Here is a 57,418-nt window from a genome sequence, read left to right on the forward strand (position 1 = left end):
ATAAAAAGTCAATACGCCTGAAAAATAACGAATAGTAAGGGTGTAAATATTTAGTTACATTCTTCCGCTGGCCGTTTAGAAACACGCTAGCCAAAACAATCCAGAGAACACTATGATTAAGGACACAGTCAATAACCTGCACATCAGTACTGAAGATGTGCTAATTACTCCCGAAGCACTCAGCCAGGAGTTGCCCATTTCTGATACCGCGCAGGCAGCCATTAAGCGCTCGCGGCGCACGGTGTCAGACATTATTCATCGTCGCGATCATCGCATGCTGGTGGTATGCGGGCCTTGCTCCATCCACGACATTGAGGCAGCCAAGGAGTATGCGCTGCGTCTGAAAGAGTTGCACGAAGCCTGCAAAGACACGTTGTTTCTGGTGATGCGTGTTTACTTTGAAAAGCCGCGCACCACGGTAGGCTGGAAAGGCCTGATTAATGATCCGCACTTAGATGGTACCTTTGACATCGAAGCCGGACTCCGCAAAGCCCGTGAACTGCTTATCTGGCTTGCCGAGCTGGAACTGCCGGTGGCGACCGAAGCGCTGGATCCAATCAGCCCGCAGTACCTGGCTGAATTGTTCAGCTGGAGCGCGATTGGCGCGCGTACGTCTGAATCGCAGACCCACCGCGAAATGGCCAGTGGTTTGTCGATGCCGGTTGGCTTTAAAAACGGCACCGATGGCAGCCTGGATATTGCCATCAATGCACTGAAGTCAGCGGCCTCCGGTCACCGTTTTATGGGAATCAACAAGCAGGGGCAGGTGAGCATTATTGGCACCAGCGGGAACCCTGACGGACACATAATTCTGCGCGGCGGCAAGCAACCCAACTACGATTCTGTGTGTGTATCAGAGTGTGAAGCAGAAATGCACCAGGCAGGATTAAGTGCCGGATTGCTGGTCGATTGCAGTCACGCGAACTCCTTTAAGGACTACCGCCGTCAGCCTCTGGTCGCACAAAACGTGGTAAACCAGATTTTAGAAGGAAATCAGTCTATCATTGGAGTAATGCTGGAAAGCCATATCTATGCGGGCAACCAAAAGGCTGACGGTAAAACTCCTGAAGAGCTGGAATTTGGTATTTCCATCACTGATGGCTGCATTGACTGGGCTACCACCGAAAACCTGATCCTGCAAACCCGGGATAAGCTGATCACAGTGCTGCCTATGCGTCAGAACAAACGCATTGATGTAGCCTGAGTGAATGACGAAAGGATAACAACATACTTATGACGGACTACCGGCAGCAGTTATCAACGCTGCGCGACGGCATTGATGAGATAGACACGCAACTGGTTGACCTACTGGCCAGACGCAGTGCGCTGACGACAAAAGTTGGTGAGGTTAAAGCTCAGGCCGGTATGCCCGTGTACGTTCCCGAACGGGAGCGATCACTGATTGAATCCCGGCGTCAGGAAGCCCGGCAAACCGGCGTTTCACCTGATCTGGTGGAAGACTTGCTAAGGCGTATTATGCGCGAGTCCTATCACACGCAGAACAACCGTTACCGCTGCATCAATCCGGCCATTGGCCGGGTTGTCGTCATTGGTGGGGAAGGGGCGCTGGGCAGTGTGTTGGTCGGGCTGTTCGAGCGAAGTGACTATCAAGTCGATATTGTTGAGGAGCCGCACTGGCAGGATGGCCGTGCCGCTGAGGTCTTAAAAACAGCCGATGTGGTCATTGTTGCCGTGCCTATCAATGTTACTGAGTCGGTGATTGCACAGCTATCGATGTTGCCAGCACACTGTGTCCTGGCTGATATTACCAGTATCAAAGCCAAACCTTTAGCCGCCATGATGAAGGTGCACAGCGGACCGGTAGTTGGCTTGCACCCAATGTTCGGGCCGGACGCGCCAGGGATGATAAAGCAGGTGGTGGTCGTATGTGATGGCCGGGATGAGGCTGCCTACGCGTGGCTGCTTGACCAGATGCGCATATGGGGCGCCTCAATCCATCACTCAACCGCGGATGAGCACGACCAGGCCATGGCCTACATTCAGGTTATGCGCCATTTCAACACATTCGTATACGGGCAGCACCTGCGCGAAGAAAACCCTGATCTTGAAACGCTTACCGTATTTAGCTCACCCATCTATCGGCTGGAGCTGGCGATGGTCGGCAGGCTTTTCGCTCAGGCACCGGAACTGTATGCCGATATCATCTTCAACAATCCCGATAATGTGGCATTGTTACGGCGTTTCCACCGTCGCTTCGGACTGGCGCTGGATATGCTGGAGCGCGGCGACAAGCGTGATTTTATCAAGCAATTTCTTACCGCCGGCGCATGGTTTGGTAGTTATGCAAAAACCTGCCTCGTTGACAGCAAACAGTTATTGCTCAAAGCGGATGATGGGCACCTGTTAAGAAAGTAGCCAAGGCTCAGGTAATCATCGGAACTGCGGCATCCGTCATTCAGAGAACCGACGGATGTCACTTCACAAAACATTCGTTTGCTGGTCGCTATTGTCGATAATGATAGTGTGGTTGAACGCGACTATTTTCAGCGACTGTGCACTTACGCGCCATTCAGCCTGCTGACTTTGAACTGTTATCGGCATACCTTTGGTTTTTTTGACACGCCTCTTGCCAACGGGACTACCAGCGATACTGCGTATCGCGCGTCCGCGTCTGATGGTTTATGATTCGCTCACTGGATTTCACATACACTGTGTAAACATTGCATTTTTTTAACCCTGTCAGGTAGCAGCTGGTTAAACATTGTACTATTTATTGCGTAAAAATGACACAACACATACATTCGCTGTAATGAGTGTGCTGCTGTGTAAAGCAGGTGAGATAAGGGGCGCTGCGTAGTCATGGTGTTTGTCAGCCAGTTATATCTCACGATTTTTTAGAAAAAGGAGTGGGTTATGCTACGTCATTATTACATTACCAAAGATCTCGATACGCTGGAAAAAATAGAGTCGGCGCTCGAAGCTAAGGGAGTACACACACCCCAGTTTCACGTATTAAGCGAACAGGATGCAGAAGTAGAGAGGCATCACCTCCACGCGATTGAAGCGGTACTGAAAAAAGATGTCGTTCGTTCAACAATCATTGGTGCCATTTACGGCGTGATTGGTGCTGCACTCATCATTGGCACGGCTTACTTTACAGGCTGGTATACCAGTCCTGCGGGCTGGTTGCCGTTTGCATTTCTGGCAATTGTGATCCTCGGGTTTTGTACCTGGGAAGGAGGCTTGATTGGCATACAGGTACCTAATCGTCAGTTTAAACGCTTTCAAAAATTGTTAAGTCGCGGGAAACACGTATTTTTCGTCGATTTTGACCCGCAGCAAAAGGCGCGGATCGAGCAGGTGACTGCAGAACAATCCAGGCTTAAATTTGCTGGTACTGGCGACGCAACGCCGACGTGGGTAGTCAAAGGCCAGGAGAAATTTCAGCACTTTATGAAGTCGATGCCGTAGGATGTGTATAGTGAGGGCATAAACGTGTTCATTGTGCGTTTATGCCAACTGTAATGGTGTGACCAGGGTGTCTGATGGCGCCACGTTAACCAATAACCACACTTCCAGGTGCTGTCCAGTCCGGGCGCAGTCCATCGCGTTAAAGGAATAGGTCATGCTTCTCAGACATTTCAATCGCTGGAAGAGTTCTGGTCTTTGCTAGCCTGGCTGTTCAGTCAAAAACGGGGCTGTCTCTTCAGAAGGTTTGTAGCAAAATACCTGGTTGCGGCCTTCATGTTTACTGCGATACAGCGCGGTATCGGCTTTCGCATATAACTCATCGAAACTATAGCCACAGGTGTCTGTATCGGTAACACCAAAGCTTGCGGTGATTTTAAACGTTACGCCAGACTCTGACGTATCGATGGCTGCTATTGTACTGCGGCAGTCTTCGGCGAGTAGTCTGGCTTTTGTCAGGGCACAGCCCGGTAACAGCACCGCAAACTCTTCCCCGCCCATACGACCAATAATATCCTGTTGCCGGCATACAGACTGAATCGCTTTAATAACCGCCTGCAATGTCCAGTCGCCAACCTGATGACCGTACGTGTCATTGATATTCTTAAATAAATCCAAATCAAATATGACAAATCCGAGGCTCTGGCCTGTTCGCTCATGATAGCGAAGGCTAGAGTCGGCAAGCGTAGTAAAATAATGCCGGTTCGCTATACCTGTAAGGTTATCTGTTTGTGCCTGACTGCGCAGTTTTTTGTGCATTTTACGGTTTATCAGTACCCAGACCAGGATCAGGCCACTTAACAACAGCAGCACAGCAATTAACAGCCGGCTGTTCTGAAGTTCTTCAGTTCTCAGCTGTGCCGCCGTTATCAGCAGTGAGTTTTGTTTATCCAGAATGTTTATCTGGCTTTCTTTTGCCTGTAAATTGCTTTTGGCCTGAAGTGCCGCGAGTCGATTCAGTCGGGTGTCATCCAGATTCGCTTTTTCGAGCTCTGCGAAACGTTTGTAAGTGCGATAGGCATCGTCAGTCTGACCACGTTGTTCATGTATTTTGTAAAGGACCTCAAATGCTTCGATGCGGGGTCTGGCCGCGCCCATCTTGCCAGAAATAGCGATTGCCTGTTGCGCTGCATCTTCAGCTTTTTCGAGGTTGTCGGTCATAAAATAGAGGGTTGCAGATATTGCCTGGTAGTCGACTTGTAAGCGTGGATAGCGGACAGTATCGAACAACGTCTGGTACGACTGCAGCAGCGTCAGTGCGCCATCAGTGTCACCCTGTGACAGCATATACCGTGCTTTGAATACCAGTGTCAGGCCAGTTGCAACAGGCTCATTCGCGCTCTCACACGCTGCGATAGCCTGGTCAAACAGGCGGTTATCCGAAATCGTATCGAGATGATAATGGGCTTCAACGACCAGATTCCTGGTGAAACAAACCAGACGTGGCAGCGTGATATTCTTCAGTGCCTGCTGCGCGGCCACCAGTGCGGCGTCATCGTCCGCAGCCTGGTTAAAAAATATGGCTTTCGCGATGAGGATCTGTGAACGCAGCTCATCGCTGACTTCTGAAAGAAGTGGAAAAAGCGCGTTGATAAGCTCATAGCCTTGCTCATAGTCGCGTTTAACAGCGAACATATTCAGCAATGCGGTAGTGGTCTGGACTTTCAGGTGTTTGTCATCTGTACCGTCGATAACGTACCGGTATTTTTCTATGGCACTGTCAATATCACCACTAAACCCTGCCCGATAACCCTGCAGATACGCGTAGTGATAATGCTCGGCACGGGTAAACGTAGATTGCTGTTTTTTCAGGCTATCCAGCGTACGGGCAAATTCCGCCGGATCGCTGCTTTTAACGGCTTCCGCGTCAGAAAGAATTTGCTGTATGCTGCGCTCTTCAGCACTCACCGGCATCAGTACGCTGATACCGGTGAATACAATAGCCAGAATAGTGAACCGCACAGTGATAATACCTAGTGGGCAGAGGTACTTCCAACTGAGGTGGCGTCGTCTTTTTCCGACTCCTGTTCTTGTTCATCGTCCTCAGGTAACATCAGGCACCACAGCTTGCCAGTATCAGCGATGTGGTTAATATCAGCGTCTGCAAGCAGCATGTCTCTTGCACTTCCTGATTGAAGTGATGCATCGGCGCCAAGCATTTCCAACAGTTTAACTTTGGTCATTAGTATTCCCTTTGAGTGACAAAATTTTAATTACACGGTTTGTTTACTGAGTGTACTGTGGTTATATAAAATTGTTAATCATTAATAACGGTGAGCGTAAGGGCAGGGGTCAGTGTGCGCCACGACCCGATGGCGATTAACCGAACCAGGACATTTTACTGTTTTATGACCTGGCCTGCTGCCGAATGGCAAGATGCTCGCTCTGCGTAATTGTGGCTTCAAGACAATGGCGGCCTGCGTGATCTTTGTGAGCGGGAAAAACTGTGAAGCCTATGCCTTCAACCAGTCGTTGCGTCGCCAGGTGAGTGCAATCAAACAGCGCGTTAATGCGCTCAAGGCCAAGGTGTGTAAAGCCATAATCAACAAGCCCGCCAAGTGCCTTCCCGGCAATCCTTCTGCCGTTCGCGAAGGGATACAGCATGATCCCAATTTCTGCGACGGTTGGCGCATTGCTGTGACGGATTAACATCTGGATGCCAGCATCATTCCCCGTGTCATTACTGATTACCCAAACACGCTTTCGCCATGGGGTCTGTTCATTCTGCCTCAGCGCATTTGTGAACGCAGTCTCTGCCTGTGACAGCGTTAAAGGCTGAGCGATCTTTCTCATTACTTTTGGCGACATATAGAGCTGACAGTAGGTATCTTTGTGCTCAGACCTAAGCAATTGGCAGTAATGTGCTTCTATATGAAATCTCACCGATTAACGCCTTTCCTGCTGGGTCAGTGCGTCCAGGCGCGCACGCATAGATTGGTTAGGCGCTGGCTTTCGAGACGGCGGAATGACCAGTGTGGTGTGCTGATGGATGGTCGCATTCGCCAGGTTCTCCAGCCTTAGCCATTCAATGCGGTAGCTGTCCACTGGCAACACTCTGGCCTCGTAGAGTGCAACGTTATGCTGGGGAGGGTAATCGTTACATAACACCTCAACCAGCAGTTCTCGATACTCAGCGGTAGTGACAAACTTTTCCCGACTGACATCGCCTGCAACACCGACCTGCCACACGATAAGGTAACCAGCGGTGTCCAGAGTGCGTTCAAACAGCATAAGCTGACTGGCTTCCAGGTGCTGACAGCCCATTTTGCCCGGATCAATCCCCATGTCTGCAAACAGGCAGTCTTCCGCGGAGATGCCCGGTAACATGTCGGCCCGGTATCCTTGCTGGCGCGCCTCTTCGATGACTTTGTGCGGGGCCCAGGCAAATACACCTGGGTGTCCGTAGAAGGCACCAACAACCTGCTTCCCGTCTCTTACCGCCGCCAGCATGGTATCGACCATCTGTCTGTAGGTCTGCGAACGGTTTTTTCCTTCTTCATAAAAGCACTGAAGCGATGTGACCGCGTCATTCATCGACATGATCCACTCTTCAACGTAACGGTTCGAAACATTACAAAATACTACGTCAGCCTGTTCAATATAACTGCGGGCAATAGGGGTGATATGCGCGCCAAGCGTCATCCCGACGCCAACGCATACAATACTGCCACTTTTATTGGTATGAGATTGATGTGACATGTTACCTCTGATCCTTTTCAGAGCAGGAAAAAACGTGTGAAGTAATTAACTTTGCACATGTACAGGTGGCCGCAAGGCTGTAAACCAAAAACAGCCAGTATTGCCAGTGGCACGTGTAATTGGTGTGTCGTAATGATTCACCCATAGCAGCCCAGGAATGCCACCTGCATCAACAATACAGCCACACAATTACGCGTTGTGCAAACGCCACTGATACTGCATTATGTGCCGTGTCAGTGGGAGGTAGTATCCCTTCCGGTTATTCTGCCAGCGCGCTTGCTGCAGCCACTTTGGTGGGGCTGATTTCCTCGCTCGGGTAGCAGCCCAGAACTTTTATATAACGGGTAATATCTTTTAATGCAGCAAGTGCATTTTGAACCGGACCATCGGCCACATTACCCTCAACGTCCAGATAAAACATCTCTTCCCAGGGGTTACCGGGCATCGGGCGCGACTCCAGTTTGGTCATATTGATGTTATTGTTTTTCAGTACCGTCAACGCTTCAACCAGTGAGCCAGGCTTCTGTACCGTCGACATCACCAGCGTGGTTTTGGCTGGAATTTGCAAGGGCACGGAAACCGCCTGACGGGCAACCACAATAAACCGGCTGTGGTTTTCTTTCTGATTGGCCAGGTTTGATTTTATTGCAATGAGTCCATACAGGTTACCGCCCGCCTCGCTGCCAATAGCGGCCACATCATCCCGCTGCAGCTCGCTGACCATCAGCATCGCTGAAGACGTACTGTCCATGGTTTTTACTTCCACATTCCCCAGCTCGGCGAGAAAGTGGCTGCACTGCGTAAATACCTGTGGGTGCGCGTACAGTGTCTTTATTTTTTCCAGGCTGGTGGTGGTGGCGGTAAGCAGGGTATGACGAATCGGGTGGGTCAGTTCGCCAATAATGCTTAACTCGGTGTGCTGGAGCTGATCATAGACCTCATTAATGCTACCGGAGGTGGTATTTTCGATGGGCAGTACTGCATAGTCTGCTTCGCCATTTTCTACTTTGTGCACTACTTCTGAAAAGCTCTGACACCCCAATTCGAGTAATTCGCCGGGGCGACGGGAAAAGTACTTTTGTGTCGCCAGATAAGAGTAAGAACCTTTATCCCCCAAAAACGCCACACGGTTAAGGGGCAGGGCGCTGCCCGGATTGGCCCGCTCAGCCAGCATGGCCTGCTGATTCAGTACGGAATCTTCAATAATTACATGAAACAACTGTGTTACGTAGTGGGGATCCAGCCCCAGTGCCTTGCCCTTTTTAATCAGGCTGATAAGCAGCTGTTCTTCACGTTTCTGGTCGCGCACCGGAATATGATGGGCAATTTTGGTCTCGGCGACATCATTGGTCAGGGTGCGACGCTCGGATATAAGCGCAAGCAACTGCTCATCAACGGCAGAAATCTTTTCCCTGAGTACCTGTAATGCTTGATCTGACATGGTGTTCTCACTGGCTTTGGCAAAAAAAAACCTCCCGGTCGGGAGGTTTTACTGCACGCGCGCGCCTCCCTTATATGCAGGACATAAAGAAAAACGAAAAAATGCGACGTGCTTGTATTGTTTTCATACGCTGACTGTATTCGCCACAGGTATAACTGTCAACTGAATATTACAGGTTGTCATGCGTTTTATTGTGGCAAATGTTTACTTTTTTTACTTTTGTGTTAGTTGCCGAGCAGCGCTGCCAGCATGGCCCGCACTTCGGTGGGCTCAAACGGTTTGTCACACAGGGCATTAACGCCGGTTTGCTGAATATTGGACATATGCGCACTGTTTGCCGACTCTGATGTCACCATAATAATCGGAATATGGGTGGTTTCAGGGTTAAAGCGAATAAATTCAGACAGTTCGCGGCCGTCCATTTCCGGCATATTGTAGTCGGTCACCACCAGGTCAAAGGACTCATCTTTGATGAACGTGAGTGCCATCGCGCCGTTTTCTGCTTCCTGAATACGTTTCAGGCCCATGCCTTCCAGTACCCGGCGAATGTGGTTACGCGCCAGCTTGCTGTCGTCGACCAGTAGTACCCGCACTTCCTGAATATCAAACAAGTCAAGATCAAGTTCATCATGATTGATCAAATCAAGGCTGGCATTCAGCGCGCGTGACAAATGCAAAGGTTCAAAGGGTTTAGGCAAAATAGCCGCAACTCCGGCCTGTTTAAATTCTTCCAGCTTGGACAGGCGGTTCTCGCTGCTCACCAGCATAAACGGAATGGCATTAAACTCGTCGGATTCTTTTAGGTATTTCAGCAGCTCCAGGGCGGTGCCATCCTCAAAATACATGGCACTGACAATCAAATCAGCACCGTGGGTCTTTAACGCAGCCTTTGCTTCTGCAACTGTACTGACAGGATCAATCTCCTTCACCTTTTCTTTCAGCAGCAGGGTAGTAATAATTTTGCGCTGGGTGTCAGAAGGTTCAATTAAAACGATATGTAGGTCAGGAATAGACAGCTTATCCATTTATTCACTCTTTATTGTAGTTGTTTTCAGCCTCCCGCAAGTTTAGCGCTAATGCCCTCAGCTTGCAGCAGTGCTTTTAACTTTTCACGGTCGTCGGTTTGTACTTCAATTACGCCCTCTTTTACTGCCCCGCCGCAGCCGCACTTTTTCTTAAGCGTTTTGCACAGGGTTTTAAGTGCACTGGTATCTTTATCCAGGCCAATCAGCAAAGAGACACCTTTACCTTTTCGCCCCTTGGTTTCACGGTGAATTCGTACGACACCATCTTTGGATACAGAGCGGGGGGCGTCAGCTTTACGCGGGGAAACCTTGCCACCGTCAGTGGAATAGACCAGGTTGGAATCGTCCATTATCATCTCCTCGATACGCGCATCACGCGCAAACGGCGCGTGAATATCAGTGTTAATGAATTCTGAGTAAACTATATCGCAACTGACTGCCATAGCAGTGTGCCAAGGCCCGTAATACGGCGGCCTGGCGTGTAAAGTGGCGTTCGCGACTTTACCGTTTTCTGCCCTGACGTACGTCAGCGCTGCTGCGATACCCCGTCTTTTCTATCGGCGTTTCGCCTTGTTTAGACGAGAGTATTGCCATAGTAGTGGAAAGGGGGAAAAATTGATACCAGTCACACTTCACAGCCTGTCAGTCATTGCTGATGCTCCAGGCGCATGAGCGGAGCATTTCCATTTCCTTCATGCTTACAACTTCAGCAGGTGTTGAGCAGTTGCGTCAGGTGTCAGTACAATTGGCGGTATAATCTGGTGTCTGGCGAGCGAAACTGATAGTGTTCGCAATGCTCTGATAAGAGGTACCAACCGCATCGTAAATGGCTGCATGGCAGACATACTGCAAGAGAGGCGCGGGTACACAGGGCGCCCATTCCTGCATTAACGAGGTACTTATATGCTTAAAGCCATGCTTGATTTGTTCAAAGAGTCATCCGACAACGATCAAGAAACTCATACCGTTGAGCTTGCTACTGCCACACTGTTCAGTGAAATCATCAGAGCCGACCGGGATATACAGCAAGCCGAACTGGACACCTACCGTGAAAAGCTGGCTGCGCAGTTTGGGCTGTCTGATCACGAACTCGATACCCTGATGCAGGAAGGCCAGGAGATGGCCGAAGATGCCGTCGATTTTGTGCAGTTTACGCAGGTCATCAATGAAAAGTGCAGTAATGAGCAGAAAATCACGATTCTGAAAGGGCTGTGGCAGGTGGCTTATGCAGACAATGAAATTGCCCCTATTGAAGAACATACCGTTCGACGAATCGCTGATCTGCTGTATATTCCTCATAGCCAGTTTATTAAAACCAAACTGGACGTCACCGGCGAATAGGCGCCGGGGCGCCCTGATAAAAAGCGGTTAAAGGCAGTGTTACGCGTACTTACATCTATTAAAGGAGCGGTGGGGCTCATCATCGGTGGGGCCGTACTGCTGACCACTGCGGCCATTTTGTTAGTGCTGGTCACTGAGCATGAAGAGCGCTACGTCATGCAGGCGCAGGAACATGTCCGCTCACTCTCTACCTCGCTTGTGGGCGAGTTGCGTCCAGGTATGGAAAGTAACACCTGGACACAAAAAGAGCTGAAAGCCATCCTTAACCCTATTGCCACGTACAGCAATATCGTTGCTCTGACGCTCTACGATAAACACTACGACCCCATCTTCAGCATTGACGGTAAGGCCAGCGACAAAAAAGCTGATTTAGATTACCCGTCGTTGTCTGCCAACCAGTTTAGTCTGGGCGTGACACAGCGCGATGGTTATCTTGTATCGGTGGATCGGGTAGGCGCTAAAGTGTATCCCATTGCCTATCTGATGATTGCAGTGGATGTGAAGCGACCACTTGATGAAAGTATCAGGTCATTGTTGCTGCACAGTCTTCCGCTTATCGGTGTATTTCTGCTGTTAACACTACTGGTTTATCTGATTTTATTACACCGGCTGATGTCGCCGCTGTTCGCACTGTCCCGATTTATGAATCAGGTCAATGAATCGAAAGACTACAGTCTGCGCCACAAAGTGTCACGTCAGGACGAAGTGCGTGCGCTGGGAGAAAACATCAATACGCTGCTTGAAACTATCGAAGCCGAGCTGACCATTAATTATGAGCAGAATCAGACCCTGATTGAACAGCAGCAGACCATGACGCGCCTGGCCAATTACGACAGCCTGACGGGGCTGCCTAACCGGCAGTTTGTGATGGACAATCTGCGCCTGGAACTGGCCAGGGCGCGGCGGCACGAAGAAGATCTGGTTCTGATGTTTTTCGATTTGGATGGCTTTAAGGGCATCAACGACTCGCTGGGGCACGAAACCGGCGATCTTATCCTTATCGAGGTTGCTGACCGGGTTACCACACTGTTACGCGAAGGCGATCTGGTCGCGCGCCTCGGCGGTGATGAATTTATCGTATTACCGGATCGCGATACCAGCGAAGCCAGCATTAAAAACATGTCGAACCGCCTCATTTCGGCCTTCAGCGAACCCTTTCAGTTGCGCGGGCTGGCGTTGACCGTGGGGATCAGTATGGGCGTTGCCAGAGCGTCGGATGCGGATTACCACTTAAGTCAGCTGATGAGTAATGCCGATTTGGCCATGTATCGATCAAAGGCAAAAGGGCGAGGCATATACACCATCTTTACCCCGGACATGGTGGAATCGCACAAGCGCAAGCTGTCAATCGCAAACAGCATTGAGCAGGCTATACAGAATCAGGAGCTGGTAATCTATTACCAGCCGAAAGTCGGGGCTAATGGCGATATTGTCGGGTTTGAAGCCTTGCTGCGCTGGCATCATCCCGAACTGGGGCTGATTATGCCCGGTGAGTTTATCCCTATTGCCGAACAGGGTGGGAAAATATCCACGATTACGCGCTATGTCATTGAGCAGGTCTGCATGCAACTGCCGCACATCAGCGAATGGATCGGCCGTCGTTATCGTGTTGCAATCAATTTATCTGGCCATGATCTGCGTGACAGCGGTCTGTTTGACACGATTTATGCGCTATTCACCCAATACGCGATAAATCCTGAGATGATTGAGTTTGAAGTTACCGAATCGGCATACCTGGAAAACTTTGCATTATCGAATAAATTCTTCCGCCGCGTCAGTAATATGGGCTGTGCAATTTCACTGGATGACTTTGGCACCGGCTATTCCTCGCTAAGTTACCTGACGCAAATCAGCATCGATACCCTGAAAATTGACCGGCAGTTTATCAGCGAACTGGAGAATTCAGAGCGCAGCCGGCTGGTCACTGGTGCCATTATAGATCTGGCCAAACGACTTTCACTGAATATCTGCGCTGAGGGGATTGAGTATATTGGTCAGTGGGACTATCTGCTGGAACACGGCTGTGATCATGTTCAGGGATTTCTGTTCAGCCGCCCGGTTCCGCTGGAGGTGCTTACCGAGCTTCCGCGACATTTCGACAAGGCCAGACTGGAAGCTGAGCAAGTAAGTCGGTAACGGGCGGGGCCTTTCCGTTTATAATAACCTCCCTGCTCAAAATGTGTTGCTGAAAAGCAACATAAACCTTCGTCAGGTGTCGCATTTAATCTTTAACCTATTGATAAATAAAACCTAAATGATACTGGCACAATTTTCGCTGGCTTCGGCTTTTGCCGCTACGTGGGCGATCAGCGTTGTAAACGTCGTCTGCAGGCGTGGTAAAACGGAGGATGAGGATGAGATTTGTCGTAAACAAAATCAGTTCAGATATGAAGGCACGCGTCCTTTCGGCCATGATGGCACCACTGACCGTCGCGACGTTAGCACCGCTGGTTGTGGCCACCATGGCCTACGCGCAAACAGATTTACTAACGCGGCTTGATGTTGATCAGGATGGCAAAGTGTCATTAAAAGAAGCGGTCAGGAACACCGAGCTTCTGAAGAATTTTGGGCTTATCGACGAAAATGGTGATGGTATGCTGACCCGTGAAGAGCTTGAAAAAAGTGAATACGTATCTGGTGATCATCAAAAAACCGACGATTAATGCCGGAGCAAAAAGGTTTGACTGCCATGCACCAAATGCCTAAAGGGCGGTGCTTGCCTGTGCGCAAGGGGTATGAGATTCTGAAACCCAAACTCAATTTAAGTGACCGACTTGTGCAGATAGGCTCACTTCGCCAGCTAACGCTGGTCAGTTTCGCGTTGGCGCTGGTTCCTCTTATTGCGCTGTTATGGCAAAGCCAGAGTGATCTTGCCCGGGTGGGCAAGATGACAACGTTTGATACCCGCTATGTGGTGGATGTGGTCAGCGACCTGCGTAATCTTGATGCCGCCGCGGTCGATCTGGAGCGTAGCATTCGTCAGTTTGCTGTGCTGCGCAGTGACAAAGTGGCAGCGCTCAGCGATAACGCACTGGCGCAGTTTGTTTCAGCCAGAGATAAACTGTGTGCGTCGCTCGATTCGCCGCCCGAATGCGTGCAGCTTAACGAGCACGTAGAGCAGTTGTCTGACTTTCGTCAAGTCGAAGACGAATTGCTACTGAACGCGTACCTTGCCTCCGTGAGCCGGTCAGTCAGCAGCTTTCGCGATGAGGTCGACGAAGCGATTCAGTTGCGTCTTGAAGTGCAGCAACAGGACCTGGCCGCCATGCAAGCCAAACAGGCCTGGTCAACGGCGATGCTGGTCAGCATATCGCTGTTGCTAATATTGCTGGGCAGTCAGCTTATCGTTAACCCAGTCAAAAAGCTAAAGCATATTATTCGTATAGTGGCTAAGCAGGACGGGGAACTGCCATCCCTGTCCACCCGTGCGCCAAAAGAGCTCATTGGTGTCGAGCGTGATCTGCACTGGCTATATGACCGTCTCACGCAACTTGAACATATTCGAACCGCCTTATTGCGCCATGCATCCCATGAACTCAAGACGCCACTTGCCAGTATCAAAGAGGGCTGCAGTTTGCTGTCAGAAAACGTGGTTGGCGAGCTCAATCCACGCCAGAAAGAGGTACTCAGCCTGCTGACCAGTTCGACTCAGCGGCTTAATTCACTGGTGGAAAAACTGCTTGATTACAATCTGCTTCTGCAACAGGCTCAGCCTACAACCACCGCTGTTGATCCAGCGACACTGGTCAAAGATTGCATTCAGGACTACGCACTGGCATTGAAAGATCGCGATGTGAATGTGGATGTCGCCGCAGAGCAGATTGCGGTAGACGAAGAACTCTATCGCCGAATTCTGGATAATCTGGTATCCAACGCGGTTGCCCACGGGGCGGTTGGCAGACCCATCGATATCCGTATTTACAATGACAGCGACACAACCGTGCTGGAAGTGGCTAACCGGGGGAAAAAAATTCCCGCAGAGGCAGCGCCGACGCTGTTTGAACCTTTTACCCGGGGCAGCGATCCCCGAAACGATAATGTGATTGGGACCGGCCTGGGTCTCTCCATTGTTGCTGATTGCGCTCGTCTGATGCAGGGCAATGTCGCGGTAGTTGATGTAGACTATGCCGATGTCTGCTTTAAAGTAACGATTCCGCAATAGGAAAGTTGATAATGAGAATAATAGCTGTGGCGCTGTTAGGCGCTACGATAACGGGGTGCGCGTCGTTAATGGAAAACGCGTCTTCGCCGTCACCAACGGAAACGTCAGAGCCCATTGCTACACCAGTGGTGCAGGAGAAAGAATTTTGCCTGGTTAGTGACAAGCATGATGACATCCAGAATAATTGTGATCTCGGTCACTGGATCAATTTGTGGGTAGAGGCTGACCGCACGGCATGGCCTGCGCGCAAAGCGAAAATGGCTGATTTAAGCAGCAGTTTCGAAGACACACTGCATAAGGTGCTGCTGTCGATGCCGACAGATACGCCTTATCAAGACAGATTGCGGGCACAGCGCCTGCTCAAAGACCTAACCCCTTTACTGACACCCGAAGCAACGCTGGTGGTCAGCACCATGCTGTCGAAACCTAATGAACAGTTGCTGGAGTTTGAGTCAGCCATTTCACTGCTGAGTCGCGTTAACACGCGTCAGACCAGCACCATAGATAACCTTAAGGCAGAACTGAAAGCACAGCAGGATAAAGTAGAAGAATTGCTACAGATCGAGGCCTCGCTGATGGATAAGAACAGGAGTAATCAGCAATGACACAGCAGCAACAGTTAACCCCGCATTTGTTACTGGTAGACGATGACACCAGTTTGTTGCGACTGCTGACTATTCGTCTGGAGGGAGAAGGGTTCACGGTGACGGCAGTGGAAGACGGGCAAAGTGCGCTTAAGAAAGTGCGCAGTGACTCTATTGATGTGGTGCTCAGTGATTTGCGCATGCCGGGCCTTGACGGATTAAGCCTGTTTGAAGAAATTATGGGGCTGCGCCAGGACTTGCCGGTGATTTTAATGACGGCGCACGGCACCATTGCCGATGCTGTCGAAGCTACGCAGCGAGGGGTTTTCGGCTTTTTAACCAAGCCGGTTGACCATGATGAACTGCGCAATATGTTAAAAAAGGCCTTAAGTCACTCGCAGGCTGCGCAGCCCGGCGACTGGGCCAAAAATATTATCACCCGCTCGCCGGAAATGCTGAACGTGCTGGATCAGGCGTATCGTATTGCCAAACGGGAAGTCAGCGTACTGATCAGCGGCGCCAGTGGTACGGGTAAGGAATTGCTGGCGAATGCGATCCATAAAGCCAGTGATCGTCACGACAAGCCCTTTGTGGCCATCAACTGCGGAGCGCTGCCGGAAAACCTGCTTGAATCGGAATTGTTCGGGCATGCTAAGGGCGCTTTTACTGGCGCAGTGCAGGCTAATGCTGGCTTATTTCGTGAAGCAGACGGCGGCACCCTGTTTTTAGATGAGATTGGCGACATGCCGATGACATTGCAGGTGAAACTGTTGAGGGCCCTGCAGGAGCGGCAAATCCGGCCGGTGGGCAGCAGCAAACACGTGGATATTGACGTACGCATTATCTCGGCCACGCACAAAGATCTGCAAAAAGAAATGGAAGAAGGCACGTTCCGGGAAGATTTGTACTATCGCCTGAATGTGGTGAACCTGAAACTGCCGTCACTGAAGGCGCGCAGTGAAGATATTCCGCTGCTGGCTCGCAGCCTTTTGCAGCAAAGTGCCGAACGCCACCAGGTTGATGTAAGCCAGTTTTCGGATGATGCTATGCAAATGCTGGTGAAAGCAGACTGGCCGGGCAACGTCCGCCAGTTGGTGAATGTGGTGGAGCAGTGTGTGGCGCTCACACAAACGCCGGTCGTGCCGTTACATCTGGTGGAGCAGGCCCTCTCGTCCAGCCGACAGAGCTGGCCAACACTGACCGAAGCACGGGACGCCTTTGAGCAGCAATATCTGCACAAGTTGCTGAAAATGACAGATGGCAACGTAACCCGGGCAGCCGAACTGGCCGGACGTAATCGTACCGATATGCATAAACTGATGAAAAAACACGAACTGGAAGCCAGCGATTATCGCGACCGCCAGTCAGAAGAGAGCTGATTGCGCCGGAACAGCCGCAAGTTCCAGCGACGGTAAGGCCATATCGGGATACTGGCGGTTGTAAGCGTCAATAAATTGCTGTGCCAGCCATGGCGCGTCTTTATTGTCCGGCCGGTGAAAGAAAAAATACGGTGTGCGCCCCTCGGTTCGCCACTGGTGGCACTTGTTGATCCAGGGGACGAGACAGCGCGCATTGTCTTCACTCACATTATTCCCCACAAACCGCACCACCGGCTGTTGACCGGTGGCGACCACATTTACCGGTACTCGTGGCTTTTTAGTGCGCACCTCAGAAACAAGCGCGCAATCACTGGGGCCGGTGAAAAGTGCCCGGGTGTCCATGATCATGCGATTGGCGCCGTGGTCCTGAAGTAGCCGGTTAAAGTACCGCTCGTCATCACTTTTGGCAAAGAATGCACAATGCCGGACTTCAACCGCAACATTCAGTGAGTCAGGCAGACGCTTAAGAAATGCTGCGAGCAATGGCAGTCGGTCAGGCCCAAACTGGGCCGGAAGCTGCAGTAACATGAGCCCCAGTTTGTCACCAAGCCCCGCTAAACAGTGCAATTGCTGATCGACAAGTGCCTCACAGTCGCGCAGGCCCGCTTCATGAGATATCACCTGATTAAACTTGAAGGTGAAACGGAAGTGTTCGGGGACTGCCGACGCCCAGCGCGTGACGGTTTGTGGATCCGGCAATGAATAGAACGTGGTGTTCCCTTCTATGCTGTTTAAACGGCGCCCGTAAGCAGGCAATTGCGCCGCAGGCTGCCTCGCCAGCCAGGTAGACTGCCAGTACGGATCCTGCCATACCGGCAGACCGATTCGGACAGTGGGCAGTGAAGCAGCAGATAAGGCAGAATCAGGCATTTTTGTCATTGGGCTTTGAAGTGCATTTGTTTATACTAGGCGGCTTTTAGCAATGCAGTCACACGTTGGCGGGTTTTACCAGCGAATGCAACCCGGTGCAACGTCAGGCGAGAAAAACATCAGAGGTCAGCGACCATGCGCACAGATTACTGTGGGAATATTGATTCATCCTATACCGGACAAACCGTTACCCTTTATGGCTGGGTAAACAAACGCCGCGATCTGGGCGGTGTTATCTTCATCGATTTACGAGATCGTGAGGGGATTGTACAGGTCGTTTTCGACCCGGATCTACCTGATGTACTGGAGGTCGCCAATACACTGCGCAGTGAGTTCTGTGTGAAATTGAGCGGTAAAGTGCGCGCGCGTCCAGAGGGACAGATCAACAAAGATATGCGTACCGGAGAAATTGAAATTCTGGGTACCGCGCTGGAAGTGATTAACCGCGCTGAGGTGCTGCCGCTGGACTGGAATCAGGAAAACTCAGAAGAGCAGCGCCTGCGTTACCGCTATCTGGATCTGCGTCGCCCGGTAATGTCACAGCGTTTGATGTTCCGTGCCAAAGTGACCGCCGCCGTTCGCCGGTATCTGGAAGAGGACGGCTTTTTAGATATTGAAACACCGATCCTGACCAAAGCTACGCCGGAAGGTGCGCGGGATTATCTGGTTCCAAGTCGCACGCACAAAGGGGAATTTTTCGCATTGCCGCAGTCACCGCAATTGTTTAAGCAGTTGCTGATGATGTCAGGCATGGACCGTTACTATCAGATTGTAAAGTGCTTCCGCGACGAAGATTTGCGTGCCGACCGTCAGCCAGAATTTACCCAAATCGATTTGGAAACCACGTTTCTGGATGCCGATGGCGTGATGGCCATCACCGAAGGCATGATCCGTGATTTGTTTAACAAAATGCTGGATGTGGAACTGGGCGACTTTCCGCGTATGACGTATGGCGACGCCATGCGCCGCTACGGCAGCGACAAGCCTGATTTGCGTAATCCGCTGGAACTGGTGGATGTGGCTGATCTGCTTAAAGATGTCGACTTCAAAGTGTTCAGTGGCCCGGCCAACGATGCCAAAGGCCGCGTTGCCGTGATTAAGGTGCCGGGCGGTGCCAGCATGTCACGTAAACAGATTGACGAATATACCAAGTTTGCCGGGATTTACGGTGCCAAAGGGCTGGCCTGGATCAAGGTCAATGACGACAGCATGGGACAGGACGGGCTGCAGTCGCCGATTCTGAAATTCCTGAGTGATGACATTACCACCAGCCTGGTAGAGCGCACCGGCGCGAAAACCGGTGACATACTGTTATTTGGTGCGGACAGCGCCACGGTCGTCACCGAAGCGCTGGGTGCACTGCGTCTCAAGCTGGGCGAAGATTTTGAGCTGTTGCAAGGCGACTGGCGTCCGTTGTGGGTGGTTGACTTCCCGATGTTTGAAGAAGTGGATGGCGAACTGTACGCCCTGCATCACCCCTTTACCTCGCCGCGTGGTCTTAGCCCTGAAGCGCTGAAAGCCAACCCGGTCGAAGCGTTATCCGATGCCTATGACATGGTCTTAAACGGGGTCGAACTGGGTGGCGGTTCGGTGCGTATTCATGACCAGGCGATGCAATCAGCAGTGTTCAGCATTCTTGGTATCGACGAAGAAGAAGCTAAGAACAAGTTTGGCTTCCTGCTGGATGCGCTGCAGTTTGGTGCGCCGCCGCACGCAGGTCTGGCCTTTGGCCTGGATCGGCTGGTAATGCTGATGACCGGCGCTGGCTCTATCCGCGATGTGATGGCGTTCCCGAAAACCACCACCGCGGCCTGTCCGTTAACGTCAGCCCCAAGCCCGGCGAATCCGCAGCAGCTTGAAGATCTGGCGATTGCGACGGTGAAAAAGCCGTCCTGATCCATGAGCTATAAAAAGCCTGAATCGGTCCTGGTGGTGCTGTTTGATAAGCACCACCGGGTGCTGATTTTACAGCGCCAGGATGACGCTAACTTCTGGCAGTCGGTAACCGGTGCGCTGGAAGCAGGTGAACAGCCCATTGACGCGGCCTACCGTGAAGTGGCTGAAGAAACCGGGCTGATCTTATCCCCGGATGCGTGCCCGATTGAAGACTGCGCCTGCATCAACCGGTATGAGATACGACCGCGCTGGCAACACCGTTATCCACCTGGCACCACGCACAATACTGAGCATGTATTTCGTGCCTGTATCGACAGCCGCTTACCTCTGCAGCTTACCGAACATTTGCATGCTGAGTGGGTCAGCAAAGACGAAGCCCTGACACGCCTGTGGTCACCGTCAAACCGTGAAGCAGTAGCGAAGTTTGTCGGAGTACCGCAATAATGGTTATACTGGGTATAGATCCAGGTTCACGGGTCACAGGCTACGGCCTGATTGCCAGAAAGAACGGCAAACTGGTGTATGTGGCCAGTGGCTGTATACGGGTGGGCGAAAAAGCGTTGCCCGAGCGCCTGAACACAATTTATCTGGGCGTCAGTGACATTATTCGTCAGTACTCACCGGCCGAATTTGCCATTGAGCAGGTGTTTATGGCGCGCAACCCCGATTCGGCGTTAAAACTGGGGCAGGCCAGGGGGGCAGCCATTGTCGCCGCAACACAGGGTGAACTGCCTGTATCGGAATATTCGGCGCGTCAGATCAAACAGGCGGTAGTAGGCAAAGGCGGTGCGGACAAAACCCAGGTTCAGCATATGGTGAAGCACTTGCTGGATTTAAGCGGTACGCCGCAATCAGATGCTGCCGATGCGCTGGCCGTGGCATTGTGTCACGCCAATACGCAGCAAAGTCTGGTGGCAATGGCGGGGCAGGCGAAGAAAACCGTGCGTGGACGCTTGCGTTAATATTGAGGAAGATGCGAATAAGTCTGTCATCACTTAGCGGCGATAGACTTATTCGCACCTTCCTTAACAGAGACAAGATTTATGATAGGACGTATTCAGGGAACCCTGGTCGAGAAGCAGCCTCCTGAGGTGCTGATAGACGTGGCGGGTATGGGCTATGAAATTCAGATGCCGATGACCAGTTTCTACCAGCTTCCGGCGGTAGGCGAACAGGTCACCCTGTGGACGCATTTTGTGGTGCGTGAAGACGCCCAGTTACTGTTTGGGTTTTGTGAGAAAAATGAACGCGGTCTGTTTCGCGAACTGATTAAGGCTAACGGTGTAGGCCCCAAGTTAGGACTGACCATTTTATCCGGCATGTCGGCATCGCAGTTTTTAAGTAGCGTACAGCACGAAGACGTATCCGCACTGGTGGCAATGCCGGGAATAGGCAAGAAAACCGCAGAGCGGCTGGTGGTTGAACTTAAAGACAGGCTTGAAAAGTTTGGCAAGAGCCAGTCGGTGTCGATACCGACGCAGCCCGCTGGCGCTGCCGGCGACGCGCTGGTGGCGGTTAACGATGTGCGTGAGGATGCCATGGGCGCACTGGTGGCGTTAGGCTATAAGCCGGCACAGGCAAGTAAGTATATTGACGCCGTTTATCAGGACGGCATGGAAAGTGAGCAGGTCATACGTGAAGCCTTGCGGGCCGCAATTTAACCGATGTACCGGCACGAACAGGAGCCGCAATGATTGAAGCTGACAGACTGATCACTGCCTCTTCCAGTCAGGAAGACGAGGTTGTTGACCGGGCAATTCGCCCAAAAATGCTGAATGATTATACCGGGCAGCCCCATGTGTGCGAGCAGATGGAAATTTTCATCGAAGCTGCGCGCAACCGCCAGGATGCCCTTGATCATTTACTTATTTTTGGCCCGCCTGGGCTGGGTAAAACGACACTGGCCAACATTGTCGCCAACGAAATGGATGTGAATATTAAAACCACCTCCGGGCCAGTGCTGGAAAAAGCGGGCGACCTGGCGGCTCTGCTGACCAACCTTGAAACCAATGATGTGCTGTTCATTGACGAAATTCACCGCTTAAGCCCGGTAGTGGAAGAAATTCTGTATCCGGCGATGGAAGATTATCAGCTGGATATCATGATAGGTGAGGGGCCTGCTGCCCGTTCTATTAAGCTGGACTTGCCACCGTTTACGCTGATTGGTGCGACAACCCGGGCCGGGTCACTGACCTCGCCATTGCGGGACCGGTTTGGCATTGTTCAGCGTCTGGAGTTTTACTCCGTCAAAGATTTAACCCAGATAATAGCCCGCAGTGCCGGCTTTTTGCAGCTGGATCTGTCGGAAGAGGGCGCGATCGAAGTTGCAAGGCGCTCGCGTGGCACGCCCCGTATTGCCAATCGCCTGCTGCGCCGTGTGCGCGATTATGCGCAGGTTAAATCAGCCGGCCAGGTAAACGGAGACACAGCGGCCAAAGCGCTGGACATGCTGGATGTAGACCGGGAAGGCTTTGATTATATGGATCGTAAGCTGCTTACTGCCATTATTGATAAGTTTGATGGAGGGCCGGTCGGGCTGGAAAATCTGGCGGCCGCCATAGGTGAAGAAAAAGAAACCATTGAGGACGTGATCGAACCCTTTTTGATCCAGCAGGGCTTTTTACAGCGAACGCCCAGGGGCCGGATTGTGTCACAACGGGCCTATCTGCATTTTGGCTTCACACCGTCACAGTCGTAACCTGCACGTATCGCATCTTCCCTTTTTATTCCGGACATAAAAAAGCCCGCTCAATTGAGCGGGCGAAAACAACAAGTGTTGAAGGAAATAAATCCAGGGAACTCATGTCAAACAGGAGATAACTCTCTTACGTATCCGCGTGATGCCAATACGTTCTGTGCGACTGATGGCTGCGCATTATAGAGATAATTGAGGCTGTGACAATTGAGGAAAATTATACTTTCAGATTAGAAAAAGTAATGTGTTTATGGTCTGTTAAATTTCTTCTCATATTCCGTTAAATACACGCCATATTTGCCCTTTGAGCTGAATGGTGGCAGCCTGATTACCACTACATAAGGCCTTAATTTATCAACGTTGGTATTAATAAAAGTACACTGAAGGAATAAATATGCACGAATATCAGGTACGGGTTTATTACGAAGATACCGATGCCGGCGGCATCGTTTACTACGCGAATTATCTGAAGTTTACAGAGCGGGCTCGCACGGAATGGTTGCGTTCAGTGGGCTATGAGCAGGACGTACTGCTGGAACAAAACATTGCTTTTGTCGTCAAATGGGTCGAAATGCATAACTATGCGCCTGCTCGTTTTAACGATGTATTGAGTATTGCTACGCAGGTTGTAGAATTGAAAGGCGCTAGTATGCTGCTCAAGCAGGAAATAACAAATGCACAGGGTGTGGCATTGGTCACCTCCAATGTTCGTATTGCCTGTGTGGATTTGGCTTCGATGAAAGCCAGACGATTACCAAAAACATTGTTAGGGGATATAACGCGTGTCATCTGATCTCACCTTTATTGGCTTGTTTTTGCAGGCCAGCTTTATTGTTCAACTTATTATGCTGCTGTTACTGGGTGTTTCGGTCGCGTCATGGACGTTTATTTTTCAGCGCAGTCGTGCCTTATCCGGTGCCCGTGAAGAAATGCTGCAATTTGAAGATAAGTTCTGGTCCGGCGCTGACTTAAATAAGCTGTACCAGGAGCTCTCTGCACGCGCCAATGTCAGTGGACTTTCCAGTATTTTCTGCTCGGGCTTTAAAGAGTTTGTGCGCCTGAGAAAAAGCAATACCAGCACCAACGGAATTGTCGATGGTACTTACCGTGCCATGCGGGTAAGTATGTCGCGTCAGGTGGAAGACTTAGAAAGTCGCCTGCCGTTTCTGGCAACGGCCGGCTCAATCAGTCCGTATATTGGTCTGTTTGGTACGGTGTGGGGGATCATGAATGCTTTTATTGCCTTAGGCGAAGTGCAGCAAGCCACACTTGCCATGGTGGCGCCGGGTATTGCAGAGGCCCTGATTGCCACCGCGATTGGTCTGTTTGCGGCGATTCCGGCGGTCATTGCCTACAACCGGTTCAGCCACCAGGTTGAGAAGCTGGAAAACAGCTACGCCAACTTTATGGAAGAATTTTCTGCAATCCTTCATCGTCAGGCTGTTGCCGCACAGGCTCAGCAACCAGCGTAATGCAGTACTGCCGATTGAAATACCGTATGAAGGGTTAAGTTTATGTACACAAGAAAACGTCGTCGCCCGGTCTCAGAGATAAACGTTGTACCTTATATCGACGTCATGCTGGTGCTGCTGATCATCTTTATGGTGACTGCACCGCTGATTTCGCAGGGCGTAAAAGTGGATCTGCCAAAGGCCAGTGCAAACCCCATTGAACAGGAAGACACCCCACCGCTGATTGCGTCTGTGGATGTAAAAGGACGTTACTTCCTGAACGTGGGGGACAGTCAGGATGCGCCGGTTGAGGCGGATGAACTGGCCGCCATGGTACAGGCACAACTAAAGAAAACGCCAAAAACGCCGGTCGTGGTGAAAGGCGACGGGCAGGTAGCATACAATGAAGTGATTCAGCTTATGGTATTGCTGCAGGGGGCGGGTGTGCCCTCAGTAGGGTTAATGACCGATCCGGTTGAACCGGAGTGAGGGGTAGTTCAGTAGTATGACAGAGTCATCGGCGGCGATTTACAAATCGGTCGGGCTGCACGCGGTCATTGCCATACTGTTGCTAATTAGCGTCAGTTTTTCTCCTGATCCACTGCCGGCACCGCCATCGCCCAGCCCGGTTATTAATGCTACGTTCATTGATGCCCAGGCGATTGCGGATAAGCAACGGGCAGAAGCGCAGGCCCGCGCAGAGGCTGCACAGAAAGAACGTCAGGCCAGAGAAGCTGCAGAGCGACGACGTCAGAAAGCCCTGGCAGAGAAGCGTGCGCGTGAGAAAGCAGAAGCAGAGGCAGCGGAACGTCAGCGCCAGAAAAAGCTTAAGGAACTGGCAGCTCAGAAAGAGCGTGAGCGTAAGCAGCAGGAAGCGCGTGAAAAAGCTGAAGCAGAAAAAAAGCGCCGTGAAGAACAGCAGCAGGCGGAAATGGAAAGAAAAATGCAAGAGCAACTCGCCAAAGAGCGCGAAGCGCAGCAGGCGAGACGTCAGCAACAGGTGTTGTCTGAAGTGGAACGCTATCAGGCATTAATTCAGCAACGTATTGAACGAAACCTGTACTACGACGACAGCTTTAAAGGTAAAGAATGTCGTCTTAATATAAAGCTGGCCACCACCGGCTTCATCACCAGTGTCAGGGTGCTAGGCGGCGATACGGCGCTGTGCCAGGCAGCGGAGAGTGCCGTGCGGCGCACCGAAGAAGTGCCCATGCCGGAATCGCCTGACGTGTATGAAGAGTTAAAAGACATCAACCTTAGAGTGGAACTGTAGTGATAATGAGAAAAGTTGGGATATGGATCGGCATGCTGGCCCTGATGGTCAGCGCCAGAGCGTTTGCAACTCTGGAAATCGTGATCACCGAAGGGGTGGACTCCGCACGTCCCATTGGCATCGTGCCATTTAAGTGGAAGGGTGATGGCTCGATGCCAGGGGAGCTGTCAAAAGTGATCCGTGCAGACCTGATGCGCAGCGGTAAGTTTAACCCTATCGATCCGAAGGATATGCCGCAATACCCTGAGTCTGATCAGGATATTAATTATTCAGCCTGGGCCAGCACCGGCGCAGATACGGTGCTGGTTGGCAGTATAGAGAAGGAATCAGTTGACCGTTACCGCGTTACCTATGAGCTGATTGACGTGCTGAAAGGGCAGATGACTGACGGTAATTCACAAGTATTGAAAGACGGGAAGCTGGTCGAAGGCAAAGCCCATATTATTGCATCACGTCAGGCGGTGATTAACGGCAGTGACTTTCGTCAGTACGCGCACCGTATCAGTGATGTGGTGTATGAGAAGCTGACTGGCGTTCGGGGCGCGTTTTTAACGCGTATCGCCTATGTCATCGTCAGAGATCGTGAAACCAGCGACTTACCCTATCAACTGGTGATTGCAGACTACGATGGCGAGAACGAAACGCGGTTACTGTCGTCACCCGAACCACTGATGTCGCCGTCCTGGTCACCGGACGGGGAGAAGCTGGCTTACGTCAGTTTTGAAAATCGTCGCCCGCAGATCTATATTCAGGACATCTATACCATGGAACGGACCAAAATCACTGATTTTCCTGGTATAAATGGAAGTCCGGTTTTCTCACCTGACGGTGAGCAACTGGCTATGGTATTGTCGAAGGACGGCAATCCGGAAATTTATGTTATGGATCTGGCGACTAAAAGTATACGCCGGGTCACCCGTAACCGGGCGATTGACACCGAGCCTGCATGGGCGCCGGACGGCAAGAGTCTCATATTTAGCTCGGAACGGGGTGGTAAACCACAGATTTATAGCGTAAATTTAGCATCAGGGAAAGTGAGACGTGTCACCTTTGTCGGTGAGCAGAACCTGGGCGGTACGATTACACCAGACGGCGAACAAGTAGTACTGGTTAACCGTACCAATGGTAACTATCATATTGCCAAGCAAGGACTGGATGATGGATCACCACAGGTACTGACCAGAACCTATCTGGACGAGTCGCCTAGTGTGGCGCCGAATGGAAGCATGATAATTTATAGCACTTTACACGGAGACACGCAGGTATTGTCCCTTGTGTCTCTGGACGGGCGTTTTAAGGCCAGGTTACCAGCAGCCAACGGACAAGTGAAGTCGCCGAGTTGGTCACCATTTTTGTTTTAATAAAACCAAAATATTGATAAATAAAATATAAGGATTAAGAGGATGCAAATGAATAAAGTAATGAAAAGTTTCATTATCGCCTTGCCAGTGGTGACTATGATGGCCTGTTCGTCAGGACCCAGTGAAGAGGAGCTTGCTGCAGAACGTAACCGCATGGCGCAGGAACAGGCGGAAGCTGAACGTGAAGCGCAGCGCGCCGAAGAGCAGCGTGTAAAAGCAGAAAAAGCGCAGCGTATGAAGCGTCAGGAAGAAATGGTCGCTCAGGAAAAAGAAGCCCTGCAAAACGAACAAACCGTTTACTTTGACTTTGACCGCTCGAGCATCAAGCCAGAATTCCAGACGCTGCTGGACAAGCATGCAGAGTTTTTGGTGAAAAACCCAGACCAGGATGTGGTCATCCAGGGTCACACAGACAGCCGTGGTACACCAGAGTACAACATTGCGCTGGGTGAGCGCCGTGCACAATCAGTAGAAACGTATCTGCTGAATGCTGGCGTAAGCAGCAGCCAGATCTCTGTCGTATCGTACGGTGAAGAAAAACCAGCCGTGATGGGCTCAACGGAATACGCCTTTGCGCAAAACCGTCGCGGAGTCGTCGTTTATCAATAATGGCTGATAGCAAAATGCGAAAACGCACACAGGTCGCGGCAGCCGTCGCGACCCTTGTTGTTTCTGCCGGTGTACTTGCACAGGCACCGGTTTACGACGTTAACGGCAGCTCAAACCTGGAACAGCGGGTTGAGGTGCTTGAGCGGATGGTGAAAAGTCGCACCGAAATGCAGCATCGGTTACAGGAGCAGCTTGATACGCTGCAAATGGAGATCGATCAATTGCGGGGTGCGGTTGAAGTTAACACCAATGAACTTGAAAAAGTGCTTGAGCGTCAGCGTGAACTTTATCTTGAAATCGATAAACGCGTTGAAGCGCTGAAGCAAGGTGGTTTTACGCAATCGACATCATCGTCAGGCAGCGGTAATTCAGTATCTCAGCCGGCAAATACAGGTAATACCTCCTCCGGCAGTAACCTGGACGAAGGCGAAGCTTACGATAACGCTGTTAACCTGATCCTGAAGTCACGCGAATATGACAAAGCTATTCCTGCCTTTCAGTCGTTTCTTGACCGTTTTCCTGACAGTGAGTACGCACCTAATGCGCACTACTGGTTAGGTCAACTGTTGTTTAACAAGCAACAGTGGCAGGAGGCAAAAGCACAGTTCAACGTTGTGGTAGCGCGCTTTACCGACTCCAGCAAGCGGCCTGATGCGTTGCTTAAGCTTGGTGTGATTGAAGCCAGACAAGGGAACAGTGCAGCAGCCCGCTCGCAATTTCAGAAAGTCATTTCCGAATACCCGGATTCCTCCGCCAGTCGGTTGGCAGAATCCAAACTTAACGGTCAGTAAAATAAAAAACCTCTCAAACCGAGAGGTTTTTTTATTCAGTAACCCGCCAGCGTCACAGTGATCGAAAGGAACCGATAAACGTAAAATCTGTAAGCAAAATGTTGCCTCGTAGAGCACTTTGATTTAATTTTGAGCGTTTAACCCCTTTTTGACATAAAAGTGAAAATAAAACGCCATTTTGGGTTGCACGCGCCGAGGATATCAGTATTATATGCCGCCGTTGCCACGGGACATGTGGCACAGCAAAAACGTGACGTAAGGGTCGTTAGCTCAGTTGGTAGAGCAGTTGACTTTTAATCAATTGGTCGCTGGTTCGAATCCAGCACGACCCACCACTTACACCACGTTTCACCAATGTTGAATGGGTCGTTAGCTCAGTTGGTAGAGCAGTTGACTTTTAATCAATTGGTCGCTGGTTCGAATCCAGCACGACCCACCATTCAACATACTCTTCCACGCTATATCCCAGTTAATAAAACCAATGATGCCCGCGCAGGATGCGAACCAGCGAAGCTGTTCGACAACACCGCGAAGCGGTTTTGAACGCGCTTTAGCGCGGCCCGCAGGGCGAAGTCACCGAAGGTGACGAAGTAATCCAGCACGACCCACCATTCAACACATTCTTCCATGCTATATCCCAGTTAATAAAACAAATGATGCCCGCGCAGGATGCGGAGTAAGCGAAGCTGTTCGACAACACCGCGGCGTTACACATATCACTGCCTGCATCATTGTCTGACTGCCTGATCTCCTGCTTAACCTCATAGGTACAAATACTGTGCTAAGTCCGGCGCCAGCGGACTTTAAATTCGTTTTATGGTTACTATATTTGAAGTATGTAATTTTTATGACAGGGGGGGTATAATCCCGCTCCTGTTAAGGTTGTGTAGGTTTTATTGATGTCTGTAGCGTTACGAGTGGATCAAATTGATTATCCGTTCCCGGCTAAACCAGAGCCTCTTTCTGATGCGCGTAGAAGCGAGCTGAAAGCGGAAATTAAAGGGCTGTTAAAAGCGCGCAATGCAGTAATGGTTGCGCACTACTATACCGATCCCGAGATTCAGGCGCTGGCTGAAGAAACGGGTGGCTGTGTTGCCGACTCTCTGGAGATGGCGCGTTTTGGGCGTGACGCTGAAGAGCAGACGCTGATTGTTGCCGGTGTGCGTTTCATGGGCGAGACAGCAAAAATTCTTAGCCCGGAAAAAAACGTGCTGATGCCAACGCTGGAAGCCACCTGCTCACTGGATTTAGGCTGTCCGGCCGATAAGTTCAGTGCGTTCTGCGATCAGCACCCGGACCACACAGTTGTGGTGTATGCCAATACATCAGCAGCAGTGAAAGCGCGTGCCGACTGGGTGGTGACATCCAGTATTGCTCTGGAAATCGTGGAGCACCTGGACGAGCAGGGTAAGAAGATCATCTGGGGGCCTGATCGTCATCTGGGGGCTTATATTGCCAAACAAACCGGTGCTGACATGCTGATGTGGCAGGGTGAGTGTATTGTTCACGATGAATTTTCTGCACAGAAACTCAAAGACATGAAAGCGCTGTACCCTGATGCCGCAATTCTTGTGCATCCTGAGTCACCCGCCAGCGTTGTAGACATGGCCGATGCAGTAGGCTCAACCAGCCAGCTGATCAAAGCATCGCAGAGAATGGACAACGACACCTTTATCGTGGCAACAGATAAAGGCATCTTTTATAAGATGCAGCAACTGACGCCGAACAAGACATTTATAGAAGCGCCCACGGGCGGTAACGGTGCAACCTGTAAAAGCTGCGCACACTGCCCCTGGATGGCAATGAACGGCCTGGAGGCCATTAAGAGCGCGTTGACTGACAATGCCAGTGATCACGCTATACATGTTGACGATGCGCTGCGTGAGCAGGCTTTGGTGCCACTTGATCGCATGCTGGCATTTTCAGCAAAGCTGAAACAAAAGCAGACAGCTACCGCTTAATAAATCAGCAATTAACGGCTTTTTTACGCTTACTTCTTGATTAAGCGCGCGGCATTCCCTACTATACGCGCGCTCAGGGCATTTGCCTGGCACAAAATTCGGAGAGATGGCTGAGTGGCTGAAGGCGCACGCCTGGAAAGTGTGTATACGTTTGTAGCGTATCGAGGGTTCGAATCCCTCTCTCTCCGCCAGATATAAGAAAACCGCCCGTGAGGCGGTTTTTTTAGCCCCCATAAGCCCGATGTTCGTAACGTTTCCGGGTAGCCTGATAACGGCTTGTGCATTTTCGCATGAAATACCCCACATCAATATAACAGGCCTTTTGGTGTTTTGATTTCACGATCAAAGTATGCAACCGTGCAGTTGGTTTTTTGTTTCTGCACGTGTCGCGTAATCTGGCTGTATTAAATACGCGATGTATCCCAAGCCGGGCAGGGCAAACATACCGTTTAGGGAGCTATGAAACTGTTATATTTAAAAGGATGTTTATGAAAACGTTATTTTTAGTACTCACTCTACTATTAACTATTGGTTGCACCAGTGTTCCGGATACGTTTGTATTTAACGGTGACAGCAGGCAGTCGATTCAAAATGATATCAAGTATATTCTTAAAAAATTGCCCAGGAGTGAGAAGCAAGAATTTGTAGTGGCGTTAGTAGCCATACAGTTTTCTGATGTTAATAGTGTTTACGATATGGTGGGCGACCCGGCAATGTCAGGTATAAACTTCGATATACTAAGCAAAAAACTCGATGGTTTAACTTATGCTGAAGTGCTCGAGCTGGCGTCTGCATCGAAAAACAAAGTGAAAATTTATAAAAACTAAATGTAACAAACCGAGTCAGCGTGACTCAGACTTCCACCCGGTCACAGGGGCGCATATACAGGCCAGCTGCGCGGTTGCTGCATTGTGCCTGTGCCCCTTATTTAACAATCACAGAATCTGTAAAATGAAATGGATTTATCTCCTCACGCTCGTCGTTTCTATGAATGCACATGCGATAGTGAAAAGGCATGATGTCCCCGAGCATGCGTATCTGAATACAGCGGCTAACGACAATTCAACGGTTAGCTTTTACGGTATGTATCAGGGAAAGGAGATTGTAGAGGGCATGGGAGCGTTTGTTGCCAGCGACCGTATTTCAAAAAGTCAGCTCAATGCGGATTTATGCAGTGCACTGCAATAATCCGCCGACTGACTTTTTCTACTCATTATTAAGTACAGTATTTAAATTGGGTAAACACATCTTACGGCTATAGCTGATAGAAAAAGGCCAGCGCCGAATACGGCATGATTAATAATGCTTTGCAGCCTGACAGAGTTAGGACTGGGTGTTCGTGATGCGGCAAAACCAGCCCCCATTCCTGGTTGCAGTATAAAAAACGGAGCGACAACAGTGGCAATGCCCACGGCGAGTGCCGGGCCAATCGAAGGGGTTAGTATCCACGCCTTTCCGCAGATGGCTATTAATAACGCTGCGTAGGCTATACCTATTAAATAATGAGCCGCCCATCCAATAAGTTGTTCGCCGCGAACAGGTTTCGACTCGGCAATCGCGGTATGACGAAACTTCCCTTGTCCTAGGTAAGCTATCCAGCGCCCAACCATCCTCCAGTTCGTTGGCGCTATGTTAAGCAAGTATTTCCTCAGCAAAGACCACATGTCCATCACTGCGGTTGCGCCAATGCCGATGAATATTACTATAATTATGCTGTCCACGGGTTCTCCATTGCTGGTATTGATTTGTGTGTAATGCTAGTGTGCAACTTCAAGTGGACTTTAAGTCAATAGGTGTTATGGATATTTCTCAGGTTGTTAAACAATCTGGCGTTCCTGCTTCAACTCTGCGCTTCTATGAGGAAAAAGGATTAATCCGCTCTATTGGTCGGCAAGGAATACGCCGGGTGTTTGGCGCGGGTATCATGGAGCGCCTTGAGTTGATTGCTTTGGGCCGCGTAGCAGGGTTTTCGCTAGAAGAAATTGCAGGCATACTGGGCTCTGAAGACAACCCTGATATTGACAGGCAATTGTTGCTGAAAAAAGCCACTGAACTGGACAACACGATTCAAAAGTTAGCGGCAATGCGAGATGGTCTTGAGCATGCCGCTGCTTGTAAAGCCCCTAGTCACTTAGAGTGCCCGAGGTTTCGACGACTAATGAGCCTGGCCGCAAAAGGCGGGCTTAAAGGTGAAGCGTCAGATGGAATCAAAAAGCAGAGAGCTAACAAGCCGTTACGCCGGACAAACCGGTAAGCGTGGTGGTACTCTGACATTCACAATTATATAAAAAGGATTTTTATGAAACTCTACCCCTATCAGACAATACAGACTGTAAACCTTCCGACGCTTTTGTTTGCAGCCAGAGCTATTGGTATTTTCGCTTACATATTTTCTCTTTTAACTGTTCTTCTGTGGGGCGCTGCTTTTGCGGTCGAACCTGGGATCCGAGAAACGTGTATATTTGTAAGTTTAGGTACATTTTTGGCCACTATTTGCTTCCTGGCTATTAGCGGCTTATGTGCAGCCGTTGTTTCTTGCGAACAAAAGTATACTCAAGGCGACCAGGCTACAGGCTAAGCCGGGTCAGCGGAACACAAACACGTTGGTGCTTTGTGATTATCGTCGGGCTGTTTGCGTCCTGTAGCTGGAAACGGTGTGCTATATTTGAACTGGCATGCTGGTGTGCTTAATTTCGTTTTTTGACATGGAGGTGGTATGGAAGAAGTCGCTGGAAGTTTGGGCAGAGGCCTGTGGTCAGTACTGAGATGGTTAGTACTTGTGGTATTGTTCGAAATCGCGTTCTATTGGTGTGGTTATGGGATAATTAAGCTGGCCACGTTCGGAAAACATCCGATAAATAAGCAGGCAAACATAAACCTTTGCACAGCAGCCGGTTTTGTATTTACGTGCACCTTACTCTTATTAGTGGCGTATTTTTTGTAGGGTGACCCATAACCATAAGCCAGTATCATTAGTTTCGACCGCTAAGGTGTACTGGAACACAAAGACGATCGCGGCCTGGTGGTTGTTAAATGACTTCGCCGCCTCACTCAGAGTAAAAGCCATTACAGAAAAGGAAATAGAGGCAGCATGCAACGGATTGTTGAGTTTAGAAAGCTGAATTTCTGGTCAGGCAAACCTGGCGTTGAAGCATTAAATAAGAAAATTTCAGAACTGAACAAAGATGGCTGGTACGTTCAGTCTGTGGTACCGAATACCACCTTTTTTGGAGTGATATCATCGTATACTTTGTTACTTCAATTAACAGAGCAGGATGGCTGACGCAAAACGCTTTGATGGGGGCATAAGCCGAAAACCGCTCTACCGGACAAAATATAACATCGCTTTTAGTCCGTACACTAAAATCAGGCAGACCAATGAATACATTGACGATTGCTGAGCTTCTAGAGCTTATTCGCGTGAACGAAGAGGCCATGGTCACCCAGTTCGAGACGTGGCTCACAATCACGTTTGCTACCATTGTTGCTATGTTCGCCGGGAGCAATCTTTTAACCAGGCTGATGAGGTGGTTAGTAACCCTGCTTTATTTGCTCGCATCGCTCTCAGTAATGGCTCTGAGCATCTATTTTGCAGAAAGCAATGCACAGTTAACTCAGCAGCTTGAATCTCGTGGGGTGACAGTTGTCGCTCCGGTATTTGCGGCATCGGTGTTTTTCGTGTTGTTCATAGCGGGCGTATTAACGACGGTCTATTTTATCCACATGAAACCCGAAAGGCAGCCTGCCTGACGTGCAGTTGAATTCGCAAATATCATTCGTTTGTACGTGCCACTCAACACATTGCCTAAACCCTACTGAAAGCGCAATAAGCTTGCCTCACAAGATGGCAGCAGGTCAGTTATGTGACTGCAAAAGTTAGCCTGACTGGCGCGTGACTGAATCTTTTTTCAGGCGAAAGACAATTCCGCTGATTATACTTGTTTTCGTTCCTGCCCGGGTATCATGGGGCCGGTTTGTGCTTTTTACCTTTACGCGGGCGCTGGCTGGCAGCGTCGAGCTCATTTCTGTTTTGCCAACGGGAGGATCCTATGACGGTATTAAACGACCAGAGCCTGAGTATGCTGGCCATGTACGCGTTGACGGCTATATTGCTCGTTGCACTAATCATGTCTGCCATTGCTGCCGTGTTTGCGTTTAAATACGCGCCGGAGTCGACGGCAGCGTCGCTTCTGACATTTTTCAGTGGCGGCACTGCGTTAAAAATTCTCACCGTGTTTGCGGTATTGATCACCGCCACCTATCTGGCCCTTGCGAATCAGCTGACTGAGGCCGCTATTGCGCTGCTTAGTTCCGTGGCAGGCTATGTGTTAGGCTCAATCCGGGCGGAACCAAAGTGAGAAACGCTGAGTCATAGTGTTTAATTGAACGCAAAGTAAAAGGATGTTTATGAAATATAAAGGGATTGCAGCAGTATCGCTGGTGGTGATGGTTGGGTGTTTTAGTGGTTGTGCCAGTACAACGCGCGATGTGGTTATCAATGTGGCAGAGGGAGCGGAGCGCAACATGGAACGTCGCCAGGCAGAGCGTGTCAGAAACATGAGGTTGCCACACAAAGACGTCCATATGAACAGTGAAGATGTTTCCGCTGGAGTAATCAACGGCTTGTTCAACAGCCTGTTTACCTTTGATGAGGTCTAACTGACCGCAGGGCACAGTGACGCTGTTGCGAAAAGGCGGGGACGGAGGCATGACCAGAGCATGATCCTTCTTCCGGTGCTGGCAGCTTTTTCGTTTATCAGCTACATATAATGAAGGCGTTTAACACAAAGGTTTGTCTGATGGCCCTGTGTCAGCAGACCGGGTTCGCCGTATGCTCACCGCAGCCTTAAAAGACGTGCCTGGATTGGCTAGTCACTATAAATCATGATGGAGTATGTATGTTATTACTGGACAAAATAATTGATGCCCTGTCCGATCTGGTTGTTACCCTTCCTAAAGCTCAGCAGTACAATAGACAGGAACTTGTCGACTTTACTGTGTCGGTACAGGCCGAAATAGAGAGAGCCATTGAGCTGGCCATTCTGTATATTGATGGTACCAAACGCATTGGCAGCGAGCAGGAGCTGATTTTGCACTTGCAGGGGGCTTCCAGCGGTCTGATGAATGTGTATAACGAATTTAAAGTGTGTGTCGGGTTGTCCGGGCTGGCTGACCGCTTTGAACAGATTTTCTCATCGACGCATGACGCAGCCATTGTTGGCGAAGTGAAGGAAGTCAATGCGCTTTTTCGCGACTTAGCCAATGGCGAAAGCCTGGTTATAGACGGGTTGCGAGGCATTAACAAAAAAATGTATGCCTATGGCTGCGAACTCAGTGTACTTTCTGATGAGGCGTTTGCGGCCAAGCGCACTGAAGTGGTCGAGCGACTGGAGCTTGAGGTACAGAGCATGCGGGCACAGTTAAATGTTTTTCGTACTTCCCTTCAGGATATACTGCCACTGATGTGAATGGCGGGCGGCCCTGTGATGAGCAGCCCGCAAGTGTATTATCTCGACGTTAATGATCAGGCCTTGATAATCGGTAACTTAACCTGAATATGCGCTGGGACGAGTTTCAGAACCTGTCTGCGACAGCCATGCCAGAATGCCGACAACAGCAGCAATGCTGAGCCAATACACAGGCCCGTGACGGCAAAGCTATACGTGACCATACCGTAGGTTTCCATCAGTGAAGAAAAGGTATAAATCACATAGACCAGCGCCGACACCATGATGGCGCGCCGATCCACGGCAATCGATATCACACCCAGTAATATGTACAGCGCCAGGACGATAAGTGAAATCATCAGGCCATTATTGCCACCCAGTACGCCCAGGCTGCTAAAAATAGGGTGCACAATCATTGGGGCGGAAATAAGGTGTAACCAGAACGCGATGTCGGAAGAACGGGTTTGTCGCTTGGTGTCCTTGCTGTCCCAGTACATCGCCAGACCAAATATAAGCAGACCAAATACCAGCACCACAGCGTCGATATAAAAGACGGCAGGCTTAAAAAAGTAAACCATTGATGCGACACAGCCCGCTGTCAGGGTCGCGGCGCCGGCAGCAATAGTGATGGGAACACGAAAGCGCATCCAGTGCGCAACAGCGCCCACGGTTGTAAGCAGCCCTGCAATCATAAAGGCAGACCCCTGTACATCCGCATTAAACAGAACAGGGATGGTGAAAAGCCCGCCTAAAAAGGCGAGTAATAGGGCAATGGCAGGCAGGGCCATACGCTGTCTTCTGACGAAAAACTCAGCCAGACCCCAGGCGCCAGCTGCCACCGCAACACCTGCAAGCATGGGGGAGAGCGAATGGCCTAGCCAGGCCAGTGAGCCAAGCAGCAAAGCGCTTGCGATAACAACGAAAATATCATTAAAGCCGTTAATCAGCCTGAAGTTTTCTTCATCAACAGCGTGACTGTTGCGTACCTGACTAATGTGTCGTCGAAAGTCATCCACAGCCTGCTGACTGAAAATATTGTGTTTAACTGCCTGTGTTAAATCTTCATCGGTGTACATCATGGTTTCCTTTCTTATTCTGTTGTAGCGGTTTTGCAATTTAAAAGCCAGATTAAACGCGCTTTAAAATCAACAGGTTGCAATTTTGTCAGGCAAAACGTGGTGAAATAGACTAAATGAAAATACGCATATCGGCCACATTATGGTGGCGCTGAGCAGGTTGCAAAAGGACAGGTTTGGGCAGTCAGTGACGGTAGCGCCCCTTTTCGATTACGACATCAACGAACAGGGGCGCCTTTTTGTTTTTCGTTTTTTATGGGCTAAGGGCAACTCCCATTCACCCATATTTCGCCATCGACAGACGATAAGGTACTGTTGCCCCATGTTGAACCGCTAAGCGCATCATCTGAGCCAGCGGCAAAGTAATCAGGCGCATAGTAGTAGCCTGTGCTGTAGGCCCGCCCGGCAACTTTGTGATAGTAATTGGCGGTGGTGTAGCTGGCACAGGTATCGCTATCGCCATCATCGCCACTATCACCATTGTCTGAGCCGGTACTGCCGCTGCAGTTCTGGACCGGGCCCGCGCAGCTGTTGTCATCGTCCTGCCACTGACACTGGCCACCACTCACTGAGATTTCATCTAGCCTGAATGGGTTACTGCTGTACTCCAGGTAACAGTTTGAATAATTGGTATAGTCCAGCCGTCCCGCACTGATATGCGCATCCAGACTGGCCGTGATGCCAGCATCCACGTCAAAAGTAAGTGTTTCCGAGGCCGACAGGTCAGTTGTATCTGTCGCAGTCACCGTGACGCTTTGCTGGCCGCCGGGCAGATCACAGGCAGAGGCCGTAAACAGTGTTCCATTCAGGGTTGCCTGTACAGGTCCGTTGCTGAAGGTTGCACTTACCGACTCCAGGTTCTGATTAACATCGATCACTTCGCCGTTTACCTCAGCGCACTGGGCGTTGACGACTACCTGAACGTTATTAAGGTCAGGAGCGGTATCCGGTGGTGGCGGACCGACCCGCACCGAGTCAGATATTGGTGCGGATATGGCCCCCTCGTCATCTGTGGCGGTTACGTTGATGAAATACAGTGCATCCGGAAGCGTGGCTGAGGTAATGCTAAACTGTTGGTTACTCACAGACTGGGTTTGGTACTGATAAAGGTTATCAGCATCATCCCGAAACTGCACAAACACCGTGTCTACGGTACCATCGCTGTCGCTAACATCACCACTCACGGTTATCTGATCGGTTGCAACACTCACGGAAAGGTTCGATACCACAGGGGCTTCATTGCGGCTGACGCGGGCATTATTATTCGAGAAATACTCGCCAAGGTACATGGCATAGTTAATCCCACTGCCATTGATATATGAGCCGGACGCCCCCTGACCGCCAGACCAGGCATGATCGACACCATTTAACCACAGCATCGACACACGGTTGTCGTCCCACAGATATTCATCCGCAGTCCGTGAGCCACTACCGATGACATTGCTGCCAGCTTGCTCACTGACACCATAGACAGCAGCCATCCCCTCAGCATTCTGTCGGTTATAGCACTGATCAACCGTCGTATCTGCATCCCCATGTGCAAGTGAGGCAACCTGCGTATCGAAATAGCTGCTGTAGCTACCCGCATACTGCTGGCAGCGCTGCGCTACGTTAGCGTACTCGCAACTGCCAATGGCACCTGAAGAACTGGTGCCAATGCTGGGGCCGGCGCTTATCCCCATACCGGCAAAGACATCAGGCGCCAGGCACGCGGTGGTATTGGCAAACGCCGCGCCCGACGACAAACCAGCAATATACACCTGATCAGCATCAATATTGTAATTGCTATCGGCACTCAGGTTGTTTGCCAGCGTAATCAGGTTCTGATAATCCCCGGCCGAGCGGGATTTTGCGCCCTGCCAGTATGACCAGCAGCTAAACCCGGCTTTATTCATTGCGTCGGGAACGGCCACAACCATACCGTAAGCTTCTGCGGCGTCCTCAAGGTTGGCGCTTAAGTAAGCGTCGATAGACTGTGTACAGCCATGCAGTACCACCAGCAACGCGCGACCGCTGCCGACCGGTGACTGTCCGTCGGGCGTGTAAATGTGTACGTTATTGAAGCCGCCGACAGACTGATTGTTCTGCCAGCTTCCGGCGTGACCAGACGGGGATGCACAAAGGCATGCAAGTGTCAGCAGTGGATAAAGCCATCTCATTTCGCACTCTCTTTTGTTTAAAAAATGTAAATTAAGTGTTGTATTTGTGAGCAGGTATGGCTTTAGTACTTTCGTACAGTAACCGCTTCAGTCGCAGTTATACCAATACTCTGAGCGTAACCTCCGACCAGTACAGGCGGCAGACAGGTGCAGGGCAGGCATACAACTTGAATAAGATGAGTGAGCCCAATAAGAAAAGGGATAAACAACCAATTCACGGTTCCAGCACGTATGTCTTTCATACAGTTCGCAGGTGCCTGTAAGAACTACAGACTTGCGCAAACCATTTTTAAAAAGGAGAGCAAGCATGAGTAAGACAGCCATACTCTACCGGATGCAGACCGACAGCCATATTTGCCCGTTTGGGTTGCGCTCCAGAGATCTGCTTAAAAGAAAAGGATTTAAGGTTGATGACCGGCCGTTAACGTCACGGCAGGAAACCGATGCGTTTAAAGAAAAATACGATGTAAAAACCACGCCGCAAACGTTTATCGATGATAAACGTATTGGGGGGTATGATGAATTACGGGACTATTTTGGTAAGGGAGCAGCAGGGCAGACAGGAACCACCTACACGCCGGTGATCGCGATTTTTGCGGTGGCGGCGCTGCTGACGGTGGCGCTGCAGTTTGCTGTTTCAGGCAGCTACCTTTCCGTACGCTCCCTGCTGCTGTTTATCGCATTTTCTATGACTCTGCTGGCGGTACAAAAGCTAAAAGATTTATTTAGCTTTACCAACTCATTTATTACTTACGATCTGCTGGCCATGCGCTGGATAAAGTATGGGTATGTCTATCCGTTTGCCGAAGCCTATGCAGGTATTGGCATGGTGGCGCAGCTTCCGGCACTGACGGTTGCACCGGTATCGCTGTTTATTGGCATTGTTGGTGCAGTCTCGGTATTTAAAGCCGTATATATAGACAAACGGGAGCTTACCTGCGCCTGCGTAGGCGGCGACAGCAATGTGCCGCTTGGTTTTGTGTCGCTGTCAGAGAACCTGTTTATGATCGCAGGTGGCCTTATCATGCTGCTGATGTGAACTAGCGCGAGACGCAGCCTGTTAAAACCGGGCCGCTATGGTAAGCGTTGCGGCCAGCTTGCTCGTGACTGGACACCCACTCACCGGCGACCACCGCTGCGCCACGCGACAATTCGCCTCTGAGCGCTGGCGGTAACGCCGGTCAGGCATGTCACTGCAGGCTGCTCATTCTTCTGCTGGCTTATCTGTGAGAGCCGTCATAAACACCGGCATAAAGCGCGAGAAATCTTCAATAAAAGGCAGATGGCCCAGATCGTCCAGTTCATGCACATTTATTGCAGCATTGCGCTGTTTAACCCGTTCGCCCAGTTTGTCGTATTCTCCCAGCGTGTAGGTCACGCCCTCTTTCTTCCAGTTGCGGCCAGGTCCGGTGGTGTCCCGGGTGCCTAAAATAAGACTGACGGGCATGCTCAGCGCATCAAATTCGTCGATTACCGGCTGCGTGAATATCATGTCGTAGGTGAGGGCGCTCACGCGGGCAAGGAGAGGCCAGTCATCGCCCTTTACCCATCCCTGAAGCGGCGCGGCAAGCGCCTGATAGGTGTCGTTCCAGTTGCCTGCATAGTAATTTTTTCGCTGATAATCAGCAATGGCCTGAGGCGTTTTCTTACGTTCATTCTCGTAGAAAAACTGCACGTCCTTGTACTTTACATAGTGCAGGTAATTCTCCAGACCAATGGGGTTCACAAGAACAAGTTTTGAGACGGTATCGGGATACAGCAGGGCGAAGCGGCTGGCCAGCATACCGCCCATAGAGTGACCCACTAACAAGGTTTTGCTGATATCCAGTGTGCGCAGTAACTGCTTTGTGTGACTGGCCAGTGCCGCGAACGAGTACTGATAATCAACCGGTTTGGAAGATTTTCCAAAGCCAATCTGATCCGGCATCAGCACGCCGTACCCGCGTTGGTGAAGTTGCGAGGCAATACGCTCGAAGTAGGCGCCGTTAAAGTTTTTACCATGCAGCAGAGTGATCACCGGTTTTGCGTCTTCAGGGGGGAGAAACATGTAATTCATGGTGAGCTGTTGCCCTTGTGATGAAAACTGCATCGCGTCCACTTCAAAGGGATACGCATACCCGGATAATCGTTTGTCAAACGCCGGCACAGTGCTATTGGCGTGCACCGCAGAAATAAAGCAGGCAACGCACAGAGTGAGTAAGTAACGCATATAAAAAACCAGTATCATGTCAGAGGTATATACTTGTACTGCGTACAGGCTGGCTGGTTCAGCGCAGACAGTGTTTGTTATCTTGGGCAAAAAGTGCCGTTGAGTCGTATGGTTAGGAACATTCTTCACGGAGTACAGTTATGAAACAGATGATTATTGACGGTGGTAATGAGGGGCTCGACCGGCTGACACTAAAAGATGTCAACGAGCCTGGTGGTGTTGGTCCCGGCCAGATAAAGGTACGCATTCATGCCAGCTCGCTCAACTTTCATGATTACAGTGTTGCTAAAGGTGTCATTCCTACCGAAGCCGGGCGCATTCCGTTGTCAGACGGCGCGGGTGTTGTGGTTGAAGTTGGGGAGGGCGTGACTGTCTTTAGTGAGGGGGACCACGTAGTGTCTGGCTTTTTCCCTGACTGGCAACGTGGCGCGCCGACCATCGGTGACTTTAGCCGGACGCCCGGCGATGGTATTGACGGGTATGCCAGAGAAAGCGTGATTACGCCGGCGAGTTATTTCACCAAAGCGCCTGAAGGCTGGAGCCATGAAGAAAGTGCCACAATTACCACGGCCGGTCTGACTGCCTGGCGGGCGCTGATTGTGGAAGGCGGACTGAAAGCCGGGGACACGGTGCTGTTACTGGGCACCGGTGGGGTCTCTATTTATGCGCTACAGATCGCCAAGGCCATGGGCGCAATCGTGGCCATCACTTCTTCGAGTGATGAAAAGCTGGAAAAAGCAAAAGCGCTGGGTGCAGACTTTACGGTTAATTACAAAACCGATCCAGACTGGGGTAAAGCAGTGTCCAACTGGACCGGCGGACACGGCGTTGACCATGTTGTCGAGGTCGGCGGGCCGGCAACGCTGGCACAATCGATCAAAGCGTGCCGGGTGGGAGGCAGCATTGTCTTAATTGGTGTCCTCACTGGTATTGACGGAAACATTCCCACGGCCACCATGATGCGTAAGCAAATTCGTCTGACGGGTATCATTGTTGGTAGCCATGAAGAGCAGACCGATTTTGTCAAAGCGCTGGAATCAACGGGCATTAAGCCGGTTATCGATACCCAGTTTCCGCTGGAGCGTCTGGCTGATGCGTTCCGGTTTGAAGAGTCAGGTAAGCATTTCGGAAAAATATGTATTACGTTTTAGATTGTCTGCCGCCGCACAAAGCCGTCAGGTGTGTATACTCTGTTAAATGTGTGAGGTGTATGCAAAAGCAGGTAGGGCTTTATGGCCGTAAGTAACATTATGACCACGCGGGTGGTCACCGTTCATCTTGACGACTCGCTGGCCACCATTCAGGCACTGTTTGAAGAGACAGGCTTTCATCACCTGGTTGTGGTCGATGGTCAGCGTGTGGAGGGTGTCATTTCTGATCGCGATCTGCTCAAAGCATTAAGCCCGTTTATTGATACCATCAGCGAACGGGCACGTGACAGAGCCACCCTGGAGAGAAAAGCCCACCAGATCATGACCCGTGAGGTTATTACGCTTGAGCCTGCCGATACCATTGTCAGCGCGGTGGCGTTGTTTAACCGTCATGGCATATCCTGTATCCCGGTGGTGGATCCCCGGCGTCAGTTACAAGGGATCCTTTCCTGGCGGGACATTATGCGCTATGTCGAGACACTGGTCAGTCGTAAAAAGCAGGCATAGGCAAACTGCCTGTGCCTGCAACTGATATTACTTTCTGAAGCTAACACGAAACAGCAGACTGTAAAGCACAGGCACGGCGATTAGCGTCAGCAGCGTGGCGAAGGCCAGTCCGCCCATGATGGTTACTGCCATATCCGCAAAGAAGGCATCGAACAGCAGTGGTGCCATCCCTAAAATCGTGGTAATCGCTGCCAGCGCAACCGGACGCACCCGGATTAGCGTGGCATCAACAATGGCATCACGAATAGTTGCGCCTTCCTCAATTTGTAAGTCGATTTCCTCAATCAGTACAATGGCGTTTTTAATCAGCATACCAAACAGACTTAAAAAACCCAGCAGCGACATAAAGCCAAAAGGCATATCGGTTGCCAGCAGACCGCTGACCACCCCGACTACGGCCATCGGCACAACCAGCCAGATGATCAAGGGTTGCCGCACATGACCAAACAGCAGCACAGAAATTATGAACATCACCAGAAAACCGGCAGGCAGGCCTTTACCTAACGCTTGCTGCGCATCGCCGGAGCTCTCGAATTCACCGCCCCAGGCCAGTGAATAGCCGGGTGGCAGTGGGATACTTTCGATAGCCGGCCGAATACGCGCCAGCGCGTCGGCGGCTGTTTCATCCATGGCGGGCTCGGCTTCTACGGTCAGTGTGCGAACCCGGTCAAGGCGGTGAATACGCAGTTCTTCTGCCTGCATTTCCAACCCATCAGTTATCTGCGCAAACGGCACGTAGCGGCGTTGCTGCGAACTCCATACCTGACTATTGCGAAGGGCTGAGACATCTGACGCGTCCGGTGCTCCCATTTTCGCCAGAATGCTGTAGGCATAGTCGCCGTCCTGCACTTTACCTAACTCCAGACCACTGCTGGCATATTGCACGGCCTGACTGAAATCATTATGCGAGACACCGGCGATCCCGGCATTGTAGTCATCATAATGCGTATTAATGGCGAAGCCTTTTTCCCGCCAGTTATGACGAATGTCACGGATATCACCGTCATCAATCAGACGTTTGATGGCTTTGTCGCCCAATGCTCTTAAAACGCTGGCATCCGGGCCTGAAAAACGGGCCTCGAGCTTAGCCCCCGAGGCGGGACCGAATTGCATGCGCTGAATATAGAAACTGCCATCCAGATCAACGCCGGGTAGCTGAGGGGAAAGGGCATCAATAATACCTGGGATCTGCGCTTTATCATCAGCCCGGACCATAAAGAACGTATAGTTTTCATTGGCACTTTTAGGTCCGTATGTCAGGGTGAAACGCTCCGCGCCCTGGCCAACAATGGTGGTCACTGTACTGACATTCTCTGTTGCCAGTATCAGTGATTCTGCGGCTTTCGCTTTTTCTTCGGTGGCGCGGATATCTCTGTCCTGCGGTCCCCAATAATGCACAAAGAAGAGCGGGGCATTCGACGGAGGAAAAAAGCCCTGCTTGACCATACCAAAGCTGGCGTAGGCGAGTATTGTAATAGCCACCAGTGCGGCGATAGTCAGCCAGCGCAGTTGCAACGCGTTAAGCAGGACACGTCTGAACCGGCCAAGACCAGCAGCATCATCTGAATCTGAGGCACCTTCACTGGCGTGGCGATAAAAGTAGGCACCCAGTACCGGCACGAGCGTAACCGCCAGCACCCAGCTCAGTAACAGCGACACCATAACCACTGCGAACAGGGAGTACAGGAACTCGCCAGTGGCATCATCCGACAGACCGATGCCGGAAAAGGCTGCAATACCAATGATGGTGGCGCCCAGCAGGGGCCATTGCGTGCGTTTTACAATAAAGCTGGCGGCGTCCCGGGCGCTAAAGCCCTTCGCCATGCGCAGCATCATCCCTTCGGCAACCACAATAGCATTATCAACCAGCATGCCCATCGCAATGACCATGGCTCCCAGCGAAATGCGTTGCAGCTGAATATCCATCAGCCACATAATAAGAATTGTGCCCATGACGGTAACCAGCAGTACCGTGCCGACTACGACACCTGAACGCCAGCCCATAAACAGACAGAGTGTCAGGGTAACGACCAGTACCGACATCACCAGATTACTGATAAATCCGTCGACAGATTCATCGACAACTGAGGCCTGATCATAGACAGGGGTCAGGGTTATCCCTACTGGCAACTGGGCCAGCAAGGTGTCTATCTTGCGATTAACGCGGTTACCTACATCCACGATATTGACATCGGAGATAGCAGAAACCGCCAGAGTGACGGCATCATGGCCGTTATGACGAATTTCAACCGGCTGAATATCGGCGGGTTCGCGCTTGAGGGTGGCAATATCACCGACCCGCAATGAACGATTGGTCCCGGGTAACACGACAGACAGATTAGCAAGCTCTTCCAGGCGGTCGGGTGGGCGCTCGACGATCAGACGTACATTTTTCTCATCGACTTTGACTCTGCCACCATTGAACGGGCGTAGGTTGTCTTTGAACAGGGCGGCCAGATCGGGAAACGAGATCCCCAGGCCAGCCAGTTGGTACGGGTCGATATAGGCAACGATCTGCTCTTTCTGTACGCCCGTTACATTTACCTTGGCGACACCGTCAGTAGTGAGCAGTTCGCGGCGGATGATGCGGGCAAATTCGCGCAGTTCACGGGGCGAAAAGTCCGGGGCGCTCAGGGCATAATACAGGCCATATACATCACCGAAGTCGTCGTACACGCGCGGTGCGCCGGCGCCAAGCGGCAGGCCAGCGCGGGCATCTCGAAGCCGCTTGCGTAGCTCATCCCAAATCTGTGGTAACTGGTTGCTGTCAAAATGGCGTTTCACTTCTACAGTGATTTCAGAACGGCCAGGTGACGAGATGGATTTTAACTCATACAACTGCGACATCTGCTGAATGGCAATTTCCAGCGGCTCAGTGATTTCTCGCTCGACCTTTTGCGCTCCGGCACCAGGAAACGAGGTGATCACTTTAACCTGCTTGATGGTAAAGGCCGGATCTTCCAGGCGGCCAATATTGTTCATAGCAATCAGGCCGCCCAGCAGCAGGATGAGTACCAGCAGCCAGACATTAACGGGTTTATTCAATGAGTAACGGGCAATATCCATAGCTTACTGCTCCGGTTTGTAGGGTCGCACCGTCATACTGGCTGTAACCTGGGTTGCGCCAGCCGCGACCACCTGATCGCCGGTTGCAAGAGAGCCGGAGATGACCGCAAATTCATCTTCAAAATGTGCGACCTGAACGGCCACTTTGGTTACCGCGTGCGTATCGGCGTCATAGTGCCAGACGTAAAAGCCGTCGTCTTTACTGCCGACCAGGGCCTTTACGGTGACAACCCGGCCGTCAGGGTAGGGCGTACCGCCCATGCCAATTCTAACCACGGCGCGCGCGCCTGGGGGAATTTCAACATTCTTTGGAGGCTGCATGGCAAACACGGCTTCATAGGTCTGCGACACAGGATCAGGCTGTGTGCTGTGTTCAACGTAATGCACCGGGAACCAGGTATCCTGCGCAGTCAGCAATGCGGCTTCGGCGTGATCAATGCCACGCCCGATATTGGCGGTAAGCAGACGCTCCGGCACATTAATGTTGAAATAAATCTTTGAAACATCCTGCAGCCGGGCAATTGGCGTGCCGGCTGTCACAAAGCTGTTATTCTCAACCAGTCGCTGCGATATTTTGGCGTCAAAGGGAGCATAAAGCTGGGTGTAGCTTAAGTCCTGCTGGGCGTTCTTCAAATCGATATCGGCCAGTTCAAAACTGGTTTTGGCGGTATCCAGCATACTTTGCGAGACCAGATCCTTATCATACATTTTTTCAATACGGGTAAGCTCCCGCTCGGCCTGATCGCGACGGGTCTGCTGCTCTTCAACCCGGCGCTTAAACGGCTGCTGATCAATAGTGGCAAGCAGGTGCCCTTTTTTAACATCGCTGCCGGTGACCAGATCGGTCTGAACAAGTCGTCCCGATACTTCAAAACTCACATCAACTGTTTTAACCGGGGATACCACCGCCGGAAACGAAAACTCATCTAAGGCAGGCACATCCCTGACCGCGGCAAGTTTCACATAGCGAACAGTTGCGGCATCGCTATTCTCTGGTGCGGGATCACTGCAGGCCGAGATAAGCATACTGCCAAACAGCAGTACAACAAAAGCCTGGAATTTAAAGCGCGTTGGCATCGTGAGTCTTCCTCAGGTGGGGGGAGCAAAACACCCGTTTAAAAATAAAAAGTAAGAAGTAAAAAGTAAGAAGTAAACTAGTGAGTGCATTTTAGTGCTCATCGATTGTAAAGTAAACTGAAGAGTGTAATATGCCGCTATGGCTTTTTATACGTTGATACTATGACCGCAGAAGTGCGCACCCGCAGTGACAGGAAGCGGGATGCTATCATTCAGGCTGCCAAGCAGGCCTTTCAGCAATACGGTGTGAATGGTACCAGTATGGATACACTGGCCGAATTAGCCAATGTGTCCAAGCGTACGGTGTATAACCACTTTAGTGCTAAAGAAGAGCTGGTTATGCACCTGATTAAAGAGCTATGGCACAAAACCATGGCCAGTATTGCGCTAAGTTACGACGCCAGACTACCTTTGCAGAGTCAGTTGGAGAGCCTGCTGCTGGCAGAAGTGGAACTGATTTCCGGCGATGAATACCTGGAACTCGCGCGGGTCGCGTTTGGTTACTTTTTCTATAACCCGGAAAAACTTAAGGAAGAGGTGGCGAACCTGTCCGCCCAGGAAACCGTGCTTCACCGCTGGCTAGTGGCGGCCCGCGCCGATGGCCGGCTGGCGTTTGATAATTTAGATTATGTGGTGAAAGAGTTGTCCTGTCTGCTCAAGGGGCACTGTTTCTGGCCGCAGTTACTTAAAATTGAACCGCCGCTGGATGCAGCGCAACGCCGCACGATTGCGACGCGCACTACCGCACTGTTTCTCAGTCATTACGCAATTTAAAGCTCAGCGGAAGCGAAATCATGCAGCGCATTACCGTCTAGCCGGTAGCCAAGCCACTCGCGTTTGGCTTTCGCGCCCAGTGATTCGTAAAACTCAATGGCCGGTGTATTCCAGTCCAGCACACTCCATTCGAAGCGGCCACACCCTTTTTCTACTGCCAGCCTGGCCAGATGCTGGAGAAGGGCTTTACCGGCACCGATGCCGCGGTATTCCGGTGAAACGAAAAGATCTTCCAGGTATAATCCGTTTTGTCCCTGCCAGGTTGAATAATTAAAGAAGTACACAGCAAACCCAACCGGCTTACCTTCCGATTCGCAAATGAGCGCGTGTGCCGTTGCCCCCACATCAAACAGGGTCTTCTGAATATCTTCAGGTGTTGCCTCAACTTCTTCCTCTGCTTTTTCATAAATCGCAAGATCTTTAATAAACGAAAGGATCAATGAAACATCACGTGGTTCCGCGTTTCTGATAGTCAATGGTGAAGCCATTTATACCTCTTATTAAATTGAAAGCACTATACTTCATTGTGAGCGTCCGGTTTCCCCTCTTCAGGCAAGAGGTGACGCTGGCTAATGCGCCGTGATTTCAGCGCCAATACCTTCTTTACGTAGTTGTGGCACTTATGGACTTTAAGGCTCATGGTGAAATGCGCGTCCATTGGCTGTCCAGCCCCTGAACATTCAGGTAAGCGGACCGGTTAACTATGAAGGAGCGGGCACGTTTAATCAACAGATAGAAAGCGCTGTTCCAGGTTGAAGAAAATCACCAGGACACAGCGGCGCAGATAATAAAAAGGAGACCTCCAATGGGTCTCCTTTTTTGTTTACGTTGTCAGGTTAAGCCAGTAACGATGGTAACGGTGCCTCATTGCTCAGTTGACAAACTGGGTATCGGCGCCCGCACCGCCCTTCGTTTTGCGGCGGCTGATTTTACGCTTCACCCAGCTGAATGGGGCGCGCATATCCAGCAGAATCAGGTACAGACAAGGTACAAGAATCAGTGTTACCAGCGTGGCATACAGCACTGCAAAGCCAAGCGCCACCGCCATTGGAATGACAAAAGCCGCCTGCAAACTGGTTTCGAACATAATCGGCAGGACGCCGGCGAAGGTGGTAATAGAGGTCAGTGTAATTGCCCTGAAACGCGCGGTACCGGCCTCTGCGACAGCGTCTTTGAGGGCATAGCCCTGGGCGCGCCGCTGATTGACAAAGTCGGTCATGACCAGCGAGTCGTTAATGACAACACCCGCAGCAGCAATAAGGCCGAAGGTCGACATCATCGATAAGTCCAGATCCATCAGGTAGTGTCCCCAGATAGCGCCGGTAAGGCTAAACGGGATCACTGACATGATGATCAGTGGCTGCCCGTAACTTTTAAGCGGCACGGCCAGCAGAATATAGACAATGATCATAGCCGCCAGGAAAAACAGGATTTGCTCGTTCTGCTGGGCCTGCTGCTCCTCAATATCGCCCCCAAGTTCGGTCATCACAGAGGGGAAGTCGTCTTTAAGCTGTGGCAGCAGTTTCTCATCAATCTGTTTGACGACTTCATTCGGCTCCACTTTTTCTTCATCGATATTCCCCCACACATAGACGCTGCGGTAACCGCCTTCACGGCGTATATAACTGATACCGGGTTTTTCAGAAAGCTGTACCACATCGCCCAGCATCACCTCACGCCCCTGTGGGGTTTGAATAACGGTATATTTTAATTCGGCAAAGCGCTCCCGGGTAAGCTCGGGGTAACGTACCATGACCTTTACTTCTTCACCGTCGCGGATCACGCGCTGAGCCTCGCCACCATAAAAGCTGGCTCCAACCTGACTGGCGATGTTAGACAGTGTCAGTCCCAGATCGTATGCCACAGGCAGCAGGGTCATTTGTACTTCCTTGCTGGCCGGGTCAATGGTAGAACTCACATCAAACAGGCCATCCTGCTGTTGCAGCATTTCAATAAATTTAAGTCCTGCAGCATTCAGCGTAGCGATATCCGGTCCAAACAACAGGTAACCGAACTCACCGTCATCGCCGCCACCGTTGACATCATCGACAACGGTAAACGACTTCATGCCCGGAATTTCCGGAATGGCTTCGCGCCATTGTCGGGCCAGCTCAAAGGTATTAAAAGGGCGTTTATCTTCATGCACCAGTGGCACCACAATTCTGCCCTCAGTACGGTCGCGGTTAAACGCCAGCAGATCCCGTATCATACCCTGGCCGTGTTCCTGCTCGGTTTGAGCGTCAACCTCCATGATCGTGCTTTCAATGGTGCGCAGGGCATTGATCGTGGCCTCGTCCGACACATTTTCATTCATCTCAATGTTGACGCTTGGAAAATCATGCGGCACCTTCGGATTGGGCACCATGCGCACATAGTTGGCATTGATAAGGCCGATGCTGAGCATGAGCAGAGCAATAAATATCATTAGAACCGCCCAGCGCCAGTTAAGGGCCAGATCGACGAGTCGCCGGTAAGGGCCATGGATAAAGCCCTGGAAGCCGGAATTAAATTTGGCCCGCCAACTGTTGGGCTTTACCGGACTAAACCGGGTATGGGCAAGGTGGGCGGGCAGAATCAGTTTGGACTCGATCAGACTGAAGAACAAACACAGTATGACAACCACGGCGATATTGTAGAAAAATGCCCCATCAGGCCCGCTACTGAGTGTGAACGGCGCAAAAACGGCTATGGTAGTGAGCACGCCGAAGGTGGCCGGGGTAGCAACCCGTTTCGCGCCGCGAATGACATTCTCAGTGCCACCCCCTTTCTGCTCTATTTCCGTATAGGCACTCTCGCCAATGACAATGGCATCGTCTACCACAATCCCCAGGACCATAATAAAGGCAAACAGTGACAGAATGTTAATACTGATGCCAAAGAGCGGCATCATCATGACCGCGCCCAGAAAGCAAATCGGCAGACCCAGCATAACCCAGAACGCCAGCCGGAAACGCAGGAACAGGGTCAGCATCAGCGCTACCAGAATTGAGCCCTGAAACAGGTTTTTAAGCATCATGTCCAGACGTGCATTGAGGTAGTAGGTCATGTCTACCAGTACCTCCAGGCTCACGCCTTTTGGCAGTGTTTTATTGCGCTCTTCAATATAGTTTTTTACGGTTTCTGCCACCGGCACGATGTTCTGGTTTTTGGTGGCATTAACCGCAATATAAATGGCATTTTTGCCGCTGTACTTGAAGTAACGCTCCCCCTGGGTAAAGCCATCTCTGATGGTGGCAACGTCTGACAACAGCACTCTTGCACCGGCAGCGCCGGTCTTAACCGGAATAGCGGCAAATTCTTCGCCGTTATAGAACTGGTTTTCCACCCGAACCGAGATGATCCCAGAGTCGGTACGCAACTGTCCGGCAGACATATTGGCCGAATAGGCACGGATAGCAGCAGACACATCATTAATTGTCAGGTTGTACTTGCGCAGCATGTCGGGCTTGATCTCAACCGCGATTTCATCCTCAGGCGCGTTCAGGTCTACCAGGGCAACACTGCCAAGTTGCAGCAATTCGTCTTCGACTTCTTTGGCTATAGGTTTTAGTTCGGTCAGAGGCAGGTCGCCCACCAGTGGCATCTCTATGACCTGCTGCTGAAATTCACGCTGAGAAATGGTGACCGGCTCCATGTCAGCGGGGAAGGTCGCAATACTGTCTACCCGCAGTTTGACTTTGTCCAGTACATCGGTGAGCTCTTCGCCCTTATCAATCTCAAGTGTCACGGTGCCCGAGTTTCGGTATGCACGGGAGACGGTGCGCTTAATTTCAGTGACGTCTTTCAACGATTCTTCTATCTTGATCAGAATGCTTTCTTCTATTTCCTGCGGGGAAGCGCCAGGATATTGTGCAGAGACATTAATAAAATTGATTTCGATGTTCGGAAACATCTGACGCTGAATCGTAAAATAGCCGGCAACGCCCATGATGATGATAAATATCATCATCAGATTGGCTGCGACCGAATTACGCGCGAACCAGGAAATCATTCCTTTATGTGTATCGTAATCAGTGTTCATAGTCACTCCGCGCTATTTTGCGGCAGGGCGCTGGGCTACCAGGCCACCGTTTTCTTCGATGACTTTCACCGCCATCCCTTCCTGAGGGTACTCAGGCAGTGACATAACGACTTTTTCGCTGTTGAACTGACCCTGAATCAAAAAGTCGCTGCCTTCCTCACGCAGAATTTTTACCTGATGAGAGACCAGTTTGTTGTTGTCGTCGAGTGTCCACAGCTTGCTGCGATTGATCAGCTCCTGTGGAATGCGGTAGACATCGTCGAGGGTTTTGCCTTCAAAGGTGAGCGTGGCGTAGCTGCCAAACCTGACCACGGGTTTGTTGGTGCGTAAGCCATAGGGGTCGTCAATGCGGGCAACAAAATGCGTCATTCTGGTTGCCTGATCGACCGTGCCAAGGTCCCGGTGAATTACGGCAGAGACAGGCGCAGCGCCATGCGCATCCAAATCTACCCGGGCGGTCTTACCAATCATGTCACTGCCCAGAAACGGACGGTCGAAGCCTGCGACCGGAAAGGTGATTTCGGCTGTTTCAATGTTATTGAGCGTCGCCGCCACGGTACCGGTTGAGACAAAGTCACCTTTACCAATACTGCGCGAAACAATTAGCGCGTCATACGGCGCTTTTACATCGCAGTTTTCCAGATCGCGTCTGGCGATACGCAGTTGAGCTTCAGCGGACTTAACGGCTGCCTGGGCGGACAGCACCTGTGGCTTACGCAGGTATAAGTCGGTGACACGGGCGTCGGGCAGTGTTTTTGCCTCGCGCCTGGCAACATCAGCCTGTGCCTGCTCCTGAATCAGCTGCGCCTGAGCACTGGCCAGAGAGGCTTCAGCCTGAAGTAAGGCCGCCTCGTAGCTGTCTTTTTCAATACTAAACAGAGTTTCACCGCGTTCAACCAGTCCACCCGCAATGAAGTCAGGGTTCCAGGATACCACTTCACCCGTCACCTGAGCTGCAAGATTGGTTCGCTCCAGGGGGGTGACTTCACCGTAGGAAGAAATTGAGACTGTGTAATTTTCGGTGGTCAGATGTTCAATGGTGACAGTAGGCCGGGTATCGACCTCTTCAGTGACAACAGAATCAGATGCCGTCGCTTCAACCCCTTTCATGGCAAGATACCCGACAACTAAAATACCTATGGGGAGTGCAATTTTAATCCATTTCATGGTTGATACTGACTGGTTGGTAAAAGACAAGGCTATAATAGCGATTTTGAAGTGACCAGGCTTATACCAATTGTAACGAACTGTAAGCCGGGAGCTGATGGACATGCGGCATAGGTGAGTGAATCTGGCTACGGCCCGCCACGCGGAAGCGTTAGTCTGACAGGTCTGAAGAGGTGGTAACCTTATTTCGTCCTGCACGTTTTGCCTGGTACAGGGCGGTGTCCGCAAGAGACAAGACGCGGTCAAGCTTCGCATCCTGATTAAATTCGCAGACACCAAAGCTCGCCGAGACGTTGTGTGTGTGACCGTTGATCACAATAGGCTGTGCCTCCAGTGCCGTGCGCAGATGCTCGGCAACAAAGGCCGCACTGGCTTGTGGTGTGTCTGGCAGGATAAACAGAAACTCTTCGCCGCCCCAGCGGGCAACCACATCCTGTGCCCGCAGCCGATCAACGAACAACCTGGCGACACGCTGCAAAATAATGTCACCCACACTGTGCCCGAACTGATCATTGATGGATTTAAAGTGATCAATATCGGCCAGTACCAGGCTAAAGGGGCGGCCATTGCGCTGGATCCGCCGGCTTTCCTGATCAATGTGCGCATAGGCGCCGCGGCGGTTAGGTAACTGAGTGAGCTGATCATGCAGCGCCTGTTGTTCAAACTCTTCGCGCAATGACACCGCTCTGACGTAGGTGGTTTCCCGGCTGCATTCATAAAAGGCCGACAGAAAGGTGATGGTCATAAACGACAACAGGAGCCGGGTCTTGAACTCCGGGCTGTAGACGGTGAGCAGCAAGGCATCATGGGGGGAAAAGAGGATAAAAACCATCAGTAAAATAAAGGCACAGACAATCATCAGCCCACGTTTGAAGCCAGCAAAAAAAAGGGTGACCGGCGGCACCGTATATATCCACAAGGGCCCTGTATTCGCCACGCCGCCTGTGACCAGCAAAAAGGCCATAAGCAGCATCAGGCAGCCCAGCAGCACAATCATACTGATTAACCTGCCGGTCTGATTTTTCATCGTCTGCTGAACGATGTGGGCGCTGGCAAAGAGCAGGGTGCTCAGCAGCAATAAGGCGGCCAGTATCCAGCTTGCCTCGGTCAGGGCACGGATCCCCAACAGGCAGGTGATGGTGACACCGACCACAGAAAACAGGTTTACCACCATAATCCGGCGGTTTACGTCTTCATCTAACTGCGGATGTGTACCACGGTTGATGAAGGTCAGAAATAACCGTTTCAATTTGCTCATATGCGGGAACTACTATTCACTAATCTCACTGCCAAGTCGCGCGCCAAGCTCGGTAATGAGGGTGCGCATTTTTGCCACGCTGTGGGCAAAGCCATCTTGCGTGAGTGTGGTGCGATAGTCAAAAGTCCTGAGCGTATCTTTTTGTCCCGGATAGGCAATAATGTACTCGCCTTTCAAGATTAGCTGGCCTTCCCAGGAGGGAATGAAATCATCAATAATGATGCTAAGCGTAACCGGGGATGGGCTGGCCTGATGTCTGTCGGGGGTAACCACGGCGATTTGCTGGTCACGCAGCGCGTTCGTCAACAGCCGGTGGATAGCTTCATCCTGCGGGCTTGACCAGACGTGCTGGGAGGCGAAATGTAAGGTGGTCGGGCTGGTCTGATAGGCAAGCTGGCGCTGACGCAGGTAATCGGGCAGGGTAATATCACCCAGCACCACGGCTATCTGACTGTCAGGTTGTGAAGACTGTGCAGCCTGCGGACTGTGCAGCATATAATAGTGCAACTCTACGGCGCGACTGGCGCAGCCGCCCAGTATCGTTAGTATGCCTATCAGGACTAATCGTCGAAGCACTGGCATCACTTATTCTCCTTTTTCGCTGCTTTGGGCTGCAGCTCCTGCTCGCGGTTATCAGTAAAAATCAGGCTGTTCGGTGCCTGGTTCAGTTGCAATAATAATGGCTGCAGGTTGCGCATGGTGTCTTGCATTGCATCGACCGTTTGTTTAATTTCATTGCTGCTGAGCCCGCCTTCCGAATAGTTTCTTACCAGCTTATTCAGATTTTCAAGCATCTGATTGAGGTTGGTATTGAGTGCCTTAGCATCAATGTCGGCGATCAGCGCATCGAAATCATCACCGGCATTTTCTACTGACTCTGCCGCCACTTTCATCTGCGTTACAGCCACGGCGACCTGATCAACCATGTCATTCAGGGGCAGGGCGTTAATTTTATCCAGAATGGCATCTGCTTTCTGTGTCAGTTGCGTAAACTCGTTGGATATGGTCGGAATGACGTCGATACCGTTTACCTGACGAAGTGGCTGAGGATCGACCCCTTCGATATGTTGCAGGTCGACGTACAGACCGCCGGTCAGAATGTTGCCCATTCGCAGTGAGGCCCGCAAGTCACTGCTCAACCAGTTATTCATAGTGGCTTTAACAATCTCCAGTCCTGCCTGATTATCCTTTTGATGGACTTTACCAGGATAAATACTGATAAGTACCGGGATTGGATAGTCTTCCTGCATGACATTACCGCGTACCGAGTCGATGGCATTGATGGCCTCTACCTGGCCAATTTCCAGTCCCCGGTATTCGACCGGCGCACCGACTTTCAGCCCTCTGACACTCTCTTCAATCATCAGCATGTAACTGGCCGCAATTTCGTAGCGTGCGTTAGCAGCGGCCGACGCGTCTTCATAAATCGTAAAGTTAGCGTTTTCACTGACCTGCTTTCCATCAGACACGCCCTCAGGAATGCCAAAGGTAATGCCGTTGGCAAGTAAGGTCTCCAGACTGCCCGTTTCTACGGTAATGCCACTGGATTCAAGCCTGAAGCGGATACCACTGACATTCCAGAAACGGGTATTTTCAGTGATAAGCCGGTGGTAGGGGGCTTCAATAAAGGCATCATAGTAAACCACCCGATCATTGATATCGAACACTGCATCTTCAAACTCACCGACCTTAAACCCCTTGTAAATTATCGGATCGCCTGACTTATAGGCGAAGGCATCGTCAGACTTGAGTGTGACATGCAGTCCCGGCGTACCCGGTGGGGTTACGGGAGGGCGAGTGAGGGCAACAAAGTTTAATTGCTCATCGCCGCTGTCGTCGGCTGACATAGCAATGTAGCTGCCGGAAAACAGTGTATTGAGGCCAGACACTTCTGAAAAGCTGATGCGTGGTGCGACCACCCAGAATTCGGTATTCTCGGTCAGAAGGTGCGAAGCGCTCGCGTCAATACGCGCCTCTACTAAAACACCATTTAAATCGGGTTTTAATGAGATTTTCTTTACCTGACCCACGTCCAGATCACGGACTTTCACTGGCGTTTTATTGACCTCAATACCGTTAGCAGAAGGGAGCTCAATGGTGATCATGGGTCCCTGATTACTCCACTGGTAAAACACCATCCAGGCGCCAATGATGACGGCGGCGAGTGGCACCAGCCATATTTTCGATACGCGGGACGTGGACGCGACGTGAGCATCTTCTGTCATGATAACTGCTTCCTGTTAAACCAGATCAGCCGGGAGTCAAAGGTCATTGCGGCGATCATGGTGATAAATACGACGGCGCAAAACGCCAGTGCTGCCTGACCAGGGTAGACTGATAAACTGTTTCCGGACTGAATGAGTGCGACCAGTACGGCGACCACGAATACGTCGATCATTGACCAGCGGCCAATATATTCAGTGATACGGTAATAGCGCATACGTAATCGTTTACTGCGCTGGTGCTGGGCCTGCACGGTATAATTCAGCCAGCCGAGCATAGCAATTTTGGCAACCGGGACAATAACGCTGGCAATGAGTATGATCAGTGCCACTGGGTAAGAACCGGCGTCCCACAGACGAATCACGCCGCCAATAATGGTATTGGGTTCGATGCGTCCGAATAATTCAGTTTGCATGATAGGCAGCATGTTAGCCGGTATATAAAGTAGCGCGGCGGTGATCAGCAAAGCCCAGGTACGCTGAATGCTCCACGAGGCTGCCTGGCTGTCCATATCGGGCGGCGGCGGTGGTGAGCCACGGTGTAGCCACAACGCAAAATCGTTGCTGTTGTAGTGCACCAGCGCAGCCGTCATGCATACGCTGAACCCGATAAAGGCATAAAATGACAGCCCGATGGCGACATCTGCCATTTCGGTAATTTTGATCAGACTTACCAGCGTACCAACCAGGAAAATTTCCGCCATACTCCAGGGCAGCATGGCGTCAACCAGTCGCCTGATACGAAATACTGCGGGCGGGCGCGTACCACCCAGACGGGCTATCGACAACATACTGAAACCAAGTAATACCAGACCCGGCAGTATCAGCGTGGCGATGCCCGTAATAATGGCCAGCGACAATGCGTCATGAGCGATGAGTACGTTAAGTCCGCCGGGCAAATCAATACTGTGTTGTTGTCCGCTGGCTCGAAACGAAAGAAAATTAAATGGCAGTGACAAAAATAAAAACACCAGAGCACTTATGCTTAACGCCAGCAGTTTCTCTGTTTGCCGGCGGCGCGCGACCAGCAAAGTGTGCCCGCAGCGTGGACACAGGGCACGCTGGCGATGCGCAAGCTCAGGCAGCTGTACACTATGCTGACACTGTGCACAGATCACTGTTGTAGGTGTATTGTCGGGCATTACCTGCTGCTGTTTCCTTTTCGCTGGTGGCGTTTAAGTTCCTGAATTATCAACGAAGAAAATACGTATTGAGACAGAATACCGGATCTGTCCGGGACCGCAAACAGCTTTATCAGCAGCGGACATGATGCGCAGGCGCGGCGCATAGTGAAAAGGCGGGTAAAAAAAAGCGCCG

General features: G+C 51.0%; 56 protein-coding genes and 3 tRNA genes. 37 read left to right on the forward strand and 22 right to left on the reverse strand.

The features are described from left to right. Positions 1-112: 112 nt before the first annotated feature. From IE054_RS01750 to IE054_RS01760, 3 genes are all read left to right on the forward strand, one after another. Entirely contained in the window at positions 113-1,204 is a 1,092-nt protein-coding gene (locus IE054_RS01750; RefSeq protein WP_189403363.1) for a 3-deoxy-7-phosphoheptulonate synthase, read from the forward strand. Between the two features lie 29 nt (positions 1,205-1,233). Beyond that, positions 1,234-2,376: a bifunctional chorismate mutase/prephenate dehydrogenase gene (tyrA, locus tag IE054_RS01755; RefSeq protein WP_189403364.1), complete on the forward strand. Its 1,143-nt coding sequence runs from the start codon at positions 1,234-1,236 to the stop codon at positions 2,374-2,376. 498 nt (positions 2,377-2,874) lie between these two features. Beyond that, complete coding sequence (locus IE054_RS01760) at positions 2,875-3,432, forward strand: NAD/FAD-utilizing enzyme (RefSeq protein ID WP_189403365.1); 558 nt, start codon at positions 2,875-2,877, stop codon at positions 3,430-3,432. Positions 3,433-3,630: 198 nt separating this feature from the next. Here the strand turns inward: IE054_RS01760 and IE054_RS01765 are convergent, their stop codons facing one another. The 7 genes from IE054_RS01765 to IE054_RS01795 all read right to left on the reverse strand — a co-directional run bounded on the left by IE054_RS01765 (position 3,631) and on the right by IE054_RS01795 (position 9,944). Further along, on the reverse strand, positions 3,631-5,391 hold the full coding sequence (locus IE054_RS01765; protein ID WP_189403366.1) for a sensor domain-containing diguanylate cyclase: 1,761 nt from the start codon (positions 5,389-5,391) through the stop codon (positions 3,631-3,633). Positions 5,392-5,402: 11 nt separating this feature from the next. After that, entirely contained in the window at positions 5,403-5,612 is a 210-nt protein-coding gene (locus tag IE054_RS01770) for a hypothetical protein (RefSeq protein WP_189403367.1), read from the reverse strand. 163 nt (positions 5,613-5,775) lie between these two features. Further along, complete coding sequence (locus tag IE054_RS01775; RefSeq protein WP_189403368.1) at positions 5,776-6,312, reverse strand: GNAT family N-acetyltransferase; 537 nt, start codon at positions 6,310-6,312, stop codon at positions 5,776-5,778. A 3-nt stretch (positions 6,313-6,315) separates the two neighbouring features. After that, on the reverse strand, positions 6,316-7,128 hold the full coding sequence (locus IE054_RS01780; protein WP_189403369.1) for an SAM-dependent methyltransferase: 813 nt from the start codon (positions 7,126-7,128) through the stop codon (positions 6,316-6,318). Between the two features lie 259 nt (positions 7,129-7,387). After that, positions 7,388-8,569 carry a prephenate dehydratase gene (gene pheA / locus IE054_RS01785; protein WP_189403370.1) on the reverse strand — a complete coding sequence of 394 codons (1,182 nt, stop codon included), beginning with the start codon at positions 8,567-8,569 and terminating at the stop codon, positions 7,388-7,390. A 224-nt stretch (positions 8,570-8,793) separates the two neighbouring features. After that, positions 8,794-9,594 (reverse strand): response regulator, encoded by an 801-nt coding sequence (locus IE054_RS01790; RefSeq protein WP_189403371.1) that lies wholly within the window; start codon positions 9,592-9,594, stop codon positions 8,794-8,796. Between the two features lie 26 nt (positions 9,595-9,620). After that, positions 9,621-9,944: an SUI1 family translation initiation factor gene (locus IE054_RS01795; protein ID WP_229804965.1), complete on the reverse strand. Its 324-nt coding sequence runs from the start codon at positions 9,942-9,944 to the stop codon at positions 9,621-9,623. 553 nt (positions 9,945-10,497) lie between these two features. Between IE054_RS01795 and IE054_RS01800 the strand changes: the two genes are divergently transcribed. The 6 genes from IE054_RS01800 (at position 10,498) to IE054_RS01825 (ending at position 17,060) form a co-directional block, all read left to right on the forward strand. Then, positions 10,498-10,935 carry a tellurite resistance TerB family protein gene (locus tag IE054_RS01800; protein WP_189403372.1) on the forward strand — a complete coding sequence of 146 codons (438 nt, stop codon included), beginning with the start codon at positions 10,498-10,500 and terminating at the stop codon, positions 10,933-10,935. A 36-nt stretch (positions 10,936-10,971) separates the two neighbouring features. Further along, positions 10,972-13,071 carry a putative bifunctional diguanylate cyclase/phosphodiesterase gene (locus IE054_RS01805; RefSeq protein ID WP_229804966.1) on the forward strand — a complete coding sequence of 700 codons (2,100 nt, stop codon included), beginning with the start codon at positions 10,972-10,974 and terminating at the stop codon, positions 13,069-13,071. Positions 13,072-13,289: 218 nt separating this feature from the next. Next, the gene (locus IE054_RS01810) at positions 13,290-13,598 is read left to right on the forward strand and encodes an EF-hand domain-containing protein (protein WP_229804967.1); all 309 of its coding nucleotides are present in this window, start codon (positions 13,290-13,292) and stop codon (positions 13,596-13,598) included. A gap of 113 nt (positions 13,599-13,711) precedes the next feature. After that, a complete protein-coding gene (locus tag IE054_RS01815; RefSeq protein WP_229804968.1) occupies positions 13,712-15,097 on the forward strand; it encodes a sensor histidine kinase in 1,386 nt (461 codons plus the stop codon). Between the two features lie 11 nt (positions 15,098-15,108). Beyond that, positions 15,109-15,702 carry a hypothetical protein gene (locus IE054_RS01820; protein WP_189403373.1) on the forward strand — a complete coding sequence of 198 codons (594 nt, stop codon included), beginning with the start codon at positions 15,109-15,111 and terminating at the stop codon, positions 15,700-15,702. Beyond that, positions 15,699-17,060 carry a sigma 54-interacting transcriptional regulator gene (locus tag IE054_RS01825; RefSeq protein ID WP_189403374.1) on the forward strand — a complete coding sequence of 454 codons (1,362 nt, stop codon included), beginning with the start codon at positions 15,699-15,701 and terminating at the stop codon, positions 17,058-17,060. The genes IE054_RS01820 and IE054_RS01825 overlap by 4 nt, the downstream gene beginning before the upstream one ends. On the opposite strand, the gene IE054_RS01830 is transcribed toward IE054_RS01825, so the two are convergent. After that, complete coding sequence (locus tag IE054_RS01830) at positions 17,046-17,930, reverse strand: DUF72 domain-containing protein (protein ID WP_189403375.1); 885 nt, start codon at positions 17,928-17,930, stop codon at positions 17,046-17,048. The two genes, IE054_RS01825 and IE054_RS01830, sit on opposite strands and share 15 nt — an antisense overlap. A gap of 135 nt (positions 17,931-18,065) precedes the next feature. On the opposite strand from IE054_RS01830, the gene aspS reads away from it, so the two are divergent. The 14 genes from aspS (at position 18,066) to IE054_RS01900 (ending at position 28,445) form a co-directional block, all read left to right on the forward strand. Continuing rightward, a complete protein-coding gene (gene aspS, locus IE054_RS01835) occupies positions 18,066-19,826 on the forward strand; it encodes an aspartate--tRNA ligase (protein WP_189403376.1) in 1,761 nt (586 codons plus the stop codon). A gap of 3 nt (positions 19,827-19,829) precedes the next feature. Further along, positions 19,830-20,270 carry a dihydroneopterin triphosphate diphosphatase gene (gene nudB, locus IE054_RS01840; RefSeq protein ID WP_189403377.1) on the forward strand — a complete coding sequence of 147 codons (441 nt, stop codon included), beginning with the start codon at positions 19,830-19,832 and terminating at the stop codon, positions 20,268-20,270. Further along, positions 20,270-20,788, forward strand: coding sequence for a crossover junction endodeoxyribonuclease RuvC (ruvC, locus tag IE054_RS01845; RefSeq protein ID WP_189403378.1), 519 nt, complete (start codon positions 20,270-20,272; stop codon positions 20,786-20,788). Before nudB ends, ruvC begins: the two co-directional genes overlap by 1 nt. Before the next feature lie 81 nt (positions 20,789-20,869). Beyond that, positions 20,870-21,487: a Holliday junction branch migration protein RuvA gene (ruvA, locus tag IE054_RS01850; protein WP_189403379.1), complete on the forward strand. Its 618-nt coding sequence runs from the start codon at positions 20,870-20,872 to the stop codon at positions 21,485-21,487. Positions 21,488-21,516: 29 nt separating this feature from the next. Further along, positions 21,517-22,524: a Holliday junction branch migration DNA helicase RuvB gene (gene ruvB, locus IE054_RS01855; RefSeq protein ID WP_189403380.1), complete on the forward strand. Its 1,008-nt coding sequence runs from the start codon at positions 21,517-21,519 to the stop codon at positions 22,522-22,524. A 391-nt stretch (positions 22,525-22,915) separates the two neighbouring features. After that, positions 22,916-23,314, forward strand: a complete 399-nt coding sequence (ybgC, locus tag IE054_RS01860) for a tol-pal system-associated acyl-CoA thioesterase (RefSeq protein ID WP_189403381.1) — start codon at positions 22,916-22,918, stop codon at positions 23,312-23,314. Beyond that, positions 23,304-23,993: a protein TolQ gene (gene tolQ / locus IE054_RS01865; RefSeq protein WP_189403382.1), complete on the forward strand. Its 690-nt coding sequence runs from the start codon at positions 23,304-23,306 to the stop codon at positions 23,991-23,993. The genes ybgC and tolQ overlap by 11 nt, the downstream gene beginning before the upstream one ends. A 42-nt stretch (positions 23,994-24,035) precedes the next feature. Next, complete coding sequence (tolR, locus tag IE054_RS01870; RefSeq protein WP_189403383.1) at positions 24,036-24,461, forward strand: protein TolR; 426 nt, start codon at positions 24,036-24,038, stop codon at positions 24,459-24,461. 16 nt (positions 24,462-24,477) lie between these two features. Continuing rightward, a complete protein-coding gene (gene tolA / locus IE054_RS01875) occupies positions 24,478-25,245 on the forward strand; it encodes a cell envelope integrity protein TolA (RefSeq protein WP_189403384.1) in 768 nt (255 codons plus the stop codon). A gap of 5 nt (positions 25,246-25,250) precedes the next feature. Continuing rightward, positions 25,251-26,606 (forward strand): Tol-Pal system beta propeller repeat protein TolB, encoded by a 1,356-nt coding sequence (gene tolB / locus IE054_RS01880; protein ID WP_189403385.1) that lies wholly within the window; start codon positions 25,251-25,253, stop codon positions 26,604-26,606. Between the two features lie 42 nt (positions 26,607-26,648). Then, entirely contained in the window at positions 26,649-27,215 is a 567-nt protein-coding gene (gene pal / locus IE054_RS01885) for a peptidoglycan-associated lipoprotein Pal (protein WP_189403386.1), read from the forward strand. Between the two features lie 14 nt (positions 27,216-27,229). Continuing rightward, positions 27,230-28,006, forward strand: a complete 777-nt coding sequence (gene ybgF, locus IE054_RS01890; protein WP_189403387.1) for a tol-pal system protein YbgF — start codon at positions 27,230-27,232, stop codon at positions 28,004-28,006. Between the two features lie 259 nt (positions 28,007-28,265). Further along, positions 28,266-28,341: transfer RNA gene (locus tag IE054_RS01895), tRNA-Lys, on the forward strand. Positions 28,342-28,369: 28 nt separating this feature from the next. Next, positions 28,370-28,445, forward strand: a tRNA-Lys gene (locus IE054_RS01900). A 19-nt stretch (positions 28,446-28,464) separates the two neighbouring features. On the opposite strand, the gene IE054_RS01905 is transcribed toward IE054_RS01900, so the two are convergent. Next, a complete protein-coding gene (locus IE054_RS01905) occupies positions 28,465-28,635 on the reverse strand; it encodes a hypothetical protein (RefSeq protein ID WP_189403388.1) in 171 nt (56 codons plus the stop codon). Between the two features lie 270 nt (positions 28,636-28,905). Here IE054_RS01905 and nadA point away from each other — a divergent pair, with 270 nt between their 5' ends. The 4 genes from nadA to IE054_RS01925 all read left to right on the forward strand — a co-directional run bounded on the left by nadA (position 28,906) and on the right by IE054_RS01925 (position 31,155). After that, positions 28,906-29,967 (forward strand): quinolinate synthase NadA, encoded by a 1,062-nt coding sequence (gene nadA / locus IE054_RS01910; protein WP_189403389.1) that lies wholly within the window; start codon positions 28,906-28,908, stop codon positions 29,965-29,967. A gap of 100 nt (positions 29,968-30,067) precedes the next feature. Beyond that, a tRNA-Ser gene (locus tag IE054_RS01915) sits at positions 30,068-30,158 on the forward strand. A gap of 297 nt (positions 30,159-30,455) precedes the next feature. Continuing rightward, positions 30,456-30,794, forward strand: coding sequence for a DUF6694 family lipoprotein (locus IE054_RS01920; protein ID WP_189403390.1), 339 nt, complete (start codon positions 30,456-30,458; stop codon positions 30,792-30,794). A gap of 124 nt (positions 30,795-30,918) precedes the next feature. Continuing rightward, positions 30,919-31,155, forward strand: a complete 237-nt coding sequence (locus tag IE054_RS01925) for a hypothetical protein (RefSeq protein WP_189403391.1) — start codon at positions 30,919-30,921, stop codon at positions 31,153-31,155. Positions 31,156-31,196: 41 nt separating this feature from the next. Here the strand turns inward: IE054_RS01925 and IE054_RS01930 are convergent, their stop codons facing one another. Continuing rightward, complete coding sequence (locus IE054_RS01930) at positions 31,197-31,688, reverse strand: DUF2938 domain-containing protein (RefSeq protein ID WP_189403392.1); 492 nt, start codon at positions 31,686-31,688, stop codon at positions 31,197-31,199. A 77-nt stretch (positions 31,689-31,765) separates the two neighbouring features. On the opposite strand from IE054_RS01930, the gene IE054_RS01935 reads away from it, so the two are divergent. The 6 genes from IE054_RS01935 to IE054_RS01965 all read left to right on the forward strand — a co-directional run bounded on the left by IE054_RS01935 (position 31,766) and on the right by IE054_RS01965 (position 35,435). Further along, positions 31,766-32,221, forward strand: coding sequence for a helix-turn-helix domain-containing protein (locus tag IE054_RS01935; protein ID WP_189403393.1), 456 nt, complete (start codon positions 31,766-31,768; stop codon positions 32,219-32,221). An 837-nt stretch (positions 32,222-33,058) separates the two neighbouring features. Then, positions 33,059-33,250, forward strand: coding sequence for a hypothetical protein (locus IE054_RS01945; RefSeq protein ID WP_189403395.1), 192 nt, complete (start codon positions 33,059-33,061; stop codon positions 33,248-33,250). A 95-nt stretch (positions 33,251-33,345) separates the two neighbouring features. Further along, positions 33,346-33,717 carry a hypothetical protein gene (locus IE054_RS01950; protein ID WP_189403396.1) on the forward strand — a complete coding sequence of 124 codons (372 nt, stop codon included), beginning with the start codon at positions 33,346-33,348 and terminating at the stop codon, positions 33,715-33,717. A 299-nt stretch (positions 33,718-34,016) separates the two neighbouring features. Further along, complete coding sequence (locus IE054_RS01955; RefSeq protein ID WP_189403397.1) at positions 34,017-34,325, forward strand: hypothetical protein; 309 nt, start codon at positions 34,017-34,019, stop codon at positions 34,323-34,325. A 49-nt stretch (positions 34,326-34,374) separates the two neighbouring features. Beyond that, the gene (locus IE054_RS01960) at positions 34,375-34,626 is read left to right on the forward strand and encodes a hypothetical protein (RefSeq protein WP_189403398.1); all 252 of its coding nucleotides are present in this window, start codon (positions 34,375-34,377) and stop codon (positions 34,624-34,626) included. Positions 34,627-34,865: 239 nt separating this feature from the next. Further along, a complete protein-coding gene (locus IE054_RS01965) occupies positions 34,866-35,435 on the forward strand; it encodes a hypothetical protein (protein ID WP_189403399.1) in 570 nt (189 codons plus the stop codon). Between the two features lie 56 nt (positions 35,436-35,491). On the opposite strand, the gene IE054_RS01970 is transcribed toward IE054_RS01965, so the two are convergent. Both IE054_RS01970 and IE054_RS01975 read right to left on the reverse strand, forming a co-directional pair. After that, complete coding sequence (locus tag IE054_RS01970; protein WP_229804969.1) at positions 35,492-36,493, reverse strand: hypothetical protein; 1,002 nt, start codon at positions 36,491-36,493, stop codon at positions 35,492-35,494. Between the two features lie 257 nt (positions 36,494-36,750). Then, positions 36,751-38,649: an extracellular catalytic domain type 1 short-chain-length polyhydroxyalkanoate depolymerase gene (locus IE054_RS01975; RefSeq protein WP_189403400.1), complete on the reverse strand. Its 1,899-nt coding sequence runs from the start codon at positions 38,647-38,649 to the stop codon at positions 36,751-36,753. Between the two features lie 307 nt (positions 38,650-38,956). On the opposite strand from IE054_RS01975, the gene IE054_RS01980 reads away from it, so the two are divergent. Beyond that, complete coding sequence (locus IE054_RS01980; RefSeq protein ID WP_189403401.1) at positions 38,957-39,688, forward strand: glutaredoxin family protein; 732 nt, start codon at positions 38,957-38,959, stop codon at positions 39,686-39,688. A gap of 165 nt (positions 39,689-39,853) precedes the next feature. Here IE054_RS01980 and IE054_RS01985 read toward each other — a convergent pair whose 3' ends face one another. Further along, positions 39,854-40,858, reverse strand: a complete 1,005-nt coding sequence (locus tag IE054_RS01985; RefSeq protein WP_189403402.1) for an alpha/beta fold hydrolase — start codon at positions 40,856-40,858, stop codon at positions 39,854-39,856. Between the two features lie 140 nt (positions 40,859-40,998). Here IE054_RS01985 and IE054_RS01990 point away from each other — a divergent pair, with 140 nt between their 5' ends. Both IE054_RS01990 and IE054_RS01995 read left to right on the forward strand, forming a co-directional pair. After that, positions 40,999-42,009: a zinc-dependent alcohol dehydrogenase family protein gene (locus IE054_RS01990; protein ID WP_189403403.1), complete on the forward strand. Its 1,011-nt coding sequence runs from the start codon at positions 40,999-41,001 to the stop codon at positions 42,007-42,009. A gap of 81 nt (positions 42,010-42,090) precedes the next feature. Then, entirely contained in the window at positions 42,091-42,516 is a 426-nt protein-coding gene (locus IE054_RS01995) for a CBS domain-containing protein (RefSeq protein ID WP_189403404.1), read from the forward strand. 27 nt (positions 42,517-42,543) lie between these two features. Here IE054_RS01995 and IE054_RS02000 read toward each other — a convergent pair whose 3' ends face one another. Both IE054_RS02000 and IE054_RS02005 read right to left on the reverse strand, forming a co-directional pair. Next, a complete protein-coding gene (locus tag IE054_RS02000) occupies positions 42,544-45,582 on the reverse strand; it encodes an efflux RND transporter permease subunit (protein ID WP_189403405.1) in 3,039 nt (1,012 codons plus the stop codon). Between the two features lie 3 nt (positions 45,583-45,585). Beyond that, a complete protein-coding gene (locus tag IE054_RS02005) occupies positions 45,586-46,659 on the reverse strand; it encodes an efflux RND transporter periplasmic adaptor subunit (protein ID WP_189403406.1) in 1,074 nt (357 codons plus the stop codon). Between the two features lie 162 nt (positions 46,660-46,821). Here IE054_RS02005 and IE054_RS02010 point away from each other — a divergent pair, with 162 nt between their 5' ends. After that, positions 46,822-47,433, forward strand: a complete 612-nt coding sequence (locus tag IE054_RS02010; protein ID WP_189403407.1) for a TetR/AcrR family transcriptional regulator — start codon at positions 46,822-46,824, stop codon at positions 47,431-47,433. Here IE054_RS02010 and IE054_RS02015 read toward each other — a convergent pair. The 7 genes from IE054_RS02015 to IE054_RS02045 all read right to left on the reverse strand — a co-directional run bounded on the left by IE054_RS02015 (position 47,430) and on the right by IE054_RS02045 (position 57,243). Continuing rightward, positions 47,430-47,921, reverse strand: a complete 492-nt coding sequence (locus IE054_RS02015; RefSeq protein WP_189403408.1) for a GNAT family N-acetyltransferase — start codon at positions 47,919-47,921, stop codon at positions 47,430-47,432. The two genes, IE054_RS02010 and IE054_RS02015, sit on opposite strands and share 4 nt — an antisense overlap. Before the next feature lie 383 nt (positions 47,922-48,304). Beyond that, entirely contained in the window at positions 48,305-51,454 is a 3,150-nt protein-coding gene (locus IE054_RS02020; RefSeq protein ID WP_189403409.1) for an efflux RND transporter permease subunit, read from the reverse strand. 12 nt (positions 51,455-51,466) lie between these two features. Next, positions 51,467-52,621, reverse strand: a complete 1,155-nt coding sequence (locus IE054_RS02025; RefSeq protein ID WP_189403410.1) for an efflux RND transporter periplasmic adaptor subunit — start codon at positions 52,619-52,621, stop codon at positions 51,467-51,469. Between the two features lie 151 nt (positions 52,622-52,772). Then, positions 52,773-53,879, reverse strand: coding sequence for a GGDEF domain-containing protein (locus IE054_RS02030; RefSeq protein ID WP_189403411.1), 1,107 nt, complete (start codon positions 53,877-53,879; stop codon positions 52,773-52,775). 12 nt (positions 53,880-53,891) lie between these two features. Then, positions 53,892-54,461 (reverse strand): PqiC family protein, encoded by a 570-nt coding sequence (locus tag IE054_RS02035; RefSeq protein ID WP_189403412.1) that lies wholly within the window; start codon positions 54,459-54,461, stop codon positions 53,892-53,894. Continuing rightward, the gene (gene pqiB / locus IE054_RS02040; RefSeq protein ID WP_189403413.1) at positions 54,461-56,104 is read right to left on the reverse strand and encodes an intermembrane transport protein PqiB; all 1,644 of its coding nucleotides are present in this window, start codon (positions 56,102-56,104) and stop codon (positions 54,461-54,463) included. The genes IE054_RS02035 and pqiB overlap by 1 nt, the downstream gene beginning before the upstream one ends. Beyond that, on the reverse strand, positions 56,101-57,243 hold the full coding sequence (locus IE054_RS02045) for a paraquat-inducible protein A (protein WP_189403414.1): 1,143 nt from the start codon (positions 57,241-57,243) through the stop codon (positions 56,101-56,103). The genes pqiB and IE054_RS02045 overlap by 4 nt, the downstream gene beginning before the upstream one ends. Positions 57,244-57,418 lie beyond the last annotated feature (175 nt).

Origin of the sequence: Alteromonas halophila, assembly GCF_014651815.1 — a bacterium.
Lineage (GTDB): Bacteria > Pseudomonadota > Gammaproteobacteria > Enterobacterales > Alteromonadaceae > Alteromonas > Alteromonas halophila.

Excerpts from the sequence above, each read along its gene's own strand:
- IE054_RS02010 (WP_189403407.1), top strand. The coding sequence starts at position 46,822 with ATGACCGCAGAAGTGCGCACCCGCAGTGACAGGAAGCGGGATGCTATC.
- IE054_RS01790 (WP_189403371.1), bottom strand. The coding sequence starts at position 9,594 with ATGGATAAGCTGTCTATTCCTGACCTACATATCGTTTTAATTGAACCT.
- IE054_RS01970 (WP_229804969.1), bottom strand. The coding sequence starts at position 36,493 with ATGATGTACACCGATGAAGATTTAACACAGGCAGTTAAACACAATATT.
- IE054_RS01750 (WP_189403363.1), top strand. The coding sequence starts at position 113 with ATGATTAAGGACACAGTCAATAACCTGCACATCAGTACTGAAGATGTG.
- IE054_RS01795 (WP_229804965.1), bottom strand. The coding sequence starts at position 9,944 with ATGGACGATTCCAACCTGGTCTATTCCACTGACGGTGGCAAGGTTTCC.
- IE054_RS01920 (WP_189403390.1), top strand. The coding sequence starts at position 30,456 with ATGAAAACGTTATTTTTAGTACTCACTCTACTATTAACTATTGGTTGC.
- IE054_RS01960 (WP_189403398.1), top strand. The coding sequence starts at position 34,375 with ATGAAATATAAAGGGATTGCAGCAGTATCGCTGGTGGTGATGGTTGGG.
- aspS (WP_189403376.1), top strand. The coding sequence starts at position 18,066 with ATGCGCACAGATTACTGTGGGAATATTGATTCATCCTATACCGGACAA.
- IE054_RS01780 (WP_189403369.1), bottom strand. The coding sequence starts at position 7,128 with ATGTCACATCAATCTCATACCAATAAAAGTGGCAGTATTGTATGCGTT.
- IE054_RS01975 (WP_189403400.1), bottom strand. The coding sequence starts at position 38,649 with ATGAGATGGCTTTATCCACTGCTGACACTTGCATGCCTTTGTGCATCC.
- ruvA (WP_189403379.1), top strand. The coding sequence starts at position 20,870 with ATGATAGGACGTATTCAGGGAACCCTGGTCGAGAAGCAGCCTCCTGAG.
- IE054_RS02035 (WP_189403412.1), bottom strand. The coding sequence starts at position 54,461 with ATGCCAGTGCTTCGACGATTAGTCCTGATAGGCATACTAACGATACTG.
- IE054_RS01980 (WP_189403401.1), top strand. The coding sequence starts at position 38,957 with ATGAGTAAGACAGCCATACTCTACCGGATGCAGACCGACAGCCATATT.
- IE054_RS01770 (WP_189403367.1), bottom strand. The coding sequence starts at position 5,612 with ATGACCAAAGTTAAACTGTTGGAAATGCTTGGCGCCGATGCATCACTT.
- IE054_RS01905 (WP_189403388.1), bottom strand. The coding sequence starts at position 28,635 with ATGGAAGAATGTGTTGAATGGTGGGTCGTGCTGGATTACTTCGTCACC.
- IE054_RS01985 (WP_189403402.1), bottom strand. The coding sequence starts at position 40,858 with ATGCGTTACTTACTCACTCTGTGCGTTGCCTGCTTTATTTCTGCGGTG.
- IE054_RS01800 (WP_189403372.1), top strand. The coding sequence starts at position 10,498 with ATGCTTAAAGCCATGCTTGATTTGTTCAAAGAGTCATCCGACAACGAT.
- IE054_RS02025 (WP_189403410.1), bottom strand. The coding sequence starts at position 52,621 with ATGAAATGGATTAAAATTGCACTCCCCATAGGTATTTTAGTTGTCGGG.
- IE054_RS01935 (WP_189403393.1), top strand. The coding sequence starts at position 31,766 with ATGGATATTTCTCAGGTTGTTAAACAATCTGGCGTTCCTGCTTCAACT.
- tolB (WP_189403385.1), top strand. The coding sequence starts at position 25,251 with ATGAGAAAAGTTGGGATATGGATCGGCATGCTGGCCCTGATGGTCAGC.
- IE054_RS02000 (WP_189403405.1), bottom strand. The coding sequence starts at position 45,582 with ATGGATATTGCCCGTTACTCATTGAATAAACCCGTTAATGTCTGGCTG.
- ybgF (WP_189403387.1), top strand. The coding sequence starts at position 27,230 with ATGCGAAAACGCACACAGGTCGCGGCAGCCGTCGCGACCCTTGTTGTT.
- IE054_RS02045 (WP_189403414.1), bottom strand. The coding sequence starts at position 57,243 with ATGCCCGACAATACACCTACAACAGTGATCTGTGCACAGTGTCAGCAT.
- IE054_RS01990 (WP_189403403.1), top strand. The coding sequence starts at position 40,999 with ATGAAACAGATGATTATTGACGGTGGTAATGAGGGGCTCGACCGGCTG.
- pal (WP_189403386.1), top strand. The coding sequence starts at position 26,649 with ATGCAAATGAATAAAGTAATGAAAAGTTTCATTATCGCCTTGCCAGTG.
- ybgC (WP_189403381.1), top strand. The coding sequence starts at position 22,916 with ATGCACGAATATCAGGTACGGGTTTATTACGAAGATACCGATGCCGGC.
- IE054_RS02015 (WP_189403408.1), bottom strand. The coding sequence starts at position 47,921 with ATGGCTTCACCATTGACTATCAGAAACGCGGAACCACGTGATGTTTCA.
- IE054_RS01950 (WP_189403396.1), top strand. The coding sequence starts at position 33,346 with ATGAATACATTGACGATTGCTGAGCTTCTAGAGCTTATTCGCGTGAAC.
- IE054_RS02030 (WP_189403411.1), bottom strand. The coding sequence starts at position 53,879 with ATGAGCAAATTGAAACGGTTATTTCTGACCTTCATCAACCGTGGTACA.
- IE054_RS01810 (WP_229804967.1), top strand. The coding sequence starts at position 13,290 with ATGAGATTTGTCGTAAACAAAATCAGTTCAGATATGAAGGCACGCGTC.
- IE054_RS01965 (WP_189403399.1), top strand. The coding sequence starts at position 34,866 with ATGTTATTACTGGACAAAATAATTGATGCCCTGTCCGATCTGGTTGTT.
- IE054_RS01830 (WP_189403375.1), bottom strand. The coding sequence starts at position 17,930 with ATGCCTGATTCTGCCTTATCTGCTGCTTCACTGCCCACTGTCCGAATC.
- IE054_RS02005 (WP_189403406.1), bottom strand. The coding sequence starts at position 46,659 with ATGCCAACGCGCTTTAAATTCCAGGCTTTTGTTGTACTGCTGTTTGGC.
- nadA (WP_189403389.1), top strand. The coding sequence starts at position 28,906 with ATGTCTGTAGCGTTACGAGTGGATCAAATTGATTATCCGTTCCCGGCT.
- tolA (WP_189403384.1), top strand. The coding sequence starts at position 24,478 with ATGACAGAGTCATCGGCGGCGATTTACAAATCGGTCGGGCTGCACGCG.
- IE054_RS01820 (WP_189403373.1), top strand. The coding sequence starts at position 15,109 with ATGAGAATAATAGCTGTGGCGCTGTTAGGCGCTACGATAACGGGGTGC.
- IE054_RS01955 (WP_189403397.1), top strand. The coding sequence starts at position 34,017 with ATGACGGTATTAAACGACCAGAGCCTGAGTATGCTGGCCATGTACGCG.
- IE054_RS02020 (WP_189403409.1), bottom strand. The coding sequence starts at position 51,454 with ATGAACACTGATTACGATACACATAAAGGAATGATTTCCTGGTTCGCG.
- IE054_RS01995 (WP_189403404.1), top strand. The coding sequence starts at position 42,091 with ATGGCCGTAAGTAACATTATGACCACGCGGGTGGTCACCGTTCATCTT.
- ruvB (WP_189403380.1), top strand. The coding sequence starts at position 21,517 with ATGATTGAAGCTGACAGACTGATCACTGCCTCTTCCAGTCAGGAAGAC.
- tolR (WP_189403383.1), top strand. The coding sequence starts at position 24,036 with ATGTACACAAGAAAACGTCGTCGCCCGGTCTCAGAGATAAACGTTGTA.
- IE054_RS01945 (WP_189403395.1), top strand. The coding sequence starts at position 33,059 with ATGCAACGGATTGTTGAGTTTAGAAAGCTGAATTTCTGGTCAGGCAAA.
- pheA (WP_189403370.1), bottom strand. The coding sequence starts at position 8,569 with ATGTCAGATCAAGCATTACAGGTACTCAGGGAAAAGATTTCTGCCGTT.
- IE054_RS01925 (WP_189403391.1), top strand. The coding sequence starts at position 30,919 with ATGAAATGGATTTATCTCCTCACGCTCGTCGTTTCTATGAATGCACAT.
- nudB (WP_189403377.1), top strand. The coding sequence starts at position 19,830 with ATGAGCTATAAAAAGCCTGAATCGGTCCTGGTGGTGCTGTTTGATAAG.
- tyrA (WP_189403364.1), top strand. The coding sequence starts at position 1,234 with ATGACGGACTACCGGCAGCAGTTATCAACGCTGCGCGACGGCATTGAT.
- ruvC (WP_189403378.1), top strand. The coding sequence starts at position 20,270 with ATGGTTATACTGGGTATAGATCCAGGTTCACGGGTCACAGGCTACGGC.
- pqiB (WP_189403413.1), bottom strand. The coding sequence starts at position 56,104 with ATGACAGAAGATGCTCACGTCGCGTCCACGTCCCGCGTATCGAAAATA.
- IE054_RS01760 (WP_189403365.1), top strand. The coding sequence starts at position 2,875 with ATGCTACGTCATTATTACATTACCAAAGATCTCGATACGCTGGAAAAA.
- IE054_RS01825 (WP_189403374.1), top strand. The coding sequence starts at position 15,699 with ATGACACAGCAGCAACAGTTAACCCCGCATTTGTTACTGGTAGACGAT.